Annotated in this window: 58 protein-coding genes and 2 pseudogenes (2 of these 60 running past the window's edge); 32 read left to right on the top strand and 28 right to left on the bottom strand. The window is 62.2% G+C overall.

Going from position 1 to position 54,531, the window contains the following annotated elements:
- The 4 genes from K3725_RS16690 to K3725_RS16675 all read right to left on the bottom strand — a co-directional run.
- Positions 1-279, bottom strand: the beginning of a protein-coding gene (locus K3725_RS16690; RefSeq protein WP_260016390.1) for a hypothetical protein. The gene continues 348 nt to the left of window position 1, outside the view; 279 of the gene's 627 nt are visible here — the first part of the coding sequence; the start codon lies at positions 277-279; its stop codon lies off the left edge, out of view.
- Positions 276-1,931 (bottom strand): energy-dependent translational throttle protein EttA, encoded by a 1,656-nt coding sequence (ettA, locus tag K3725_RS16685; RefSeq protein ID WP_260016389.1) that lies wholly within the window; start codon positions 1,929-1,931, stop codon positions 276-278. Before ettA ends, K3725_RS16690 begins: the two co-directional genes overlap by 4 nt.
- A 246-nt stretch (positions 1,932-2,177) precedes the next feature.
- Positions 2,178-3,572: a KAP family NTPase gene (locus K3725_RS16680; RefSeq protein WP_260016388.1), complete on the bottom strand. Its 1,395-nt coding sequence runs from the start codon at positions 3,570-3,572 to the stop codon at positions 2,178-2,180.
- 107 nt (positions 3,573-3,679) lie between these two features.
- Positions 3,680-4,741 carry a peptidoglycan-binding domain-containing protein gene (locus tag K3725_RS16675; protein WP_260016387.1) on the bottom strand — a complete coding sequence of 354 codons (1,062 nt, stop codon included), beginning with the start codon at positions 4,739-4,741 and terminating at the stop codon, positions 3,680-3,682.
- A 139-nt stretch (positions 4,742-4,880) separates the two neighbouring features.
- Between K3725_RS16675 and K3725_RS16670 the strand changes: the two genes are divergently transcribed.
- Positions 4,881-5,513, top strand: coding sequence for a nicotinate-nucleotide adenylyltransferase (locus K3725_RS16670; RefSeq protein ID WP_260016386.1), 633 nt, complete (start codon positions 4,881-4,883; stop codon positions 5,511-5,513).
- On the opposite strand, the gene K3725_RS16665 is transcribed toward K3725_RS16670, so the two are convergent.
- On the bottom strand, positions 5,493-6,299 hold the full coding sequence (locus K3725_RS16665; RefSeq protein WP_260016385.1) for a DMT family transporter: 807 nt from the start codon (positions 6,297-6,299) through the stop codon (positions 5,493-5,495). The two genes, K3725_RS16670 and K3725_RS16665, sit on opposite strands and share 21 nt — an antisense overlap.
- Positions 6,300-6,431: 132 nt before the next feature.
- On the opposite strand from K3725_RS16665, the gene dacB reads away from it, so the two are divergent.
- Together dacB and K3725_RS16655 are read left to right on the top strand one after the other, a co-directional pair.
- Positions 6,432-7,919: a D-alanyl-D-alanine carboxypeptidase/D-alanyl-D-alanine-endopeptidase gene (dacB, locus tag K3725_RS16660; protein WP_260018627.1), complete on the top strand. Its 1,488-nt coding sequence runs from the start codon at positions 6,432-6,434 to the stop codon at positions 7,917-7,919.
- 109 nt (positions 7,920-8,028) lie between these two features.
- Positions 8,029-8,748, top strand: a complete 720-nt coding sequence (locus K3725_RS16655) for a GNAT family N-acetyltransferase (RefSeq protein WP_260016384.1) — start codon at positions 8,029-8,031, stop codon at positions 8,746-8,748.
- On the opposite strand, the gene K3725_RS16650 is transcribed toward K3725_RS16655, so the two are convergent.
- Complete coding sequence (locus K3725_RS16650) at positions 8,726-9,115, bottom strand: helix-turn-helix domain-containing protein (protein ID WP_260016383.1); 390 nt, start codon at positions 9,113-9,115, stop codon at positions 8,726-8,728. The two genes, K3725_RS16655 and K3725_RS16650, sit on opposite strands and share 23 nt — an antisense overlap.
- Before the next feature lie 118 nt (positions 9,116-9,233).
- On the opposite strand from K3725_RS16650, the gene K3725_RS16645 reads away from it, so the two are divergent.
- Together K3725_RS16645 and K3725_RS16640 are read left to right on the top strand one after the other, a co-directional pair.
- On the top strand, positions 9,234-10,145 hold the full coding sequence (locus K3725_RS16645; RefSeq protein ID WP_260016382.1) for a PLP-dependent cysteine synthase family protein: 912 nt from the start codon (positions 9,234-9,236) through the stop codon (positions 10,143-10,145).
- Positions 10,146-10,262: 117 nt separating this feature from the next.
- Positions 10,263-11,078 (top strand): cyclase family protein, encoded by an 816-nt coding sequence (locus tag K3725_RS16640; RefSeq protein ID WP_260016381.1) that lies wholly within the window; start codon positions 10,263-10,265, stop codon positions 11,076-11,078.
- 55 nt (positions 11,079-11,133) lie between these two features.
- Here the strand turns inward: K3725_RS16640 and K3725_RS16635 are convergent, their stop codons facing one another.
- Both K3725_RS16635 and K3725_RS16630 read right to left on the bottom strand, forming a co-directional pair.
- Positions 11,134-11,541 carry a DUF2513 domain-containing protein gene (locus K3725_RS16635; protein ID WP_260016380.1) on the bottom strand — a complete coding sequence of 136 codons (408 nt, stop codon included), beginning with the start codon at positions 11,539-11,541 and terminating at the stop codon, positions 11,134-11,136.
- A gap of 121 nt (positions 11,542-11,662) precedes the next feature.
- The gene (locus tag K3725_RS16630; protein ID WP_029204852.1) at positions 11,663-12,085 is read right to left on the bottom strand and encodes a tellurite resistance TerB family protein; all 423 of its coding nucleotides are present in this window, start codon (positions 12,083-12,085) and stop codon (positions 11,663-11,665) included.
- 252 nt (positions 12,086-12,337) lie between these two features.
- Here K3725_RS16630 and K3725_RS16625 point away from each other — a divergent pair, with 252 nt between their 5' ends.
- From K3725_RS16625 to K3725_RS16615, 3 genes are all read left to right on the top strand, one after another.
- Positions 12,338-13,981 (top strand): lysine--tRNA ligase, encoded by a 1,644-nt coding sequence (locus tag K3725_RS16625; RefSeq protein WP_260016379.1) that lies wholly within the window; start codon positions 12,338-12,340, stop codon positions 13,979-13,981.
- 167 nt (positions 13,982-14,148) lie between these two features.
- Positions 14,149-14,550 carry a DUF4864 domain-containing protein gene (locus K3725_RS16620; protein ID WP_260016378.1) on the top strand — a complete coding sequence of 134 codons (402 nt, stop codon included), beginning with the start codon at positions 14,149-14,151 and terminating at the stop codon, positions 14,548-14,550.
- 97 nt (positions 14,551-14,647) lie between these two features.
- On the top strand, positions 14,648-16,939 hold the full coding sequence (locus K3725_RS16615; RefSeq protein WP_260016377.1) for a glycosyl hydrolase family 28-related protein: 2,292 nt from the start codon (positions 14,648-14,650) through the stop codon (positions 16,937-16,939).
- Between the two features lie 10 nt (positions 16,940-16,949).
- Here the strand turns inward: K3725_RS16615 and K3725_RS16610 are convergent, their stop codons facing one another.
- Positions 16,950-17,435, bottom strand: coding sequence for a HugZ family protein (locus K3725_RS16610; protein ID WP_260016376.1), 486 nt, complete (start codon positions 17,433-17,435; stop codon positions 16,950-16,952).
- 27 nt (positions 17,436-17,462) lie between these two features.
- Positions 17,463-18,122 (bottom strand): hypothetical protein, encoded by a 660-nt coding sequence (locus K3725_RS16605; protein ID WP_260016375.1) that lies wholly within the window; start codon positions 18,120-18,122, stop codon positions 17,463-17,465.
- Positions 18,123-18,275: 153 nt separating this feature from the next.
- Here K3725_RS16605 and K3725_RS16600 point away from each other — a divergent pair, with 153 nt between their 5' ends.
- Complete coding sequence (locus tag K3725_RS16600) at positions 18,276-18,599, top strand: antibiotic biosynthesis monooxygenase (RefSeq protein ID WP_039180660.1); 324 nt, start codon at positions 18,276-18,278, stop codon at positions 18,597-18,599.
- A 117-nt stretch (positions 18,600-18,716) separates the two neighbouring features.
- Positions 18,717-19,124 (top strand): universal stress protein, encoded by a 408-nt coding sequence (locus K3725_RS16595; protein WP_260016374.1) that lies wholly within the window; start codon positions 18,717-18,719, stop codon positions 19,122-19,124.
- Between the two features lie 15 nt (positions 19,125-19,139).
- Here K3725_RS16595 and K3725_RS16590 read toward each other — a convergent pair whose 3' ends face one another.
- Positions 19,140-19,748 (bottom strand): hypothetical protein, encoded by a 609-nt coding sequence (locus K3725_RS16590; RefSeq protein ID WP_260016373.1) that lies wholly within the window; start codon positions 19,746-19,748, stop codon positions 19,140-19,142.
- Positions 19,749-19,901: 153 nt separating this feature from the next.
- Between K3725_RS16590 and K3725_RS16585 the strand changes: the two genes are divergently transcribed.
- Positions 19,902-20,186, top strand: coding sequence for a zf-TFIIB domain-containing protein (locus K3725_RS16585; protein WP_260016372.1), 285 nt, complete (start codon positions 19,902-19,904; stop codon positions 20,184-20,186).
- Between the two features lie 51 nt (positions 20,187-20,237).
- Here K3725_RS16585 and K3725_RS16580 read toward each other — a convergent pair whose 3' ends face one another.
- Positions 20,238-20,705, bottom strand: coding sequence for an aminoacyl-tRNA deacylase (locus K3725_RS16580; protein ID WP_260016371.1), 468 nt, complete (start codon positions 20,703-20,705; stop codon positions 20,238-20,240).
- A gap of 300 nt (positions 20,706-21,005) precedes the next feature.
- Between K3725_RS16580 and K3725_RS16575 the strand changes: the two genes are divergently transcribed.
- Both K3725_RS16575 and K3725_RS16570 read left to right on the top strand, forming a co-directional pair.
- Positions 21,006-21,308 (top strand): hypothetical protein, encoded by a 303-nt coding sequence (locus K3725_RS16575; RefSeq protein ID WP_260016370.1) that lies wholly within the window; start codon positions 21,006-21,008, stop codon positions 21,306-21,308.
- 598 nt (positions 21,309-21,906) lie between these two features.
- Positions 21,907-22,557 carry a Fic family protein gene (locus tag K3725_RS16570; RefSeq protein ID WP_260016369.1) on the top strand — a complete coding sequence of 217 codons (651 nt, stop codon included), beginning with the start codon at positions 21,907-21,909 and terminating at the stop codon, positions 22,555-22,557.
- 59 nt (positions 22,558-22,616) lie between these two features.
- On the opposite strand, the pseudogene K3725_RS16565 reads toward K3725_RS16570, so the two are convergent.
- Positions 22,617-22,832: pseudogene (locus tag K3725_RS16565) on the bottom strand (hypothetical protein); the annotation flags it as partial.
- Here K3725_RS16565 and K3725_RS22640 point away from each other — a divergent pair.
- A pseudogene (locus K3725_RS22640) lies at positions 22,821-22,925 on the top strand (IS5/IS1182 family transposase); the annotation flags it as partial. The pseudogenes K3725_RS16565 and K3725_RS22640 sit on opposite strands and share 12 nt — an antisense overlap.
- Positions 22,926-23,100: 175 nt before the next feature.
- Here the strand turns inward: K3725_RS22640 and K3725_RS16560 are convergent.
- Positions 23,101-23,622: a winged helix DNA-binding protein gene (locus K3725_RS16560; protein ID WP_260016368.1), complete on the bottom strand. Its 522-nt coding sequence runs from the start codon at positions 23,620-23,622 to the stop codon at positions 23,101-23,103.
- Positions 23,623-23,790: 168 nt separating this feature from the next.
- Between K3725_RS16560 and K3725_RS16555 the strand changes: the two genes are divergently transcribed.
- The 14 genes from K3725_RS16555 (at position 23,791) to K3725_RS16490 (ending at position 36,849) form a co-directional block, all read left to right on the top strand.
- On the top strand, positions 23,791-24,762 hold the full coding sequence (locus K3725_RS16555) for a TRAP transporter substrate-binding protein (protein WP_260016367.1): 972 nt from the start codon (positions 23,791-23,793) through the stop codon (positions 24,760-24,762).
- A gap of 58 nt (positions 24,763-24,820) precedes the next feature.
- A complete protein-coding gene (locus tag K3725_RS16550; RefSeq protein ID WP_260016366.1) occupies positions 24,821-25,369 on the top strand; it encodes a TRAP transporter small permease in 549 nt (182 codons plus the stop codon).
- Positions 25,370-25,378: 9 nt separating this feature from the next.
- Positions 25,379-26,674 carry a TRAP transporter large permease gene (locus tag K3725_RS16545; protein WP_260016365.1) on the top strand — a complete coding sequence of 432 codons (1,296 nt, stop codon included), beginning with the start codon at positions 25,379-25,381 and terminating at the stop codon, positions 26,672-26,674.
- Positions 26,674-27,420, top strand: coding sequence for an allophanate hydrolase subunit 1 (locus tag K3725_RS16540; protein ID WP_260016364.1), 747 nt, complete (start codon positions 26,674-26,676; stop codon positions 27,418-27,420). Before K3725_RS16545 ends, K3725_RS16540 begins: the two co-directional genes overlap by 1 nt.
- Positions 27,417-28,433, top strand: coding sequence for a biotin-dependent carboxyltransferase family protein (locus K3725_RS16535; RefSeq protein WP_260016363.1), 1,017 nt, complete (start codon positions 27,417-27,419; stop codon positions 28,431-28,433). Before K3725_RS16540 ends, K3725_RS16535 begins: the two co-directional genes overlap by 4 nt.
- Positions 28,434-28,442: 9 nt before the next feature.
- Positions 28,443-29,216, top strand: a complete 774-nt coding sequence (locus K3725_RS16530; protein ID WP_260016362.1) for a LamB/YcsF family protein — start codon at positions 28,443-28,445, stop codon at positions 29,214-29,216.
- A gap of 532 nt (positions 29,217-29,748) precedes the next feature.
- Complete coding sequence (locus tag K3725_RS16525) at positions 29,749-30,501, top strand: STAS domain-containing protein (RefSeq protein WP_260016361.1); 753 nt, start codon at positions 29,749-29,751, stop codon at positions 30,499-30,501.
- Position 30,502: 1 nt separating this feature from the next.
- Complete coding sequence (locus tag K3725_RS16520; protein ID WP_260016360.1) at positions 30,503-30,859, top strand: STAS domain-containing protein; 357 nt, start codon at positions 30,503-30,505, stop codon at positions 30,857-30,859.
- An 8-nt stretch (positions 30,860-30,867) separates the two neighbouring features.
- Positions 30,868-31,272, top strand: a complete 405-nt coding sequence (locus K3725_RS16515; protein WP_260016359.1) for an anti-sigma regulatory factor — start codon at positions 30,868-30,870, stop codon at positions 31,270-31,272.
- On the top strand, positions 31,263-31,910 hold the full coding sequence (locus tag K3725_RS16510) for a serine/threonine-protein phosphatase (RefSeq protein ID WP_260016358.1): 648 nt from the start codon (positions 31,263-31,265) through the stop codon (positions 31,908-31,910). Before K3725_RS16515 ends, K3725_RS16510 begins: the two co-directional genes overlap by 10 nt.
- Positions 31,907-33,085 (top strand): ATP-binding protein, encoded by a 1,179-nt coding sequence (locus K3725_RS16505; RefSeq protein WP_260016357.1) that lies wholly within the window; start codon positions 31,907-31,909, stop codon positions 33,083-33,085. Before K3725_RS16510 ends, K3725_RS16505 begins: the two co-directional genes overlap by 4 nt.
- 37 nt (positions 33,086-33,122) lie before the next feature.
- Positions 33,123-33,470, top strand: coding sequence for a response regulator (locus K3725_RS16500; protein ID WP_260018626.1), 348 nt, complete (start codon positions 33,123-33,125; stop codon positions 33,468-33,470).
- Between the two features lie 622 nt (positions 33,471-34,092).
- Positions 34,093-36,015: a calcium-binding protein gene (locus K3725_RS16495; RefSeq protein ID WP_260016356.1), complete on the top strand. Its 1,923-nt coding sequence runs from the start codon at positions 34,093-34,095 to the stop codon at positions 36,013-36,015.
- A 177-nt stretch (positions 36,016-36,192) separates the two neighbouring features.
- Complete coding sequence (locus tag K3725_RS16490; RefSeq protein WP_260016355.1) at positions 36,193-36,849, top strand: hypothetical protein; 657 nt, start codon at positions 36,193-36,195, stop codon at positions 36,847-36,849.
- Between the two features lie 21 nt (positions 36,850-36,870).
- Here the strand turns inward: K3725_RS16490 and maiA are convergent, their stop codons facing one another.
- The 7 genes from maiA to hmgA all read right to left on the bottom strand — a co-directional run bounded on the left by maiA (position 36,871) and on the right by hmgA (position 43,751).
- The gene (gene maiA / locus K3725_RS16485; protein ID WP_260016354.1) at positions 36,871-37,503 is read right to left on the bottom strand and encodes a maleylacetoacetate isomerase; all 633 of its coding nucleotides are present in this window, start codon (positions 37,501-37,503) and stop codon (positions 36,871-36,873) included.
- A 58-nt stretch (positions 37,504-37,561) separates the two neighbouring features.
- A complete protein-coding gene (locus K3725_RS16480) occupies positions 37,562-38,104 on the bottom strand; it encodes a VOC family protein (protein ID WP_039186847.1) in 543 nt (180 codons plus the stop codon).
- On the bottom strand, positions 38,101-38,316 hold the full coding sequence (locus tag K3725_RS16475) for a DUF2783 domain-containing protein (RefSeq protein WP_260016353.1): 216 nt from the start codon (positions 38,314-38,316) through the stop codon (positions 38,101-38,103). Before K3725_RS16475 ends, K3725_RS16480 begins: the two co-directional genes overlap by 4 nt.
- 5 nt (positions 38,317-38,321) lie before the next feature.
- On the bottom strand, positions 38,322-39,932 hold the full coding sequence (locus K3725_RS16470; protein ID WP_260016352.1) for an FAD-dependent oxidoreductase: 1,611 nt from the start codon (positions 39,930-39,932) through the stop codon (positions 38,322-38,324).
- 138 nt (positions 39,933-40,070) lie between these two features.
- Positions 40,071-41,021 carry an MBL fold metallo-hydrolase gene (locus K3725_RS16465; RefSeq protein WP_260016351.1) on the bottom strand — a complete coding sequence of 317 codons (951 nt, stop codon included), beginning with the start codon at positions 41,019-41,021 and terminating at the stop codon, positions 40,071-40,073.
- Between the two features lie 11 nt (positions 41,022-41,032).
- On the bottom strand, positions 41,033-42,289 hold the full coding sequence (fahA, locus tag K3725_RS16460) for a fumarylacetoacetase (protein ID WP_260016350.1): 1,257 nt from the start codon (positions 42,287-42,289) through the stop codon (positions 41,033-41,035).
- Between the two features lie 106 nt (positions 42,290-42,395).
- Positions 42,396-43,751 (bottom strand): homogentisate 1,2-dioxygenase, encoded by a 1,356-nt coding sequence (hmgA, locus tag K3725_RS16455; RefSeq protein ID WP_260016349.1) that lies wholly within the window; start codon positions 43,749-43,751, stop codon positions 42,396-42,398.
- A 71-nt stretch (positions 43,752-43,822) separates the two neighbouring features.
- On the opposite strand from hmgA, the gene K3725_RS16450 reads away from it, so the two are divergent.
- Positions 43,823-44,263, top strand: coding sequence for a MarR family winged helix-turn-helix transcriptional regulator (locus K3725_RS16450; RefSeq protein WP_260016348.1), 441 nt, complete (start codon positions 43,823-43,825; stop codon positions 44,261-44,263).
- 51 nt (positions 44,264-44,314) lie between these two features.
- On the top strand, positions 44,315-45,547 hold the full coding sequence (locus K3725_RS16445; RefSeq protein ID WP_260016347.1) for an adenylate/guanylate cyclase domain-containing protein: 1,233 nt from the start codon (positions 44,315-44,317) through the stop codon (positions 45,545-45,547).
- Between the two features lie 18 nt (positions 45,548-45,565).
- Here the strand turns inward: K3725_RS16445 and K3725_RS16440 are convergent, their stop codons facing one another.
- The 4 genes from K3725_RS16440 to rplS all read right to left on the bottom strand — a co-directional run bounded on the left by K3725_RS16440 (position 45,566) and on the right by rplS (position 49,275).
- Positions 45,566-46,375: a division plane positioning ATPase MipZ gene (locus tag K3725_RS16440; RefSeq protein WP_260016346.1), complete on the bottom strand. Its 810-nt coding sequence runs from the start codon at positions 46,373-46,375 to the stop codon at positions 45,566-45,568.
- Positions 46,376-46,486: 111 nt separating this feature from the next.
- Complete coding sequence (locus K3725_RS16435; protein ID WP_260016345.1) at positions 46,487-48,553, bottom strand: DEAD/DEAH box helicase; 2,067 nt, start codon at positions 48,551-48,553, stop codon at positions 46,487-46,489.
- A gap of 114 nt (positions 48,554-48,667) precedes the next feature.
- Entirely contained in the window at positions 48,668-48,889 is a 222-nt protein-coding gene (gene rpmE, locus K3725_RS16430) for a 50S ribosomal protein L31 (protein ID WP_058286449.1), read from the bottom strand.
- An 11-nt stretch (positions 48,890-48,900) separates the two neighbouring features.
- A complete protein-coding gene (gene rplS / locus K3725_RS16425; RefSeq protein ID WP_019296661.1) occupies positions 48,901-49,275 on the bottom strand; it encodes a 50S ribosomal protein L19 in 375 nt (124 codons plus the stop codon).
- A 393-nt stretch (positions 49,276-49,668) separates the two neighbouring features.
- Here rplS and K3725_RS16420 point away from each other — a divergent pair, with 393 nt between their 5' ends.
- The gene (locus tag K3725_RS16420; protein WP_260016344.1) at positions 49,669-51,747 is read left to right on the top strand and encodes a hypothetical protein; all 2,079 of its coding nucleotides are present in this window, start codon (positions 49,669-49,671) and stop codon (positions 51,745-51,747) included.
- 87 nt (positions 51,748-51,834) lie between these two features.
- Here K3725_RS16420 and K3725_RS16415 read toward each other — a convergent pair whose 3' ends face one another.
- Positions 51,835-52,170: a YegP family protein gene (locus K3725_RS16415; RefSeq protein WP_260016343.1), complete on the bottom strand. Its 336-nt coding sequence runs from the start codon at positions 52,168-52,170 to the stop codon at positions 51,835-51,837.
- A 106-nt stretch (positions 52,171-52,276) separates the two neighbouring features.
- Positions 52,277-53,083, bottom strand: a complete 807-nt coding sequence (trmD, locus tag K3725_RS16410; protein ID WP_260016342.1) for a tRNA (guanosine(37)-N1)-methyltransferase TrmD — start codon at positions 53,081-53,083, stop codon at positions 52,277-52,279.
- Positions 53,084-53,139: 56 nt separating this feature from the next.
- On the opposite strand from trmD, the gene K3725_RS16405 reads away from it, so the two are divergent.
- Positions 53,140-54,180, top strand: a complete 1,041-nt coding sequence (locus tag K3725_RS16405) for an aminoglycoside phosphotransferase family protein (protein WP_260016341.1) — start codon at positions 53,140-53,142, stop codon at positions 54,178-54,180.
- A 9-nt stretch (positions 54,181-54,189) separates the two neighbouring features.
- On the opposite strand, the gene rimM is transcribed toward K3725_RS16405, so the two are convergent.
- Positions 54,190-54,531, bottom strand: the 3' portion of a protein-coding gene (rimM, locus tag K3725_RS16400) for a ribosome maturation factor RimM (protein WP_260016340.1). Its footprint extends 162 nt past the window's final position; only the last 342 of its 504 coding nucleotides appear in the window; the start codon falls outside the window, past its right edge; the stop codon is at positions 54,190-54,192.

The following is a 54,531-nucleotide window of genomic DNA, read 5'->3' as shown; positions in this document are numbered from 1 at the left end:
GGTGCATGGCCGATCAGCGGATCGGGCATTTTGAAATTCGTTCAAACGAAAATCAATGACATTTTGCGTTGCCGACATCTGCTGGCGAGAATTTCCAAGAGAACTGTAAGTCGGCAAGTTGGACACCATGTCGCCGGTGGACAACTGGCTGTGAAGTGCAAATACGCGCGTCATAAGATGTTCCCATTTAGACACGACGTATCCAATCCCAGCGTACAGCTCCACAAAATCTGTGGAGCCGTTGCTATTTGGGAAACCCGGGCGATTGATCTTGCTCACCGCACAAACTTCTTGTGCTTCAGCCGCTTGGGCTCCAGCGCATCCGGACCCAGGCGGCGCTTCTTGTCTTCTTCATAGTCCTCAAAGTTGCCCTCGAACCACTCCACATGGGCGTCGCCCTCAAAGGCCAGGATATGGGTGCAGATCCGGTCGAGGAAGAAACGGTCGTGCGAGATCACCACGGCGCAGCCGGCGAAATCGACCAGAGCGTCTTCCAGCGCCCGCAGGGTTTCCACGTCCAGGTCGTTGGTCGGTTCGTCAAGCAGCAGCACGTTGCCGCCCTCTTTCAGCAGCCGCGCCATGTGCACGCGGTTGCGCTCACCGCCGGACAGCAGGCTCAGCGGTTTCTGCTGATCGCCGCCTTTGAAGTTGAACGAGGAGCAATAGGCGCGGGAATTGACCTGCGCGTCGCCCAGCTCGATGATTTCGGCGCCGCCGGAGATCGCTTCCCAGACGGTTTCATTGTCCTTCAGGTCATCGCGCGACTGGTCGACATAAGACAGCTTCACGGTGTCGCCGTATTCCACGGAGCCGGAATCGGGCTGCTCCTGGCCGGTCAGCATCTTGAACAGGGTCGATTTACCGGCGCCGTTGGGGCCGATCACGCCGACAATGCCGCCCGGCGGCAGCGAGAAGTCGAGGCCCTCGATCAGCTGCTTGTCGCCATAGTGTTTCGCAAGGCCAGTAACCTCGATCACCTTGGAGCCGAGGCGCGGGCCGTTCGGAATGACGATCTGGGCGCGGCCGACCTTTTCGCGTTCGGACTGGCTGGCCATCTCGTTATAGGCGGCAATACGCGCCTTGGACTTCGCCTGGCGGGCTTTCTGGCCCTGCTGCATCCATTCCAGTTCGCGCTCCAGCGTCTTCTGCTTGGCCTTGTCCTCGCGGGCTTCCTGCGCCAGGCGTTTCGCCTTCTGCTCCAGCCAGGCGGAGTAGTTGCCTTCGTAGGGAATGCCGCGGCCGCGGTCGAGTTCCAGGATCCAGCCGGTGATATCATCCAGGAAATAACGGTCGTGGGTGACGCAGAGGATGGTGCCCTTGTAGTCGATCAGGTGCTGCTGCAGCCAGGCGATGGTCTCGGCGTCCAGGTGGTTGGTCGGTTCGTCGAGGAGCAGCATGTCGGGCGCCTCAAGCAGCAGCTTGCACAGCGCGACGCGGCGGCGTTCACCGCCCGACAGATCCTTGATCGGCGCATCATCCGGAGGGCAGCGCAGCGCCTCCATGGAGACGTCGACCTGACTGTCCAGGTCCCACAGGTTCTGGGCGTCGATCTCGTCCTGCAGCTTGGCCATCTCCTCGGCGGTCTCGTCCGAGTAGTTCATCGCCAATTCATTGTAACGGTCCAGAATCGCTTTCTTTTCCGCCACGCCCAGCATGACGTTTTCGCGCACGCTGAGGCTCTCGTCCAGCTGCGGCTCCTGCGGCAGGTAGCCGACCTTGGCGCCCTCAGCGGCCCAGGCCTCGCCGGTGAAATCCTTGTCGAGGCCGGCCATGATCTTCATCAGCGTGGACTTACCGGCGCCGTTGACGCCGACCACACCGATCTTCACGCCGGGCAGAAAGGAGAGGTGGATGTTTTCAAAGCATTTCTTGCCACCCGGGTAGGTCTTGGAGACACCCTGCATGTGGTAGACGTACTGGTAGGAGGCCATGTGCTCGCTCCGTTAAGGGGGAAATTCGCTGGCGGGAGTGATAGCGGATGGGCGGCGGCGGGGCAATGCGGGAAGCAGGCCTGCGCGAGGGGGTGCCAAGCGTGCACCCCCTGTGCACCGGGTGGTGCCGTTTGCGTTATTTCAGAACGGATGCAGCAAGTCCCCCGGGACGTGGCACGCAGCGGCACGGCCCGCGCCTGACCTTCCCCCTGGTGATTTTTGGGCCTTGGGAAGAAGTACCCGAGGTTATGTCATTTTGAATCTCTCTAGATGATAATCAGCCAGATGATTGATGTATGTCGTCAGGTTGCCATGAGCCCTAAGCAAGCGAGCGAAAACGCCCCTGTGATCCACTGACAGTATGGCACCTTGCGCAGTCAACCCAAACGCATTGTTCCATATCTCTTGGTAAAGCGGACGTATTTCGTTTGAGGATATGTTTCCAAGTGAGAAACATTCCTTAAAACTCCGCGGGTCGAAACCTTCATATTTCAGATTTGGGTACTTCTCCGGTAGTAACGCCTTTGCTACTGCCAGCCCTGCAAGTATCAAACTCACTTCGGGTGGCAGTTGTGTTGATTCTTCTGGGGTCAACGCAATGACGGACAGGACGCGATCCACGTCTCTAAGGGAAACTGGGTGGTCTCGAACTAGGGCTTGCAGCATCCATTTAGTTTGGATCGCAAGAGTTTCTCGTTCTTCCGACAGGCCTAATGCAATGCATTGGGCGGAAAAATAATTCTCCCACAGTTCATCTTTGCTGTTTGGTTTTGTCCTGCGTGGAATTGCAAAATACAGGGAAATGAATTTCTGCAGATACGTCTCAGCATCCACTCCGCTCCCATACCGCGCCCGCACCGAATTCTGCAGCTCCGTCAGATTCACCCCCAGCACAAAATGCACGCCGTCCACGTTGAAGAAATGCTTGATGATCTCCAGCAGCGACAGCGCGTAGTCCGGGCGGCAGCGGTCCAGCTCGTCGATGACAATGACCAGCTTGCGCTGGGGATGCCCAGTTTCGTCGGGTTCCGTCAGTTCGGTCAGTGCCAAGCGAAACGCCTCCATCGCGGCAATCCGGGCGTCGTGGGCATTCCAGAATTTCTCGGCTTCATCGTCGCCCGCGTCACTGCTGAGAAAGGCCTTGGCTTCTTCGCTTGCGGATTTGGCGATCTCGTCGCCCATGCCGCTCAGGATTTCGGTGGCGCCGAAGGTAACAGCGGAGAGGCCAATGCGCCCCGCAGCTTTGCTGACTGCCCAGGCTGATTTCTTCAATTTCGATCTGCGGGCAGACGCTCTTGCCTGATCTGTTTCCTGCTTTCCCGCTTCTGGGTCTCGGAACCGTTCGGCAATCTCCCCGGTCAGCGCAATCAGCGGGTCATCCAGAAAATCATGCTGGAACGCATCGAAATAGACGGTCTGGGTGGTGTTTCCCTGCCGTTTCAGATGCTCCCCCACCCAGCATTTCAGAAAGAACGACTTGCCCGACCCCCAGGCGCCGTCCAGCGCGATCACCAGCGGGTCGTCGATGCGTTCGACCAGATCAGACAGTTTGTCTCCGGTCTCTTCCCGGTTCAGCTGGTCGTGCTTGGCAAAACCATCTTTATACAACTCAATCTTCGGCTCCGGCACGGTCAGGCGCATCGTGGTCTCCGCTCTTTGCACTCAATGCGTGCATCGAACGCCGAACCCTAGGGGATGGCAAGGTCCGATCTCTTCCCGTCCCTCGCGTTTTGCAGAGGCAGTCCCCCTCACATCTTCCACTTCTTCTTCACGCTGTCCGGCACCGGGTAGATCAGTTTGCGGTTGTCGAAGTGGTGGCACTTGATGCCTTCGCTGTTGCGCTCCGCCAGGTAGCGCAGGCAGGTGGACAGCGCGCTGATGATCTTGGGATCGGTGCGGGTGGTCACATCCACCGCCTGGCCTGACAAGTGGCGCGAGATGTATTTCCAGTTGGCCTTCTTGAACATGCACGCGATGAAACCCTTCTTGTCCCCCGCTTGCACAAACCCGTCCAGCTCCAGCCGCAGGTCCTCGTTGCTTTTCAGGTAGGAATAGATCCTGCCGCGCTTCAGATGGCTGTTCCAGCCGCCGTACATGGCGCTGGCCTGGCCCTTCTTGTCACGCAGGCCGGAGACCACATGGATGGTTTCGCCGTAGTGGGAGGAGACCTCGTAGAGCACGTCGAGGATCTTCTTCTGCACCCCTTGCGTCTTTCCCGTCAGGCGGCCCGGCTTGCACAGGCCGCCGGTGTCCACGGTTTTGATGACGTTTTCCGCGGCCTTCTTCTGCGCTTCCTTGGCGGCTTTCTCTGCCGCTTGCCTGGCAGCTGTCTGCGGGTCCTCGCCCTTTTTTGCGCCCTTGGCGAAATAACTGTCGTAGAGCGAGGTGGCATAGTCCTCGATCTCCTCCAGCAGCGCGGCCCAGCCGCCCTTGTCCAGCGACTTGGCCTTGGCCTCCTTCATCACCGCGTCCTTGGCGGCCTTCACCGCCTTGGCCTTGGCGTCTTCCTTAGCCTTTTCGTCCTGTTTTTCCTTGGCCTTCTTCTCAGCCTTGGCCTTGCCGGGACCTGCGTTCAGCTTCTTGATGGTGGTCTTGCCAGGGTCGATGCGGCAGTCGGGCTTGAAGCCGCAGATCTCCTGCTGGAACTGGCCGATCATCTTCTCCAGCACCGGCGTCGGGGTGCCGTCGGGTTTGACCTTCTTGATCCCGGACTGGCCGGCAAAGGCATTCAGCAGCTGTTGAACGGTTTTGACGTCTTCGGGCAGGTTCTTGCCCTTGCGCCCGACGGAGGCGGAAAGCTTGGCAGCCATGGTGAACTCGCATATTGGAACCAGCGGGCCGGAAACACTGCCCGCGCAATAAAATTCTACACCCAAAGCGGCGTTTCAGGCAATCTGCGCAGGGTTGTGCAGCACCGGTGCGTGTGGCGATTGATCTCAGCCGGAAACTATGCGCATCAAGGCCTTCATGGTTTGCAAGCTGCCGCATATCCGCCCGGGCATGACCGTCGGGCTCTTGGGGGGATCCTTTGATCCGCCGCACCGCGGCCATGCGGCGATTTCCCATGCGGCGCTGAAACGCTTCGGGCTCGACCACCTGTTCTGGCTGGTGTCGCCCGGCAACCCGCTGAAGACCCGGCAGCCGGCGTCTTTGCAGCGCCGGATCGCTGCGGCAGAGGCGCTGGTGCAGCACCCCCGCATCCACATCAGCGGCATCGAGGCGGACCTTGGCACCCGCTACACCGCCCAGACCCTGCGCCACCTGCGCCGCCGCCATCCGGGCGTGCGGTTCGTCTGGCTGATGGGGGCCGACAACCTCACCCATTTCCACCGTTGGAAGGACTGGCAGCAGATCCTGGATACGGTGCCGGTAGGTGTGCTGGCGCGGCCTGGCGACCGGATTTCGGCCCGGTTTTCCCCGGCAGCGCGGATTTACCGCCATGCGATGCTGAAAGGCAGCGAAAGCCAGCTGCTGGCGCAGGCCGAAAGCCCGGCCTGGTGTTTTGTCAATCTGCCGATGGTGGATGCCAGCTCGACGGAAATCCGCGCCCGCGGCGGCTGGTCAGCGCCGCAGGAGGGCTGAGGCCAGCCCGGCCGACAGCACCACCGCCAGCCCGGCCCAGGTCCAGGCGTCCGGCAGCTGGCTGAACACCGCCCAGCCCAGGCCGACCGCGGCGACCAGCTGGAAATAGACCATCGGCGCCAGCTTCACCGCCTGCACCCGGCCATAGGCAAACAGCAGCAAGAGGTTGCCCATCATCGAGAACGCCGCACTCCCCACCGTCAGCGCCGCGGTGGCGGGGGTGAACTCCGGCAGGCTGGCGAGGCCCAGCGGCAGCATCAGCAGGGCCGGCAGCAGCAGCTGGGTCAGGCTCAGCTCCAGCGGTGTGCCGACATGCGCCAGCCAGCGCGAGCTGGTCAGGAAGCCGCCGTAGAAACAGCCCGCCAGCACCGCCCAGAGCAGATTGACCGAGCCGCCGAACCCCGGCCGCACCACCACCAGCACGCCCAGGAACCCCAGCGCCATCAGCAGGCTGCGCAGGCCAGTTGCCTGCTCGCGCAACAACAGCACCGACAGCACGTAGCTGACCACCGGCCCGATGAAGAAGGCGGCAAAGACATTGGCCAGCGGTTCGGTCTGCAGCGCCAGCTGGATCGAGAAGATGCCGCCGGTCAGCAATCCGGCGCGCAGCCACAGCCGCCAGTCGCCCAGCAGGGAGTACGCCCGGCGCGGCACAAACGGCAGGATCAGCGCGGTGCCGATGGCAAAGCGGGACCAGGCGACAAAGGCGGGCGTGGCCAGCCCGGCGCCGGTCAGCAGCTTCCCGCACAGGTCGCCTGCGGGGATCATTGACATGGCCGCGAACATGAGGAGTACTGCCTGAAACATGGCTGCCAGCGGTAGCAGGACTTGCCAGTGTGAAAAAGCCCGGACCTTGCGGCGCAAAGCTGCGGATCGGGGATTGAAGTAGAGCCGCTCCTGATCCTAAAAATGAACAAGATGACTTCACGCCGGACATTCCTCCTTTCCGGGCTTGCCGCTTTGGCGGGCTCCTCTGCGCTGGCGAATGCGCCGGCGGTTTCGCTGCGGCCTGTTGCCCGCAAGGTGAGTTCCCTGGCGGCGGGCGCAGACGGCCTGAAGGCGCTGATTGAACGCGCGGGGCTGCGCGGCGAGGCGGTCTGCGCGGTGGCGGATGTGAAGACCGGCCAAGTGCTGGAATCCTCCGGCGGCACCCAGGCCCTGCCGCCTGCCAGCGTCGCCAAGGCGCTGACCGCGCTTTACGCGCTGGACGTGCTGGGGGCGGACCACCGGTTCGAGACCCGCATCCTGGCCACCGGCGGTGTTGCGGGCGGCGTGGTGAACGGCGACCTGATCCTGGCGGGCGGCGGCGACCCGCTCTTGAACACCGATCATCTGGCGCTGCTGGCAAAATCGCTGAAGACCGCCGGCGTGCGCGAGGTGCGCGGCAAGTTCCTGATCTGGGACGGCGCGCTGCCCATCGTTAAAACCATCGACCCGGACCAGCCCGATCATGTCGGCTATTCCCCTGCGGTTTCCGGCATCTCGCTGAACTTCAACCGGGTGCATTTCGAGTGGAAGCGCGCCGCCAGCGGCGGCTGGGCGATCACCATGGACGCCCGCACCGAGAAATACCGCCCCGAGGTCGCCACCGCCCGGATGGAGATCCAGTCCCGCGCGGTGCCGGTCTTCACCTATGCGGAAAAAAGCGGTGTGGACCACTGGACCGTCGCCTCCAAGGCGCTGGGCAAGGGCGGCTCCCGCTGGCTGCCGGTGCGCAACCCGGCCGCGTATGCGGGGGACGTGTTCCGCACCATGGCGCGGGCAAACGGCATCAAGCTGCCGAAGCCCAAGGAGACCCGCGCGCTGCCCTCAGCCGCCCTGCTGGCTCAGCACCACAGCCCGCCGCTGGATGTGCTGCTAAAGGCGATGCTGAAATATTCCAACAACCTGATGGCAGAGATGATCGGCATGTCCGCAACCGCGGCCCGCGCCGGCCGCCCGGCCTCGCTCAAGGCGTCAGCAGCGGAGATGAGCCGCTGGGCCGCGGCCAAATACGGCATGTCCGGCAGCCGGCTGGTGGATCACTCCGGCCTTGGCGAAGATTCCCGGATGACACCGGCGGATCTGACCGGCGCGCTGGTGGCAGCCTATAAGGCGGGCCAGCTGAAACCGCTCTTGAAATCTTTCCAGATGCGCGACGCCAAGGGCCGCATCATCAAAGGGCACCCGATCAAGGTCGCTGCCAAGACCGGCACGCTGAACTTCGTCTCCGGTCTCGGCGGCTTCATGACCGCGGCAGATGGCACCGTGCTGGCCTTTGCCATCTTCAGTGCGGACCAGAAGACCCGCGACCGCCTGACCCGGGCGCAGCGCGAGCGCCCCCAGGGCGCCAAGAGCTGGAACCGCCGGGCCAAGCAGCTGCAGCAGCAGCTGATCGAACGCTGGGGCGCGGTTTACGGCAGTTAGGCTCTGACTGGTCTGGGAAAATTTTCACTTTCCGGACGTTTGCGCTGGGCCGGTTTGCAGGCAGACCGGCGTGCGGAAACTGCCTGCCGGGAACGCAAAGGATCAGACCATGACCGAGTATTTCAATGACCACGGCCAGCCCATCGGTGCTGCGCTGCCGGACTGGCAGGGCGCGCGCCTTCCCGGCCACGAGGGTCTGACAGGCCGCTATTGCCGGGTTGAGCCGCTGGACGCCGCGCGCCACACTGCGGATCTGTTTGCCGCCTTCAGTCAGGACCCCAGCGGCGCGATCTGGACCTATATTCCCTGGGGGCCGTTTGGCACCGAAGCCGGGCTGCACGCCTGGATCCAGGGGGCCAGCGGCGTTGATGCGCAGCCTTATTTCGCTATCGTCAACGGCGCCAGCGGCCGGGCCGAAGGGGTGGCCAGCTACATGCGGATCAAGCCCGAACATGGCGTGGTCGAGGTCGGCGGCATCACCTATGCACCTTCCCTGCAGCGCACGCCCGCCGCGACAGAGGCGATGTTCCTGATGATGGCGCGGGTGTTCAACGACCTCGGCTACCGCCGCTATGAGTGGAAATGCGACGCGCTGAACGCGCCCTCCTGCCGGGCGGCAGAGCGGCTGGGCTTCACCTATGAGGGGCTGTTCCGCCAGGCCGTCGTCTATAAGGGCCGCAACCGCGACACCGCCTGGTTTGCGGTGCTGGACAGCGAATGGCCGCGGCTGGAGGCGGCTTATGCCGAATGGCTCGATCCCGGCAATTTCGACGCTGAGGGGCAGCAGAAACAGAGCCTAAGCAGGCTTATCGCGGCCCATCGGCGGTAGCGTCCGCCACCGTGCGCCCGGTTTGCGGGTCATACAATCCGCCGCCCAGATGCGCGTGGCCCCAGCCCATGATCTGCAGCAGCAGGGGCTCCAGGCTGCGGCCCGCCTCCGTCAGCGCATAGCGGTAGCGCACCGGCCGGTCCTGATAGGCTTCGCGCGTCACCAGCCCCAGTGCCATCAGCCGCTTCAGCCGCTCTGACAGCAGGTTGGCAGCGATATGCTCCTCGCTTGCCTGCAGCTCCTGGAACGTATGCTTGCCGTGCCACATCAGGTCGCGCACCACCAAAAGCGTCCACTTGTCCCCCAGCACATCCAGCGTGCGGGCAATCGAACAGCGCGAGCGGAATTGGGTCTGCGGCTGGGTCATGGCGCGGCTCCGGTGAGTTTTCCTGCCCTTTGCATTTAATGGCTTTCAAAATGAAAGTCACCTCTGCATAGTCACTTTAAATTTGAAAGTGAGTCGCACAGCAAGGGAGACCCGCAGCATGAACGCCATCGGAAACACGCCGCTTGTTCAATTGAAGCATCTGACCACCCCGGACATGGCAGAGGTCTGGGTGAAATGGGAAGGCGCCAATCCCACCGGCAGCATGAAGGACCGGATGGCGCTGTCGATGATCAAAGGGGCGGAGCGGCGCGGCGATCTGAAACCCGGCGGCAGGGTGGTGGAATACACCGGCGGCAGCACCGGCAGCTCGCTGGCGATGGTCTGCGCCACCCGCGGCTACCGCGCGCATTTCGTCTCCTCCAACGCGTTCTCGGAGGAGAAGCTGCAGACCATGCGCGCCTATGGCGCCGAGGTGGAGATCATCCACGCCGAGGGCGGCATCCTGACCGCCAGCGTGATCGACCGCACCATTGCGCGGGCCAGGGAACTGGCGGCGGAACCGGGCGTGTTCTGGACCGATCAGGTGAACAACATGGACAACAAACGCGGCTACCACGGTATGGCGCGGGAGATCCTGTCGCAGCTGGACGGGCGGGTGGATGAATTTGTCATGGCCACCGGCGGCGGCGGCTGCATCTCCGGCAATGCAGAGGTGCTGAAGGAGGTGAACCCCGAAACCCGCGTTATTGCCATCGAGCCCTACCACGTGCGCAACCTGTCGGGCGGCGACACCAGCGGCACCCACCAGCTGGAGGGGATCGGCCTCTCCTTCCTGCCCAAGATCCTGCGCCGCGATCTGGTTGACGATGTGGTGCCGGTCCGGGACGAGGACGCCTTTGCCGCAGCCCGTATGCTGGCGCAGCAGGAGGGATTGCTGGGCGGCATCACCTCAGGCGCCAACATCCGGGCGGCGCTGCAGCGGGCGCGGGCGCTGGGGCCGGGCAAGCGGGTGGTCACCGTGGTGATCGACACCGGCCTGCGCTACCTCAAGTCCGCGCTCTACCGTTGACCGGTCTGGCGCAGACGTGAAGCCAGTGGAGCGCGCAGGGGTTTGACATTGCACAACTCAGGCTAGTTTCCTGCCAATGCAGCCGCCAGCAAGGCGGCGCCAGCCAGGGAGAAACCCATGTGTGACCATTGCGTAATGAATGCTGTCAAGGACCGGATGCTGTCGCGCCGGTCGCTGTTCAAGGCCAGTGCCGCAGCCGCCGCCGGAGCCGCCCTTGGGGCGGGCGCCTCTGCCCCCGCTGCCGCCATGGCGCACGGCGGGGTGGTGGACATGACCCATGCCTATGACGCCGATTTCCCGACCTATTTCGGACAGCCCGGGGTGGAGATCACCCAGGCCTTCAATTTCAAGGACAACGGTTTCAACCTGTTCAATCTGACCCTGAACGAGCACACCGGCACCCATATCGACGCGCCGCTGCATTTCTCGGCGGATGGGCAGGCGGTCAATGAGATCCCGGTGCAGAACCTGATCTGCCCGCTCTGTGTGATCGACATCGCCGCCCGCGCCGCGGAAAGCCCGCACGCCCAGGTGACGCCGGACGACATCAAGGCCTGGACCGCCGAACACGGCGACATCCCGGATGGCGCCTGCGTGGCGATGCATTCCGGCTGGGGCGGCAAAACCGGCAGCGACGGCTTCCGCAATGCCGACAGCGAAGGTGTCATGCATTTCCCCGGCTTCCATGTGGAAGCGGCACAGATGCTGCTGGAAACCGGCGCCGTGGCGCTGGCGGTGGACACGCTGTCGCTGGACCACGGGCCCTCCACGGATTTTGCGACGCATTATGCCTGGCTGCCGCAGAACCGCTACGGGATCGAGAACCTGGCCAATCTGGACCAGGTGCCTGCCAGCGGCGCCCGGCTGTTCGTGGGGGCGCCTGCGCACCGCGGCGGCTCCGGCGGGCCGGCCCGCATTCTGGCCCTGGCCTGATGTGATACGGCCGGCGCAGGGGGCTGCGCCGGCCGGGTCCCCGGAGAAAGCTTGCTCAGGTGCCGGATGGCTGCAGCCTGCCTGCCTCGCGGCGCATGATATCCTTGGCCAGTTCGCTGAGGATTTCCATGCTGAAACCGCCGAGCTGCCGGTGGCGGTCCCGCACTGCCTCCCAGATGTCGTCGCGGCGGATATTGTCCAGCAGCTCATGGCCGCTCCAGGTAAGGCCGCGCACATGCCAGTTGCCGTTCGACAGCCGGCTGAACCGGGCCAGCCCGGCGCTTTCCAAGAGGCTCAGATGATAGGACAGCTTGCGCGCCTCGGCGTCGGGCAGGCATTCCTCTGCGGGCAGCATCATCGCTTCGGCAGAAGTGCGCGGCAGGGCGCAGAAAGCCTCCTTCCCGCCCTCGATCTCGAGCAGAAGCCTGCGAATTTCACCGATGTCTCTTTGCCACCTGACCATGAACCGATTCCCGCTGCGCGTCGAACTAGCGCGAAATGGGAGCAGGTCAAATTCTCTGCAAGCCTGCGTTGTGCAACCCCGCCATGCACGGCAGGCAAGGGAAGCTGCGTCAACCGGGGGGTCAGACCATGTGCCGCGCCCGCGCGCCGCGCTCGATCGCGGCGGCGTGCAGACGGTCGATGTTCAGCTCGTAGCGGACCTCTGCCAGGAACTCCAGCTCGGTCTCGCCCAGCACCCCGTCGGCTGCCGCCACATCGCAGGACAGCGCATAGGCCGTCTCGAACAGCCGCTCCGGCAGGTCGCCGCGGATCAGGCCGAACAGGGCTTCCAGCCCGTCCTCCTGCTCAAACAGGTCGAACACGGTGCGGGAAATGCGGGCCACCCGGTCGATGTCATAATCGGCAAACACCGGCAGCATGTTCACCGCCGACTGGATTTTGACCAGCTCGGCGGTGCGGATGTTCTCGTCCGAGGCAGACACCGCCACCATCAGCGCCACCAGGCAGTCCTGCGGGGACATCGGGTGCGGGGTTTGCTCTGTCATGGACGAATTCCTTGTCTGGAAATATTGCGATGCAATCAGGATAGGTATGCCCGCAGCCGGGTTCAACGGCAGACCGCGCGCTGCGGCAATTTTTGCAAGCCCCGGGTCCGCAAATCCCTGTGCCGGAAGGGCTGCCATTATTGACTCATGCTGCACAGGCACAATAGAGGGAAGGGCCGGATGCATGGGGCGTCCGGGATGATCACGCGGCACGCCGATAGCTGACAGAACTGCCGCCGATGGAGAACGCAAATGTCTGATGTGCGCAACGAGGCTCTGAAGAGCAAAGCCTGGCCGTTTGAAGAAGCCCGCCGGGTTCTCAAACGTTATGCCAAGGGCGCGCCGGAGAAGGGCTATGTGCTGTTCGAAACCGGCTATGGCCCGTCGGGCCTGCCGCATATCGGCACCTTCGGCGAGGTTGCCCGCACCACCATGATCAAGAAAGCGTTCGAGGTGATCTCGGACATCCCCACCAAGCTGATCTGCTTCTCCGACGATCTGGACGGCATGCGCAAGGTGCCCGGCAACGTCCCCAACCAGGAGGCGCTGGCAGAACACCTGCAAAAGCCGCTCACTTCGGTGCCGGACCCGTTCGGCACACACGAAAGCTTCGGCCACCACAACAACGCCATGCTGCGCCGGTTCCTCGACACCTTCGGGTTCGAGTATGAGTTCTACTCGGCCACCGAATTCTACGGCACCGGCCAGTTCGACGAGATTCTGAAGCGCGCCGTCGACAAGTACGACGACATCATGGCGATCATGCTGAAGTCCCTGCGTGAGGAGCGCCGCCAGACCTATTCGATCTTCCTGCCGATCCACCCGGACACCGGCCGCGTTCTGTACGTGCCGATGAAGAAGGTCTGCGCCGAGACCTATACCGTCACCTTTGACGACGAGGACGGCAAGGAATGGACCCTGCCGGTCACCGGCGGCAACGTGAAACTGCAGTGGAAGCCGGACTTCGGCGCCCGCTGGGCCGCGCTGGGCGTCGATTTCGAGATGTACGGCAAGGATCATTCGACCAACACGCCGATCTATGACGGCATCTGCCGGGTTCTGGGCCAGCGCGCGCCGGAGCACTTCACCTATGAGCTGTTCCTCGATGCCAACGGCCAGAAGATTTCCAAATCCTCCGGCAACGGCATCTCGATCGACGAATGGCTGACCTACGCCTCGACCGAGAGTCTGGCGTATTTCATGTACCAGAAGCCCAAGACCGCCAAGCGGATGCATTTCGACGTGATCCCCAAGGCGGTGGACGAATACCATCAGCAGCTGCGCGCCTACCACACACAGGACCTGAAGGCGCAGCTGAACAACCCGGTCTGGCACATCCACGGCGGCGACGTTCCGCAGTCGGACATGGTGGTGCCGTTCTCGATGCTGCTGAACCTGGCCTCTGCCTCCAGCGCAGAGGACAAGGAAACCATGTGGGGCTTCATCAACAAATACGCCCCCAACGCCACCCCCGAAACTCATCCGGGCATGGATCAGGCGGCGGGCTTTGCAGTCGCTTACTTCAATGACTTCGTGAAGCCGGCCAAGGAATTCCGCCTGCCCACCGATCAGGAGCGTGCGGCGCTCAGCGATCTGGCGGATGCGCTGAAATCGGCGGACGCCGCCCTGGCCGCGATTGCCAAAAAGAACGAGATCGCCGGCAACACCGACCCGCTGCCCGAGGCGGATTTCGCGGATGAGGAATTCCTGCAATCCGTGGTTTTTGCAATCGGCAAGATCCACGGGTTCGAGCCGCTGCGCGCCTGGTTCTCGGCAATCTACGAGGTGCTACTGGGTGCCTCTCAGGGCCCGCGCTTCGGCGGCTTTATCGCGCTTTACGGCGTCGAGGACACCATTGCGCTGATCGAAAAGGCACTCGCGGGCGAGCTGGCCTGAGCCTGAACAGTCTATTGCAATCGAAGGGCGCGGGTTTCCGCGCCCTTCTTCGTTTCCAGCCTTGCCGCCCGCGGCCCCGCCCTGCGCAACAAAATTACCAGATCGCAAAAAATGTTTGACGCAGCGTCACTCTGTCCTAACATTAAGAAACGGACCGGGAGGGACAGATGCGCAGTGTTCTGTTTGCGGGGGTAAGTGTTTTTCTTCTGACCTTCCCGGCCTTTGCCCAGAGAGAGCCGGTCACAGCTGTGATCGGCTCTCAGTTTGAGGCCTTCCTGAACAATGATGCTGAGACGGCGTTCACCTATGCCTCTCCGGATATCCGGCGGATCTTCGGCACGCCTGAGCGGTTTGGCGAAATGGTGCAGCAGGGCTATCCGATGGTCTGGCGCCCGGCAGAGGTGCGCTACCTGGACCTGCGCGAAGTGGCGGGCAGCCTGTGGCAACGGGTCATGATCACCGATCAAAGCGGCGCCGTGCACCTGTTGGATTACCAAATGGTTAATCTGGAAAACGGCTGGAAAATCAATGCGGTGCACCTTTTGAAAGGGCAGGCCGGCAGCGTCTGAGCCCAGGGCAGCGTACGCACCGCTGGGCGGAATTTAACACCCTTTCTGTACTTCCTTTTTCCCGAACGCGAGATGCGCAGCAGGAAAGGAAGCTTCCATGAACAAGGCAATCACCGACGGTCTGCAGCTGATGCCCCCCGCCTTTGCGGAGGGTCTGGGCGTCTGGTCCAGCGGCGACGGCACACCGGGGTCTGACACCTATGACGGCGCCGCCAATGCGATCTTTGTGGCGGCGGATGGCGATTTCGGCGGCTGCCTGGAGATGCAGAAGATCGAGAACACCCAGAAACTGCGATTCATGGGCCAAACGCCGCTGGAGCCGGGCTGCTACCTGCAGGTCAAGGTCCGCATCAAGGCCATGAGCGGCGCGCTGCCGTCGGTCCGGGTTGCGGGCTGGGCGGCGGCGGCAGGCGGCGGCCACATCAGCGGCGTCACCGAATTTGCGCCGCAGGTTGCGCTCAGCACCTATGGCCAGGTGGTGGAGGTGACCGGCATCGTCGGCAGCGGCAGCCGCGGCGGCGTGGACATGCCCTGGGGCCGCGATGCGGCCTATGGCCATCTCGGCCTCGACCTCACCGGCGCCAACGGCGGCGTGGTGCGGATTGATGACATCGAGATCACCGACATCACCAGCGCCTTCCTGCGCGACATGCTGAACGTGGTGGACGTCACCGACTATGGCGCGGTGGGCAACGGCAGTTTCGACTGCACCGCCGCATTCGAGGCCGCCGACGCCGCTGCAGACGGCCGCCGCATCCTGGTGCCGGCCGGGGAGTTCTATCTGGCCAGCACCGTGTCACTGAACCACGAGGCGGTGTTTGAAGGCACGGTCGAGATGCCGGACAGCGCCATGCTGCTGCTGACCCGGAACTTCGATTTTCCCTCCTACGCCGCAGCCTTCGGGGACGAGGGGTTGGGGTTCCGGAAGGCGTTCCAGGCACTCTTGAACAACTCCGACCATGAATCGCTGGACCTGATGGGCCGCAAGATCACCGTCAGCGCCCCCATCGGCATGGCGGCGGCGGTGCCCAACAAGACCTCCTATGCCACCCGCCGCATCATCCGCAACGGCCAGATCGAAGCCGCGGACAGCGCCGCCTGGGACACGCAGGTGGTAACGTCGCAGGCGACCTACAGCGCTGCGGATGCCAAGAAGCTGACCAATGTCACCAATATCGCCAACATCGCCGTTGGCTCCCTGGTCGAAGGCGCGGGCGTCGGGCGCGAGGTTTATGTCAGATCCAAGAACACCGGTGCCGGCGAGCTGACCCTCAGCGGCGCGCTCTATGATGCAGAGGGCACCCAGAACTTCACCTTCCGCGACTTCAAATACCTGTTGGATTTCAGCGGCTTCGGCTCGCTCAGCAAATTCGGGCTGCAGGACATTGAGTTCCAGTGCAACGGCCGCTGCAGCGCCGTGCGGCTGGCGCCCTCCGGGTCGGTGAACACCTTTGACAGCTGCTTTTTCTCCCGCCCGCTGGACCGCGGCATCACCTCCACAGGCACCGGCTGCCAGGGGGTTCTGATCGACAATTGCCAGTTCCTGTCGAATGAAGACGCGCTGGATGTGCCCAACCGCGTCAGTATCGGCCTCAACGTCAATGCCAATGACTCCAAGCTGCGCAGCAACCGCGCCACGCGGTTCCGGCACTTCGCAGTGCTGGGCGGCAGTTACAACACCGTGGCCGGCAACCACTTCTTTCAGGGCGACGCGGTGCCCAACGGGGTGCGCACAGCCGGGCTGGTGCTGACCGCCAACAACTGCACCTCCACTGTGTCGGACAACTACATCGACAATTGCTTCATCGAATGGACCAACGAGCGCGACACCACGCCGGACTTCAACGGCGGGTTTTCCTTCAGCGCCTTGTCCGTCACCGCCAATGTGTTCCTGTCCGGCGATGTGGCACCCTGGTTCAGCTACTTCGTCATCAAACCCTACGGCAGCGGCAACTTCCTGAACGGGGTCTCTGTCACCGGCAACAAGTTCCGCTCCCTCAATGGCACCATCGACCGCGCGGAACGGGTTGATACCAGCTTTGCCAATCTGGACTTCAGCCGCTCCAAACACGTCGATTTCAGCGGCAACATGTACCACAACGTTCTGATCCAGTCGGCCAACCCGCTGCGGCGGGTGCATAATCAGGCCTCGGCCGCCTCCACCTGGACGGTTGCCGGCGGCGGCGAGCTGCCGTTTGAGGGCCATGCGCGGTTTGTCGACAGCGTGGTGCCGCTTGGCGCTTTGCAGACCAGCGGCAACAGCACCCGCTACATCACCTCCTATGCAGAGGTCTCGCAGGGGGCGAACAACGACAATGTGAACCTGCGCTGGCCGGAAGCGGTCAAGGGGCAGGTGCAAGTGCTGCTGCGGATGGACAGCGGGTCCTGACGCGGTGGCCCTAACCGCCTGGCAGCAGATCAGCGGCGGCAAGGCGGAACGCCTTGCCGAAGCCGCCGTTCAGATGCGCTGCCGTGACGGTAAAGCGGACAAAGCTGAAATCGGCAAACTGCAGATACAGTTTGGCCTTCGGCTGATGCGCCAGATAGGCCGCGGCAACAGCATCATGCTCCGGGCCGCCACGCGGCACAAAGGCCGCCTCTGCCAGCAGGCTGAGCCGCGGGTGGGTCAGCGCATCGCCCTTGGCGCCCGGCTCCCCCACCATCAGGGAACAGGCCGGGTGCTGCCGAAGCGCCCCTGTGTGCTGCGCCAGATCGGAGATCAGACTGATCGGATGCCCTTGGGGATCCAGGCCAAAGGCCACCCGCGTCACCAGCGGCTGGCCGCCCTCCAGCAGCACGCCAAGCGCGGCAAACCGGGCCCTGGTCATCAGGCCGCGGGCCATCCCGCGGGCTTGGTCATCGGTGGGGCGGATCACATCGGTCATGGCGCGCTATCTGTTTGCGGAAAGGGTTCAGAATTTCTGCCACAGCCCCAGCTTCAGGCCAAGGCTGCCCTCTCCCGCGCTGCGGTGCTCTACCCCGACGACCAGCTCGCGCCCGGTGCGCAAGGGATAGCGCAGCGACGGCGTCAGCGTGTAGGAGAACACCCCGCCATCCGGCTTGGAGGTCTCGATCTGCAGCATCGGGGCGGGTTTGCCGGGGCGGTTCAGGCCCAGGGTGGCGTCCAGTTTCCAGACCGCCGCCAGCCCGCTATTGCGCAGCTCATAGGCCGCATCGATGGCCAGCCAGCCGCTGATGGTGCCGGTGTCGAAGCCGCGGCCATAGGACAGGGTGGCCTTCTGCATCATCATCCAAAAACCGCGGTCGTGATTGCCGCCAAAGGCGGCCTCTGCCGCCAGCCGGTAGCGCGCGCCCTCATAAAGCGGCATCCGGGCAAAGATCAGCGCATGGCCGGACAGATCGCCGGTCTGGTTCAGGTCCACCCCCAGCGTCAGCTTGGGCGTGATGCCATAGGCGCCGTAATAGCTCAGCTCGTGCTGTTCACCGCTGGCGGTCTGCCGGTAGCTGGCGCTGGCTGCAGCAAAGCCTTGGCCCGGCGCCTCAAGCCAAGCGCCGCCATCCGCCGGCGGGGCCAGCAGCACGGCAAGACAGGCGGCATAGGCAGGTCTCATCCCGAAACCTCGTTGCGAGTGCTGCAAGGGTTCGGCCTTATGGTTAAGGTTGTGTTAACTGCCTTTCAGGCCACCGGGAGGGGTGCCGTAAAAAATGTCGTGCGCTTGATGCGCGAACGGGCGTAGGCTGGGATCACGTCAACGGAGGAGCCAATGCCGAAAATAGCAAAAACCGCGGACATCCAGACCGTTATCACCACATTCGAGATGACGCCGGGCACTTGCCAGGACCTGCTGGAGGCGCTTGAAAATGCCTATGCGGAGTTCATCTCCAAGCAGCCGGGCTTCATTGCGGCAGGGCTGCATGTGAATGATGCGCAGACCCGGATCGCCAACTACTCGCAATGGCGCCGCCGCGAGGATTTCATGGCGATGCTGCGCAGCCCGGAGATGCGCGAGCGCAACCGCAAGATCAACGAGCTGTGCCGCAGCTTCGAGCCGGTGATGTATGACGTCGCAGAGGTGTTCGGGGCCTGAGGGCGCGCTCAGGGCAGCTGGGGCCGCAGCTGCCTTGCGGTTTTGGTGACGCGCATGATCCACGTCAAACCGCCTGCCGGCTGCGCAGTGCAGACTTGCAGCGAAAGGAGAAATGCCATGTATCACAATATTCTGGTTCCGGTCTCATTTGACCCCGAACGCGACACCACCGGGCCGCTCAAGGTGGCGCGGCTGCTGTCGGCCCCCAACGCCAAGGTGACGCTGCTGCATGTGATCGAAGAAGTGCCGGCCTATGCGATTTCCTATATCCCGGCGGATTTCATGGAGGGCACCCGCACGGCGCTGCAGGCAGAGCTGGACGGGCTGGCCAAGACGCTGCCCAATGCCGAAGGCGTGCTGGTGGAAGGCCATTCCGGCCGCACCATCCTGGACTGGGCAGAGCAGAACGGCCCGGATCTGATCATCCTCGCCTCGCACCGGCCGTCGATGCAGGACCTGATCTGGGGGTCGACCTCAGGCCACGTGGTGCGCCACGCGGCCTGCGCCGTGCATGTGGTGCGCTGAGGCGCGGGCCGGCCCTCAGGCCGGGACCGCCGCTTTCAGCAGGCTCCAGGCCAGCCGGATCATGCCGCCGGGCAGCAGAGCAGAGCGCAAGAGAACCTTGTTCGAATTCACCGCTTCTGCGATGCGGGCATAATGGACCTGCTTGTTCGCCGGTGAGCGCAGCAGGATGGTTTCGGCCTTCTTCATTGCCGCTTCGGTCTGCCGCTTGATCTGAGGCACCGCCTCCCGCTTCACCGGGCGGTACAGGTTGAGCCCCTTGCGCTTGACCGGCTGGGCAGGATCCAGGTTCTGCTTGACGGCCCGGGTCAGCGTTTCTTCCACCAGAACCAGCGCCCTGTGTGCCTCGGCATAGGCCTGGTTGCCGTCCAGCTTCTGCGCCGCCAGCTTGTAGGTATGGCGGTAGCAGTCGTATTTGTAAGCCCAGGGCAGGGTGCCGCAGCGCTCAAACCCGCGGGTCAGGGTGGTCACAACCGCCTTGGTGGTCTTGGAACTGAGACCGCTGCGCTGGCCGCCGCCGGAATCCATGCCGTCCCGGCTGCCGCCGCCGCCATCGCCCCCGGCAAGGGCCGTGGCGCAGGAAAAGATCAGGGCCAGAAGCCCGGCGAGGATGGTCTTGCTGCTCATGTAAGCCTCCGTGATTTGGTCCCAGCTTACCATGCGTCAGCTTTCTGGAAACGGGCGGAAAGCTGCAAATTGCGGGATTTTGCACTGGTTTTGCCTTGCAGGAGGCCAAAGCGGTGCCCACGTGAAAGGCTGGAGTTGCAGAAGGAGACGCGCATGCAGTGCCCGATTGACGGAACCGAACTTGTGATGTCCGACCGCGCCGGGGTCGAGATCGACTATTGCCCGCGCTGCCGCGGCGTGTGGCTGGACCGGGGCGAATTGGACAAGATCATCGAACGTTCCGCCCAGCCGGTGCAGCCCGCGCCGCAGCCGCAGCGCTATGACGACCGCAGCCGGGAGCACGGCCGGGAAGATGGCCGGAAATACGAAAAGAAGTACGAAAAGAAGTCCTTCAAGAAGAAATCGAAGAACTTCCTGGAAGATCTGTTCGACTTCTGAATGCCGCCAGCCGGGCCGCCCCGGCATCACGGGGGCGGCTGGCCGCGGGTATCAGTGCATGGTGCAGAAGGAGCCGTGTTTGGCGTCCTTCATCAGGGTGTCGAAATCGGACCCTTTCATTTCCACCAGCGTCTTGTGGTCGCCGGCCTCGAACCAGACTTTGTCGAGCCCGGTGAGGCTGTCGTCGATCACCGTCGGCACCATATAGGCCGCGCCGACGCAAGGCGCCGCGCCGGGGTCGCAGTCATCAAAGACCTGATCCAGTTCAATTTCCGGCGCGAGGCCAAGGCGGCGGTCGACCATCGACTGCAGCTTGTGCAGATCGACCTTCTGGTCAGAGGGGATCACCGCCAGAAACGGGCCTTCCTCCATGTGGATCAGGACCGATTTGGCCAGATGGCCGCCCGGCACATGGGCGGCTTCGGCGCATTCGGACGCGGTGGCGGTATAGGGGTGGCGGACGGTGGCAAAGGGCAATCCCTGTGCCTCCAGATGATGTTTCAGGCGTGAGGCAATCATCGAAGGGTCCTCCTGTCTGGGGCGGGACCCCGGCAGCGCGTGGCGCAGGTCCTGGCCGCCGCGGGAGCGTTCCGGCTCACTGATCTGGCGGCGGCATCAGCCCTGGGCGCAGCAAGCGGCAGGCCGGGGCGCGCGCAGGTTTATGGTGCCTGACAGTCTGCGCCCGAAGGGGTGAGTCGGGCAAGGGGGCGGGGCGGCGGGCCTGCAACCCGCGGAAATATCCTGGGAACCCATTGCGCCCCTGGGCCGTTATCCCTGCGACGCACCGCTGTGGTGCCAGGTAATCGAGAGGGAAAACCCATGAAGACAGGATCTGCCGTTGCCATTGGAGTGGCCGCCGTTATTGCCGCCGCCGCCGCGTTCTACATGATCGACGTCGACCAGACCGAAGAGGCCCGCCTGCCGGATGTGGAGGTGAGCGTCGAGGGCGGCCAGCTGCCCGAGTTCGATGCCGAGGTCGGGTCGGTCGAGCTGACGGAGGAAACCGCCACCGTGAAGGTGCCGGATGTCGACGTGGAGATGAAAGACGCCGAGATCACCGTGCCCGGCATCGAAGTGACCCCGCCGGAAGATACCGGCACCGAGACCGCCGCCGACAACTGATTTGGAATACGTGGTGAAGAGTGGTCCCCCTCCGGAATTTCCGGAGGGGTTTTTTGTGGCTTGGGGCGGGGGAGCGGTGGCTGGGTGAGGGGTGTAAATGAAAGGGGGTTTCGCTGCGAAACCTTGTTTATTTATAAGTGATTAACCTTTTGCGGAGCTGTTTTTTAGGTGGCGTCGTGCGAGTTAGGGAGCTGGTTCGTGTTAAACTGAATGTTTGCAGTACGGGGTAAAGTGTGCTGTGTATCTTGCCATTCATCGCAGGTTAACCGTAAAGAAAGTCGCAGGTGTTATACTGGTCACAATCCTGCCGTGATTTGGTGTGACTCTAGGAAATGTGTGACACACCCAATGTACATGGTTACAATACTCAATGCGTCTTCTGTTGAATGGTAAGACGCTTAGGAGGGCATATGACAAACTTGTCTACATCTCCGCGGCTGCTTGAGAAGCTCGCAGCCGCAGCTAAGCGGGGTCTCTCGGAAGAAGAAGTGCGAGCGCAGAGAATCTCGTTCATAATGAGTGGAGTGGACGAAGACAGCACGATTACACGAGACCAAATCGAAAAAGTCGTCAAAAAACTGGAAGGGTTGTCTGTTAATTGATCCTGATAGATTTGACAGGCGGGGAAAATCACCCCGCCTACCAGAAATTTGCGATTGAAAATGGTTCGAGGCAGTACGATTTTCTTAGGTCGGCAGTCGAAGGTGCCTTAGCCGTAAATCGACCTTTTTTGTCCCAAACTGTTTTAAAGGCGTTGAATTTTCACGCGATTGCGTGCTTGCACACATCAGCTGGCGAATTCCGCCCTTGCCCCGTGACAGTTGGTGAATACCATCCACCGGCTGAGTTTCAAGTGCCTGGTTTGATGGACGATTTTGTCAATCAAGTAAATCGGCATTGGGTGGAACAAGATGCGCTAGTATTAGCAGCCTTCGTTTTATGGCGATTGAACTACATCCATCCGTTCATTAACGGCAACGGTCGAACTGCCAGGGCTGCTTGCCTTTTTGTGCTTTGCGTGAAACTCGGAGGATGGTTGCCAGGAACACCGATCTTGCCTGAGTTAATTCGGCAGAATAGAGGTGAGTACGTGGAGATCATGAAAGCCGTAGATGCCAGTGCGGAAAAAGGTGCACTTGACTTAGGGGCTCTACATGATTTCCTCGCGCGTTTGCTTGAACAACAACTCGCGTCTGCGAACAGTAGCGATGAAGCTACGGAAGATGGGCCTAACGACGACGGCAAATAATCCTGCGTTTGTGTTGTAAGTGCATTGGCTCAAAGCTATCGAATTCCGTGGTGACCACCCTACGAATACTTCTTCTGCGACTTGCCCCGGCACGCCCTTGTCCCGGCCTTCCCAGCCGTTGACCGCCCCCGCGATTTGACGGCCGCCTCGGACGCCGCCTCCACCGCCGATTGCCGGGCCAGCGGGTCGTCGGAGATGGCGAGGTCGACCGCCTCCAGCCGTTTGATCTCGTCGCGCAGGCGGGCGGTTTCTTCGAACTCCAGGTTCTCCGCCGCGTGGCAACTCGCTACGACAAAACCAGGGAAAGCTTCCTGGGCTTCATCGACATTACATCCATCCGGCTCTGGCTCAGACATTTGTCAACATGACCTAGCGTTGCAGTAACCACTTCCGGATCTGAAAAACGTTGCCGTTGGCTTGTGTCTTGCCAATTGGAAAGCCATGGCAGCATCGTGCGGTGACAGCACAAAAATGATTGTGTCCGTCACCGCTCGTCTTTTGCCGGTGAACAATGCCGAACACCTGAAATCAATGGGGCCGGACCTAAAGTGACGCCGCCGCGCGGCTGGCCTGATCATAATGCCCGGACAGTGCACGCAGGCTGCGGGCCAGCTCGCGCAGGTCCTGTCCTGGCAATTCGCCTGCGTCCAATCCATCCAGCAGGCAATGGCGGCGGATGTCGCGGTAGGCGGCGCAGAGGTCCGCGCCCACTGCCGAGGTGCGATAGAAAACCTCCTTGCCGCGTTTCTCTGAGTCCAGCAGCCCGGCCTTCAGCAGTTTGCGCAGCCCGTAGTTCACCGTGTGGCTGTCCTCGATGTTCAAAAGGAAGCAGATGTCGGACAAGCGCTTGTCCTTGCTGCGGTGATTGACGTTGTGCAGGATCAGGATTTCCAGCGGGCTGAGGTCGGGCTGGCCGGCCGCGGACATGCAGCGGGCGGTCCAGCGCGAAAATGCATTGAAGGCGACGATCAGCCCGTATTCCAGTTCCGACAGTTCCCATCCGTCGCCCTCTGCCAGATGGCGGGAGGAGACGATTCGGCGGCCGTCCGGTTGGTTCTCAGCCATCTTTAGCTCCTTCATTATTGATAAAACCCCGGTGTTTTACCTGCTTGAAGCTATAAAAATGCAAAGTATCAGCAAGATCAAGCGAGCAGGAACCCACTTTGGCATAACGTTGACAAATTGTCAGCGTTATGAGTATAAATAGACAACAAACCGCATTGGGAGGAAAAAATGCAGATCACACGTATTCTGGGCAGCGCCGCCGTTCTTGTTGCCGGGCTGTCGGTTTCAGTCCAGGCAGCGACCTGGGACATGCCGACGCCTTATCCGGACGCCACGTTCCACACCAAGAACATCGCTGAATTTGCCAGCGACGTGGCCGAGGCCACCGGTGGCGGGCTGGAAATCAAGGTCCATTCGGCCGGCTCCCTGTTCAAGCACCCGGAAATCAGCAAAGCGGTGCGCAGCGGCCAGGTGCCTGCGGGCGAGTTCTTCCTGTCGCTCTTGGCCAATGACAACCCGGCGTTTGGCGCCGACTCGCAGCCGTTTCTGGCGACCAGCTACGCCGAGGCCGAACGGCTATGGGCGGCGCAGAAGGATGTGATCGACGGGCTGCTGGACGAACAGGGGCTGATGGCGCTCTATGCTGTGCCGTGGCCGCCGCAGGGGCTGTACACCACCAAGGAAATCAACAGTGTCGAGGATCTGGCGGGGCTGAAGTTCCGCACCTATAACGCGACGCTGGAGCAGTTCGCCAACCTGGCGGGTGCCGCGCCGACCCAAGTTGAGGTTCCGGACATTCCGCAGGCCTTCAGCACCAGCCGGGTCGAGGCGATGATCACCTCGCCCTCTACCGGCGTGAATTCCAAGGCCTGGGACTTCCTGACCCATTACACCGATATCCAGGCCTGGATCCCGAAGAACATCGTGGTGGTGAACAAGCGGGCGTTCCGCCGTCTGGACGAGGCGACCCAGACCGCGATCCTGCAAGCCGCGGCAGAGGCAGAGGCGCGCGGCTGGGAGATGAGCCGGGCCGAGACCAGCAGCCAGATCGAGGTGCTGAAGGAAAACGGCATCACCGTTGTTGAGCCGTCGGAGCAGCTGATGGAAGGCCTGCGCGCGATTGGCGCCGAGATGCTGGAGAATTGGAAGGGCGAGGCCGGGGAGGCCGGTGCCACCCTGCTGAACGCCTACCAGCAGTAACTGCAACATGACCGGACGCCTGGGGCGGCGTCCGGTCTCCTGGGGAGGAGGGGCAGCCATGCGGCCTGTGCTTGATTTCATCTACCGTGCGGCCGGGGGCCTGGCAGCACTGTTTATCGTGGCCATCGTGGCGCTGGTTTTTGCGCAGGTGTGCCTGAACCTCGCCGACAAGATCGCGGTGGCGCTGACCGGAACCGGGGTGGGCCTGACGATCCCGTCTTATGCGGATTTCACCGGCTTTTTCCTGGCCGCCTCGACCTTTCTGGCGCTGGCCTATGCGCTGCGCGCAGGCGGCCATATCCGGGTGACGCTGGTGACCAACCGCTTGCCCCCCGCCGCCCACCGCGCGGCGGAGCTGGGGGTGATCCTGCTGGCGCTGGCGATGAGCGGCTTTGCCACCTGGTACATGGGGCTGCTGCTGCTGGAATCGCTGGAGTTCGGCGACCGCAGCGCGGGCATGGTGTCGGTGCCACTGTGGCTGCCGCAGGCGCCGGTGGCGCTTGGCCTTGCGATCCTCACCCTGGCGCTGGCGGACGAGCTGATCTCCGTGCTGCGCGGCGCGCTGCCCTCCTGGGAGGGCAAGTGCGAAAATCTTCTGAGCGAATAGGGGATCACCATGTCGGTTGCCGCGCTTTCCATCATTCTTCTGGTCCTTCTGTTTCTGTTCCTGGGCGCTGGCCTGTGGGTGGCCTTTGCCCTGCTGGGCGTGGGCATCGCCGCGATGGCGCTGTTCACCGAGGCGCCGCTGGGGCTGGTGATGGCCACCACCATGTGGGGCCACAGCAACTCCTGGGCCTTGGCGGCGCTGCCGCTGTTCATCTGGATGGGCGAGATCCTGTTCCGCTCGCGCCTGTCGGAGGACATGTTCACCGGGCTGTCGCCCTGGATGAACCGGCTGCCGGGGCAGCTGTTGCATGTGAACGTCTTTGCCTGCGGGATCTTTGCTGCGGTGTCAGGGTCGTCTGCCGCCACGGCGGCCACCATCGGCAAGCTGTCGATCCCCGAACTGTCGCGCCGCGGCTATCCTGAAAAGCTGGTGATCGGCACGCTGGCGGGCTCTGCCACGCTGGGGCTGCTGATCCCGCCGTCGATCATCCTGATCGTCTATGGCGTGGCGACCGAGCAATCCATCGCCCGGCTGTTTGTCGCGGGGGTGCTGCCGGGCGTGCTGCTGGTCGGGCTGTTCGTGGGTTATGTGGTGGTCTGGGCGCTGCTGAACCGCAGCCAGCTGCCGGCCGAGGACATTGCCGCCACCTTCCGCGAAAAGCTGAAGCGCGCCCGCAGGCTGGTGCCGGTGGTGCTGCTGATCGGCGGGGTGATCGGCTCGATCTATACGGGCATCGCTTCGCCCACCGATGCAGCGGCCGTGGGGGTGGTGCTGGCGCTGCTGTTGTCGTGGCAGTCCGGCTCGCTGACGCGGCAGAGCTTTACCGAAGGGCTGATGGGGGCGACCATCACCTCCTGCATGATCGCCTTTATCCTGGCGGGGGCGTCGTTCCTGACGGTGGCGATGGGCTTCACCGGCATTCCGCGCATCCTGGCGGAGTGGATCGGTTCGCTGAACCTGTCCACCTTCACGCTGCTGGCGGCGCTGACCATCTTCTTTGTGATCATGGGCTGCTTCCTCGACGGGATTTCGGTGGTGGTTCTGACCGCGTCGGTGATCATGCCGATGGTGCTGGAGGCGGGCATTGATCCGCTGTGGTTCGGCATCTTCCTGGTGATCGTGGTGGAGATGTCGCAGATCACCCCGCCGGTTGGCTTCAACCTGTTTGTTCTGCAGTCGCTGACCGGGCGGGACATACTGACCGTGGCCAAGGCGGCGCTTCCGTTCTTCTTCCTGATGATCGTGGCGCTGGTGCTGATCGTGCTGTTCCCGTCCATCGTGACCTACCTGCCGGAGCAGATGTGATGGCTGAGGTGAGCGCAGCACCGCCCGTCCCTGAGATCCGCACGGTTGGGGTGGACGGTATGCTGATAAGCTTTGGCAGCCGCCTGAGCGAGCCGGCCAACCGCGCTGCCCTGGCGTTCCGCGCCGCCCTGGCGCGGGAAAGCTGGGACGGGGTGGAGGAGGTCTCAACCTCGCTGGTGTCGGCTTATGTGCGGTTTGATTTGCGGCATCTGGACCATGCGGCGCTGCGGGCGCGGCTGGAGGGGCTGCTGGCGCAACGCGACTGGTATGCCGCCGCGCTGCCCGGCCAGCGCCGCCTGTGGCGCATTCCGGCGGTGTTCGGCACCGAGCTGGCGCCGCAGTTGCCGCAGGCGGCAGCGGCTGCGGGCATGAGCGAGGCGGAGGCGGTGGCCTCCTTGTCGGCGGCGCGGGTGCGGGTGCAGACCATCGGTTTTGCCCCCGGCCAGCCCTATCTGGGCGAGCTGCCGGAGGCCTGGGACATTCCGCGCCAGACCCAGCTGACCACCCGCATTCCCGAAGGCGCGCTGGCGGTGGCGATCCGGCAGCTGGTGCTGTTCTCGGTTGCCGCGCCCACCGGCTGGATGCATGCGGGCCAGACCGCGGTGCGGCTGTTCCGCCCGGATGCGGAGGAGCCGTTCCGGCTGCGCCCTGGCGACGAGGTGCAATTTACCCCGGTGACGCCGGAAGAGCTGCAAGGCTTGCGGCGCGATCCGCTGGGCGGCGCCAAGGCGGAGGCGCTGATATGACCAGTACATTGACGGTCTTGCGCGCCGGGCCGGGGGTGAGTGTTCAGGACGGCGGCCGCCCGGGCTGGCTGGAATACGGGGTGTCGCGCGGCGGCGCGGCTGACCGGCTGGCGCTGGCCGAGGGCGCGGCGCTCTTGAGCCAGGATGCGGATCTGGCGGCGGTTGAGATGGCCGGCATGGGCGGCGAGTTCCAGGCCGGCAGCGATCTGCGCATCGCCCTGACCGGCGCGCCGATGCGGGCGAGCATCGACGGCGCAGCGGTGGCCTGGAACGCCAGCCACATGCTGCCCGCGGGTGCGCGGCTGGCCATCGGCGCGGCCCGCAGCGGCGTCTATGGCTACCTGCACGTGGGCGGCGGTATTCAGACGCAGGAACTTCTGGGCGCGCGTTCGGCGCATCTTGCGGCGGGCATTGGCTCGCCGCTGGCCGAAGGCGACGAGCTGCATACAGGCCCGGACAGCGGCCGCACCACCGGGCTGGGGCTGGCAGCGGATGACCGGTTTGAAGGCGGCACCGTGCGGGTGGTGGCGAGCCTGCAGACAGCATTGTTCCCGCAAGCCGAGCTAGAGCGGTTCGAAGGCACGGCCTTCCGCCGCGGGGCGCGCGGCAACCGTATGGGTGTGCCGGTGAAGAGCGATGGCGGCGGTTTCCGCCCCGACGGCGCACGCACGGTTGTGTCTGAGGTGATCGTGCCCGGCGACATCCAGGTGACCGGCGATGGCACGCCCTATGTGCTGCTGTCGGAATGCCAGACAACCGGCGGCTATCCGCGGATCGGCACGGTTGTGCCGTGCGATCTGCCCTTGCTGGCGCAGGCGGCGGCGGGGGCGGAGCTGCACTTCCGTTTCATCCCGCTGGAGGAGGCTGTAGAGCTGGAACGGGTTGAGGCGGAGCGGCGCGAGGGCCTGCGCAGCCAGTGCTATCCTTTGATCAGGGATCCGCACACCATGACGAACCTGCTGTCCTATCAGCTGATCAGCGGCGCGATTGCCGGTGAAGAAGACGTCTTGTGAGGATGTGAGATGACCCGGACTGTCGATCTGAATGCCGACATGGGCGAAAGCTTTGGCGCCTGGTCCCTGGGCGATGATGCGGGGCTGCTGGATATCGTGACCTCGGCTAATATCGCCTGCGGCTTTCACGCGGGCGACCCGGATGTGATGGCGGCGACGATCAAACACGCGGTGGCCAAGGGCACCGGCATCGGCGCCCATCCGGGATTTCCTGACCTTCAGGGCTTTGGCCGCCGCCGGATGTCGGTGCCGAATGAGACCTTGGGCAACATGGTGCGCTACCAGCTGGGCGCAGCGCAGGCGATGGCGCGGGCTGCGGGCGGCGCGGTGCGGCATCTGAAATTGCACGGGGCACTCGCGAATATGGCCTCCGCGGATGTGGAGATGGCACGTGCCTGTTATCAGGCGGCCCTGTCAGTCGACCCGGAGATCATCGTAATGGCGCTGGCGGAAACCGCCCAGCAGCAGGCCGCGCAGGAACTGGGTTGCAACTCTGCGTGCGAGATCTTTGCTGACCGTGCCTATAACGACGATGCAACTTTGGTCGACCGCAGGCTGCCTGGCGCAGTAATTCATGATCCGGCCGAAGCCGCGGGGCGGATGGCAGCTATGGTTCAGGAAAAGGCCATCATCACCGCCAGCGGCAAGCGTATCCCGGCACGGATCGACACCATATGCCTTCATGGGGACACTCCGGCTGCCCTTGCAATTGCAGCGGCCGTTCGCAACGCGCTGCTGGGAAGCGGAGTAAGCCTCGCCAAGGCCGATGGTGCGGTTCTTTGAGCTTCCTTCCGGATAGTGCCTTCCGCTGTCCGCCAGGGGTAGTGCCGGCTGACTGGGGCAATAATTCATGGGGCTCTTGCAAGCCAGTGAATGGCCCCGGTCGCTGACCCGGTTTTGGTTTCGCCGGTAAAGCCGCCTGTTGGGCAGTGCATGCGCAGGCCTCCTCAGGAAAACGGCGGTATGAGACCTCCCTTTCGGCGCGTATGGAAACCTCGCCCAAAGAGGCTTCAGCAATCCCAGATCTCCGGCTGTGCCGTTGGTGATTTGCTGTGGTATCACTGTAAGTCGCTGAATTTATGAAAAATTATTGCCATCACTTGACGTTATTTTCTTTTCGTTAAGCATATCTCCGGACCCTGTCTCAGCAGATAACCACAGTTTTGAGGGTCTTATGAACGAGGTCATTTCTTCGACAATACTGTCTCCGGAGAAGGGATTGCAGGATGCTTGGGGCTGGTTCGACGTAAGCTAGGACGACCGGGCCCGGGTTTCAAGCCTTCTGCCGGTGGCCGAACAGAACATCGATGCAATCTTGCAAGACTACTACGCGCGGGAAGGCGGCTATGACCACGCAGGCGTTGAGGGCGAGGCCTCCGGCATGCAGGTGGTGAAGGACGAGCAGAGGCGCCATCTGCTTGAACTTTTTGATGCTGGCCTCGATCAAAAGTACTTTGAAAGCCGTAAGGGGGCCGGAATTTTCAACGAGGCCTACGGCATCTCTCCCAGCCTTTATCTGGGTCTCTACACGTTTTCCATCAATCGGATCTGCGATCTGGTTCAGGAAGAAATGAGCGACGAGGCTGAGGCCCTGGAAACTCAGCGATCGCTGCGCAAGATAGCGGCCTGTCATCAGGCAATCACCATCGAGGCATTTTCGGCGGCGCGTGAACAGGCCATTGAAATGCGCGAACGGGAGATGAGCGAACTGCCGACGCCGGTCTTGCGCCTGCAGGAGGGGCTGTTGCTGGTGCCTGTGGTTGGCGTGCTGGACAGCCACCGGTCGCGTCTCCTGACAATGCAGATTCTTGACGCGATCCGGGATCAGGATGCCCGTGTCGTGGTGCTCGACATTACCGGGGTTGCGGCGGTCGACAGCATGGTGGCCAACCATCTGATCCAGACCATGACAGCAACGCGGCTGATGGGGGCGCAATCGGTGCTGACCGGGATCAGCGCCGAAGTGGCACAGGCGCTGGTCAAGATCGGTGTGACGGGTGACGCTCTGAACCCTGCAGGCGACCTGGAGCGCGGCGTCGCAACTGCCCGCAAACTGCTGGAGCGCTGAAGTGGCCCGGCGCGTTCCGATCATAAGCCAGGGGGATTTGCTGATCGCGGCGGTTCAGGAAGAACTGTCAGACAGCGATATCCAGCAGATGCAGCACAGTATCCTGAACGAGGTGTCCCGGCGTGCGGCGTCCAAGGTTATTCTGGACGTAAGCCTTCTGGATGTCATCGACAGTTTCGGCACAAGGATGCTGAGCGATATCGCTGCGTCGGTTTCCCTGCGCGGAGCGCGGATTGCAATTGTTGGCATCCGGCCGGAAATTGCCATGGCAATGGTGCTTCTTGGGCTCAACCTGGAGAGTGTTCCGACAGCGCTGAACCTGGATCACGGAATTGAAGTCCTGCGGGACAGCTCATGAACGTGCCGGTGACGGAACCATCTGCCGTGCTGCAGCCGGTGTCCTGCGACAGCGACGTCGTGGCTGCCCGCCAGCTGGCGCGCACGCTGGCCGTGGGAATCGGGTTCAGCAGGCCGGACCAAGCCCTGATCGCAACCGCGGTGTCAGAGCTTGCCCGCAACATTGTAAAATATGCAGACGAAGGAGAGATCGAACTGTGTTCCGTCATCAGCGGTGCCAAATCCGGGATCAAGGTGACAGCGCGTGACCGGGGCCCGGGACTGGAAGACGTCGAACTGGCCATGCAGGACGGGTATTCAACCGGGAACAGCCTTGGCCTAGGCCTGCCGGGCACCAGGCGGATCGTAGATGACTTTAAAATCCGCTCGGAGCCAGGGAGCGGGCTTGTTGTGACGGTGGTGAAATGGCGATGAATGCAGAAGGCGGCAGTATTGCATTTGACGCAGGCGAAGCCCGGATCGACTGGGCCGTGGCCCAGGCGTCCAAGTCAGGATGCACCGCTTGTGGCGACGGTTATCTGCTCAGACGGGACGGCAGCAGGCTGCTGGTTGCCCTGGCAGATGGCGTCGGCAGCGGCCCGCAAGCACGGGACGCGGCAAGTGCCTGTCTGGAGGAGCTGGCAGCAGGCGCCGTCCGCGGCGTCGCGGAGCTGTTCGAAGCAGCCCATGGCCGTTTGCTGGGCACCCGGGGAGCGGCGCTGGCCGTGGCTCTGATTGACCCGGATCAAGAGGTTGTCGAGTGGGCCGCTCTTGGCGATGTCGAAGGTATAATCTGCCAGATGCAGCCAGGCAGCGCTGAGAGCAGCGCGATCATGCAGAAGGGAGGTACCTTGGGGGTGCATTTCCCGGGCGTTTTCTGCCAGTCGCAGAAATTTCCAAGGCAGCACGTTCTGATCTTTGCATCCGACGGCGTCTCCCGGCAGTTCCGCAATGCGTTGCCCCGCGCGCAAGTCCCGCCTCAGGAATGGGCTGCCTCCTGCCTGGATGAATATGGCAGAGAGCATGATGACCGCACAATCCTGATAGCTGCCCACTGCGGGAGGGAGGGATGATCGGTGTGGACGTCCCTCCCGCGCAAGACGCCATGATGGCGGCAGCCCGCCGTTACACCGCTGCGATGTCTGCGTACATGGACAGCGGCGATGCCGGACAGCTGGAGGCGGCCTATGAAGCTGCCCGTTTTGCGCTGGCGGCGAATGTGCCGTTGTCCGATTTCGGGCTATTCCATTTTTCCGGATTGCGGGAGCGTTTGCAGGCGCCGGTCGGCTCAGGACTGTGCCTCGACCGGGCCGAAGATTTCTTTCTGGAAGGGATGGCCGTTTATGACATGGCGCTGCGCGGATATGTCAGCGGCACTGCCAAACTGAGAAAGGAAGTCGCGGAACGGCGCCGGGTCGAGGAAGAGCTGCGCGACATCACTTTTGAGTTGGCCCGCCAAAGAGATGAATTGGATCTCAAGGTGCAGAAGAGGACGGCGGAAATTCAGCTGCGGGCCGAGGAGCTGGAGCGTAAAAACAGGCAATTGACACAAACCAATCAGGATCAATCGAACTTTACATACGCGCTGTCTCACGATCTGAAAACGCCGATCAACACGATACACTGTTTTCTGGATGTTCTGCTTGAGGACTTCCAAACCGAACTGCCGCCTGAAGCGGCTGGCATCATCAGAGATCTTACCGGAACAGCGCGGAGGATGCGTCAGCTCGTGGACGACGTGCTGGATTACTCGAAAGTCGTCGGACATCAGTTCACGCCTGAAGCAGTGAACCTGCAGCAGATGGTGCCGCAGATCCTTCAGGACATGGACTCCCTGGTCGTCAGTGCTGAGGCAAAGATACACGTGGGCAATATGCCTGTGGTCATGGGAAGCCCGTTCCAGATCCGGGTTCTGCTGACCAACCTGCTGTCAAACGCGCTGAAATACAGGAAGGACGGGCAGGCGGCCGAGGTCAGTGTTGGCTGCGGCCCGGCAGAGGCATCAGGCCGGGTGCGCCTGTTTGTGGCTGACCGCGGACCGGGCATCCCGGCGGAAATGCAGGAGCGGATTTTTGAGCTGTTCAAGCGCTTGCACCGGTATGAGCAGCATCCCGGTTCCGGCATCGGACTGGCGCTGTGCAAGCGGGTTGCGGAAAACCACGGCACTGTGGTCAGCATCGTTTCCGAAGCCGGGCAGGGCGCAACTTTTGGCGCCGATTTTAAGCTGCAGGAGACACAGGGTGAATAGACGCGGGAGAACTGCCTATGTCATTGACGATGACAGGATGGACCGGAAGTTTGCGAAACGGTCAATTGGCAAGTTGCATCTGTTTGAAACAGTGGAGCTGTTCGAAGGGCCTGCGGCTGCAATGCAGCATATCGAAGAGGGCGGGCGGCCTCCGGAGCTGATCTTTCTGGATATCAACATGCCGCCGGTTACCGGTTTTGAGTTCCTGGAAAAATGCAGTGCACAGATCGAACGCCTGGATCCGGTTCCCGTCATTGTGATCGTCAGTACCACGGTCAATCCGGCTGACCTCGAGCGCGCGGCCAGGTTTCCATTGATCCGAAAGTTTCTAACCAAACCATTGTCTGCAGATCGGGTGGCGGAGGCTGCAGCCCTTCTGGAGTGAAACTGCTCCAACCCGGACGCGAGCTGCAACCGGCTACGCCGCTTATGCTTTTGGCTGCGGCGGTTGCTGTGTGATCTGATCGGCGGCCGAATATGCAGTGCTGGGCTGCTTGAAACCGCGCAACGTCCTGGGGCACTGGCCCCTTTCTTTTTGCCGGAAACCCGCCGTTTTTATTGGTCCGGAGATCTAGCACAATATTGCTGGCGCTTTGCAGGCAGACAAGCCCGCAAAGCGCGATAAACGGCGCAGAATTGATTGCCTGGTGCCATATCCCGGCCGCGGCACCAGTCACCATAAGGCATGGCCGGGAGACGCCCGCCTTTCAGCGGCAGGCCGCATTAGCCAAGAGCAGACGCAAAACAGTTGAATGGTTGCCGTTACATTGCAGTGCAATACTTTACCTGACAGGGCTCGGATCCGGGGGGGCTGCCGGGGGTTGATGCGCAATCGGGAACCGCAGTGCGGAAATCTCATCTGGATGCACGCTGATACCGGAATGGCGCTGCATAGAGCTTGTATTGTATCGGACGCAAGCTGGTGCCATTTTTACATCTGTGGCGGGCCAGAAGAAAATCCTTGGGGCACTGGTCTGGAGATGGCGTGCAACATGGGCTAGCGTGGCATGGCAAGGCAGGACACCTGCCGGCCATTTTTCCCAAAGCCAAAGGTCTGGTCAGCAGCGGGTTGCCCCGGGCCGTTATTGATACACCCGCCAAATTTTGATGAGGCCGCGATGGCGACGATCACCTTCTATCAACCCTATGTTATTGGTACGGAAATCCAGGCAGAGTTTCTGGTTACAAGCAGCAGTATTATTTTTACTGGCTCAGACGGCTTTCGCGCAGAATACAGGGCGGCGGCGGGTTCGGAGTTCCAGCTGATTGTCGGCCCGAACAACACTTTCTCGATGACCGGCACCATTGAGGCCTACTATCAGTACCAGCCCTATAGCGTTACGGAACTGGTGTATTCCGTGACCGGCCTGTCGCTGGGGGCCAACACAGTCGTTGCAGATCCCAACATCACAAACGAGGAGTTCTTGCTTCTTTTTTACGGCGGCTCCGATATTTTTTACGGCTCGGATCTGAATGATACCATGAGCGGTCTTTCCGGAGCCGACCTGATTTGGGGCAACAGTGGTGACGATACTCTTGACGGCGGCGCCGGAAGCGACACCCTGGCCGGCGGCGCTGGCCATGATCAATTGATTGGCGGCGATGGATCAGACAGCCTCGAGGGAGGGAATGGTGCGGACACCCTGTTCGGCGGGGAGGATGCTGATACGCTTGCCGGCGGTTCAGGCAACGACAGAGTGTATGGAGGTGCGGGCGCCGACATTCTTGAAGGCGGAGATGGGGCTGATGTACTGGCCGGCGGTGACGATGCGGACACGCTTTCCGGAAATGATGGGGATGACTTATTGCAAGCTGGCGGCGGCACAGATTTTCTGTCGGGCGGATCTGGCAGCGACACGCTTATAGGCGGATCCGGCGGTGACACGCTGCAGGGCGGCGAGGATGCTGACACTCTGCAGGGCTACGATGGCGATGATCTTCTGCAGGGCGGCGCCGGTGCGGACTTTCTGGGCGGCGGTACCGGAGCGGACGAATTGCGCGGGGGCATCGGCGATGATGTGCTGTCGGGCGGATCTGGCAGCGACACGCTGATTGGCGGATCCGGCGATGACACGCTGCAGGGCGGCGAGGACGCTGACACTCTGCAGGGCTACGATGGCGATGATCTTCTGCAGGGCGGCGCCGGTGCGGACTTTCTGGGCGGCGGTACCGGAGCGGACGAATTGCGCGGGGGCATCGGCGATGATGTGCTGTCGGGCGGATCTGGCAGCGACACGCTGATTGGCGGATCCGGCGATGACACGCTGCAGGGCGGCGAGGACGCTGACACTCTGTTGGGCTACGATGGTGATGATCTTCTGCAGGGCGGCGCCGGTGCGGACTTTCTGGGCGGCGGTACCGGAGCGGACGAATTGCGCGGGGGGATCGGCGATGATGTGCTGTCGGGCGGATCCGGCAGCGACACGCTGATTGGCGGATCCGGTGGTGACACGCTGCAGGGCGGCGAGGATGCTGACACTCTGCAGGGCTACGATGGCGATGATCTTTTGCAGGGCGGCGCCGGGGCGGATTCTCTTGGGGGAGGCTTTGGGTCCGATACGCTGACTGGCGGTGCGGATGCTGATGTTTTTGTTTTCAACAGTTTCGATCACAGCCGGGCTGGCGACGGGCAGCGGGATGTGGTTACGGATTTCGACGGCACGCAAGACCTGATCGACCTGAGTTCCATCACACTGAACGATGCCTTTATCACAGTGACGCTTGATGATGGCGAGTTTGCATTGACGCCGTCAAACGGAAGTGCATTTGCCGATATTTACATCTACATCGACGACCATGCTGACGGTTTGCTCATTTCTGCGTTTGACAGCAATGAAGATCAGCTCGATTTCGAAATCCTGCTGCTTGGTGTTACGGAACTGACGTCAGATCACATTATCGGGCTTTCCGGCGGTCCCTTGGGAATGTAGGGAGCGCCGTCCCCAACCGGGCGGGCCGGATCATAGGCTAGCCCCTCCATAGGATAACTGTCCCGTCGCGGGCGGAAAAATGAGGTTTCAATGAAAAGCAGTAAATTCAGGGCCGCTCATTCAGTGCCCCTTTGCGCCGCACTGTTTCTGGTGCCGGGACTGGCTGAAGCCGCTGCAGTGTCCAGCAGGGCAGTGCTGCAGGAAAGCGCCGCGCCTTATGTGCACAAGGCGCAGGTCCGGGGAGCCCCGTCGGCTTCGAATTTCGGCGGGTCGGGCAATACCGGGGGCAGCGGGAGCAGCATTGGCGAAACGGGCGGTGATGCAGCAGAAGCGGACGGCGTCAGAAGCAGCAGCACGGCTTCCGCGCTTGGCCCTGCATCCGTCACAAACTCCGTGACCAGCGCTGTGGTGGCGCAGATCAGCATCTCGTCGGCAGCCTGTGAAGCCGTGGACCCGGCTTACAGGACAGACTGTCTGGCCAAGGAACTGAAGGCATTGGTCCAGAAACTGCCTGCGCACGGTGAATATGCCGCTGCGCGCGAAGCGCTGGCTTCGGCGTCAGCTGAACTGGCCAGCCTGTCGCGGCAGAACCGGGACAACAGCCAGCCGCGCTTGCGGATCACGGTTCAAGCAGACAGCGAAACCAAGCGCCGTCCGGTTTCGGCAGTTAAACCGGAAACCGTTGCTGAAACCAACGCCAAGGCGCTTGCCATTCTGGAAGACACCACAACAGTGCTTCTGAGATCGGCGGAGGGCAACAACGATGTCGCGCTGCATTACCAGCGGATTGCTCAGGCGCTGAATTCGACAAAGGTTCTGCTGCGCTCGTCGTGATGCGGGGGCTGACCTGTGCGGTCAGCCTGGCTGTTCAGGGAAGGCGGCGGCAAAGGCAGGGTGGGCAGCGCAGGCAGCCTCCACTGCTGAGACCCTTGGCAGGTCTGAGAAGTCCGCTTCCCAGCGGCGGGCGTTGTAAAGCTGCGGCATCAGGCAGATGTCGGCCAGGCCCGGGGTGTCTCCGGTGCAATAGGGGGTCTGGCTGAAGCCTTCCAGCAGCCTTTCAAACGCCTGCAGGCCGGGGCGGATGAAATGCTGCATCCAGGCCTTGGGCATATCCGACGCGCCACCGCTGAGCGCGGTGGCGTGTTTGGCGACTTGCAGGTTGCAGACCGGATGCACGTCAACCGCGACGGAATGCGCCAGCGCCCGTGTTTTTGCACGCTGACCGGGATCACTGGGCAGCAAGCCGAGACCCCGGGTTTCGTCCAGGTAATCGAGGATTGCCAAAGACTGGGTCAGGCGCAGCCCGTCGATCTCCAGCACAGGCACAAATCCTTGCGGATTGCGGGCCAGATGCTCCGGGCTCTTGTGTTCGCCCTTGACCAGATCGACCGGGACCGAGGTGTAGTCGATCCCGGCAAGGTTCAGCGCGATGCGCAGCCGGTAGCTGGCCGATGAGCGCCAGTAATCATAAAGGATGGTGCTGCCCATCGGCGGTCTCCCATGCTGAAAAGGCTGCCCTCAGGGCTGCCTTGGCGGCCTGAAACTATCAGGCCTTGTTCAATTCCTTGGCGTGCAGCCATTCGGCATGTTTGGGCGCCTTCTTGGTCTTGGACCATTCCTCCAGCATTTCCCATTTTACCGAGTCGAGCTTTTGCAGCAGCGCCTCTTCTTCCGGGTCGGGGCAGGCCAGCTCGACCCGGTGGCCGTTCGGATCGAAGAAGTAGATCGAGTGGAAGATCGAGTGGTCGGTAACACCCAGCACCTCAACGCCGTTGGCCTCCAGATGGTCCTTGAACTGGATCAGGGTTTCGCGGTCCTTCACCTTGAAGGCAATGTGCTGCACCCAGACCGGCGTGTTGCGATCGCGGTCCATTTCCGGCTTGGTCGGCAGCTCAAAGAAGGCCAGCACGTTGCCGTTGCCTGCATCCATGAAGATATGCATGTAGGGATCGGGTTCGTGGGTGGAGGGAACATGGTCTTCGGCAATCGCCAGGACAAAGTCCATGTTCAGCATCTTGTTGTACCACTCCACCGTCTGCTTGGCGTCTTTGCAACGGTAGGCGACGTGGTGGATCTGTTCGATTTTCAAGCGGAGTCCTCCCCGGTTTTGCGCGCGGCAGCCGCCAGCGCCTGTTTCAGGATCGCGCGTTTTCCAATGTGGTTGGCCAGCACCAGCACCAGGCGCGCGTTCAGCGCGTCGCTTTCCGCCTTGCTCAGGTCCTCATGTGCGGCCAGCAGATCGGCATAGAAATCGTCGGCGCGCTCAAGGTTGGCGGCCAGGATCAGTTGGTCTTCGGTCATCTTGATCACTCCTTGCCGATGGCCCGGCGGATCGCGTGCCGGAACTGGTTATCGTCATAGCTGGGACGGCGGGCGGCGACATGCTGGTCCGGTCGGATCAGGTAGACACCGCTCTCATGCTTGCCCAGGTAGCGGTCCTTCAGAGCCAGTGTCTTGTCGTCCTTGATGGACAGCGCCAGCCGGGTCACCTCTACGCCTGCTTCTTCGATCACCTCGGGGGCATCGGCATCGATGGTCAGCAGCACAAATTTGTTGCCAAGCTTGTCCAGCAGAAAACCGTCGCCCAGCGGCACGTCGGGGCAGGGCGATCCGGGCCGGGTGCGCTCTGGCCCGTCCAGCGCGTCCGCCGAATTCAGCGGTGAGCCGTCATAGGTGCACGGCACCGACAAACGGCCGGAGTTCACCAAGGGCCGTGCGAATTCATACTGTTCGGACAGGTCCAGAACCGCATCGCGCAGCACCCGGCTCATCTCCGACTTGGGCGTGATGAAATCGGTCGAGCGCGAAGAGTTCAGGATGTTCTCGTCGGCGCCATGGATGCGCTCGATGTCATAGCTGTCCAGCAGGCTTTCCGGCGCCTTGCCGTCTAGTACCAACTGCAACTTCCAGCACAGGTTGTCAGTGTCCTGCAGTCCGGAGTTGGCACCGCGGGCGCCGAACGGCGAGACCTGATGCGCGGCATCGCCTGCAAACAGCACCCGGCCATGGCGGAACTGTTCCATCCGGCGACACTGGAAGGTGTAGATCGAGACCCACTCCAGCTCGAACTTCACGTCTTCGCCCAGCATGGCCTGCAGCCGCGGGATCACGTTCTCGGGGCGCTTCTCGCGCTCCTTGTCGATGTCCCAGCCCAGCTGCAGATCAATGCGCCAGACACCATCCGGCTGCTTGTGCAGCAGGGCCGACTGGCCCTTGTTGAAGGGCGGATCAAACCAGAACCAGCGTTCCGTCGGGAAATCCGCCTCCATGATCACATCTGCAATCAGGAAGTTGTCCTCGAAAACCCGGCCGACAAAATCCAGTCCCAGCATCTGCCGGGTGGGGGAGCCTGCGCCGTCGCAGGCGATCAGCCAATCAGCCTCCAGATTGTAGGGGCCTTCGGGCGTGTCGACTTCCAGCGTTACATGGCCGGGATGGGTGCCGATGGCCGAGACCTTGTTGCGGCCGCGGATTTCGATCGGCGCGCCCTGCTCCTGCAGCTCGCGGACCCGGTTCACCAGGTATTCCTCGAAATAATACTGCTGCAGATTAATGAAAGCGGGGCGCTTGTGGCCTTCTTCCGGCAGCAGGTTGAAGTCATAGACCTGACGGTCGTCAAAGAACACTTTGCCGACGTTCCACTGCACGCCCTTGTCCACCATCGGCTGGCCGCAGCCCAGCCGATCGAGGATTTCCAAGGGGCGCTTGGCAAAGCAGATCGCCCGGGAGCCGAAGCTCACCTTGTCGTTGTCATCCAGCACCACCACTTCGGTACCGGCTTGCGCCAGGTCGATGGCGGCAGCCAGGCCGATAGGGCCTGCCCCGATCACCACTACTTTGCGGCGCACAGGTGCCGCGGCATCCTGATCCGCGTGGCGCGCGTAGGGGTACAACGGGACTTCAAAGATCTTGTTCATCAGGTCTCCTCCCAAATTCCGGGTGCCCGCAGGCACAGCTTCACCGTTTCCCGGCAAGGGGTGCCGGGAGGATGGTTTAGCGTCTCACAGGTTCTTCCGGGGCGACACGATCTGGATCAAACCGCCCCGGGTGCAAAATCAGCCCTGCAGGGCTTCCCACATCTCCAGATCGCGCTGGGCGGTCCAGATACGGGGATGCGCAATGCCGCGCGCCTCGTCATAGGCGCGGGCGACGTTGAAGGGCAGGCAATGCTCGTAGATTGCGTAATCCGCAAACTTCGGATCGCATTCCGCGCGCACAGCATCCCAGGCTTCTTTCAGCGAACCGCCGCGTGCAGCGATGCGCTGAACCGGGCGGTAGGTGCTCTCGACGAAGTCACGGGTGTTTTCGATGGCGGCGTTGACCATCTCCTTGCCCACCAGCGCATCGCCGCGGCCCGGTGCAATCGCATCCACGTCATAGGCTTTGATGTTGTCGAGCGTCTGGCCCCAATCGGCAAAATGCCCGTCGCCGCAGTAGCAGGCTGAGTGGTATTCGACGATGTCGCCGGTGAACATCACGTTCTGATCCGGCACATGGATCACCGCATCGCCCGCGGTGTGGGCGCGGCCGATCTGTTTTATGTCGACCCGGCGGTTGCCGAGGAAGACAGTCATCTGATCGGTGAACGTTGTGGTGGGATAGGTCAGGCCCGGGATGCTTTCGTGGCCTTCAAACAGCCGCGGGAACCGCTGAAATTCGCTGTCCCAGTCTTCCTGCCCGCGTTCCAGCACCATGTTGTATGCGGCGTTGGACATGATCACTTGCTGCGCGCCGAACGCGCTGGCACCCAGAACCCGCACAGCGTGATAATGCGTCAGCACCACATGGGTGATCGGCTTGTCGGTGACAGAGCGCACGCATTCGATCACCTTGTTCGCCAGCCGCGGGGTGGCCTGCGCCTCTACGATCATTACGCTGTCATCACCGATGATCACACCGGAATTCGGGTCGCCCTCGGCCGTGAAGGCATAAAGACCTTCGCCGATCTCATCAAAGGTGATCTTTTTCTCTGTCATGTCCCCTTGGGACGCAAAAGCCTTGGCCATGGTGGTCTTCCTTATCTTGCGTAGGGGTTTTCAAGCGCGGGCAGGACGGTGCCGGTGCAATCGCCGAAACCGATTGTGTAGCCATCGCCCTTGGCCGCGCCTTTCAGTGTCAGCGTGTCACCATCGGCGATAAAGGAGCGCTCCTCGCCGGTGTCCAGCGTCAGCGGCTCTTTGCCGCCCCAGCTCAGTTCCAGCAGCGATCCGCGGCTTTCCTTGACGGGGCCGGAGATGGTGCCTGAGCCCAGAAGGTCGCCTGCGTTCATCGGGCAGCCCGAAGTGGTGTGATGCGCCAGCTGCTGCGCGGCGGAATAGTACATCTCCTTGTAGTTGGTCCGCGCGATGGTGGTCGCATCCTTGCCTTCCGGCGCCAGGGTCACTTCGAGGTCGATGTCATAAAGCATCGGGCCGCAGTCTTTCAGGTGGTCCAGCAGCTCCACCTCGCGTTCCGGCGTATCGCAGCGGAACGGCTCCAGCGCCGGCTTGGTCACGATCCAGGGGGAGATTGTGTTTGCAGTGGCCTTGGCCTGGAACGGGCCGAGCGGCTGGTATTCCCAGGCCTGGATGTCGCGTGCGGACCAGTCGTTCAGCAGTACGTAGCCAAAGATGTTGTCATCCGCTTCCTGCACGGTAATCGGGCCATCGGAAGGGGTGCCGACAATGGCGCCCATTTCCAACTCGATGTCGAAGCGGGCGCAGGGCGCCCACCGCGGCTTATCGTCATTCGGGCCTTTCAGCTGGCCCCAGGGGCGGCGCACATCGGTGCCGGAAATCACGACCGAGGACGCACGCCCGTTATAGCCGATCGGGATATGCAGCCAGTTCGGCGGCAGCGCGTTTTCAGGGCCGCGGAACATGGTGCCGACGTTGAAGGCGTGGTTCTTGCCTGCGTAGAAATCGGTGTATTCGCTGACCGCAAAGGGCATGTGCAGTTCGGCATCCGCCGCGGGCACCAGCAGCGGTTCCAGCTTCTCCTGCTCGGCGGCACCTTCGGACAGCAGCGCAGTCAGACGGTCGCGCAGCGCGGCCCAGACGGCCGGGCCTTCCTCCATCAGGTCGTTCCAATAGGGCACGTCGAACAGCGGCGCATCGGCCAGCTGGACCAGACCGGCCTCTTCGGCGGCCTGCATGTCCAGGATCATGTCGCCGATGGCCACACCGCAGCGCGGATCATCGCCTTCAACGGAAAATACGCCATAAGGCAGGTTGTTCAGCGGGAACGGGTGGTTCGCATCATTGGCCGAGGCCACCCAGGATTTCAGCAGAGGCATCGTGTCTCCAGTTTCCGGATCCGAAGATCCTTTTCATCTTTGCCGGAAATACTCCGGGGGTGAATGGGCCGGACCGGCCCAGAGGGGGCAGCGCCCCCTCACCGTTTCATTTAAGGCCGGGCGTGCCGTCGAATTTCTTTTCGATGTCGCTCCAGCAGTCGATGTAGTCATCCTGCAGCGGCGCGTCCTTGGCTGCAAAGGCCGTCAGATGCTGCGGGAAGCGGGTCTCGAACATGAAGGACATGGTGTTGTCCAGCTTCTCGGGGCCAAGGTTGGAGTTCGAGGCGCCCTCAAAGGCGTTCTTGTCCGGCCCGTGCGGCAGCATCATGTTGTGCAAGGACATGCCGCCCGGCACAAAGCCTTGCGGTTTGGCATCGTACTGGCCGTAAATATTACCCATCAGCTCCGACATGATGTTCTTGTGGTACCACGGCGGGCGGAAGGTGTTCTCAGCCACCATCCAGCGTTCGCGGAACAGCACAAAGTCGATGTTGGCGGTGCCCGGCACGCCGGACGGCGCGGTCAGCACGGTAAAGATCGACGGGTCCGGGTGGTCGAACAGGATCGCGCCGACCGGGCAATAGGTGGTCAGGTCATATTTGTAAGGCGCGTAGTTTCCGTGCCAGGCGACCACGTCCAGCGGCGAGTGGCCGATTTTGGTCTCATGGAACTGGCCGCACCATTTGATGGTCACGGTGGAGGGCACCTCGCGGTCCTCGAACGCCGCCACCGGCGCCTTGAAGTCGCGCGGGTTGGCCATGCAGTTGGCACCAATCGGCCCGCGGCCCGGCAGGTCGAACTTCTGGCCGTAGTTCTCGCAGACAAAGCCGCGGCAGGGGCCTTCCAGCACCTCAACACGGTAGACCAGCCCGCGCGGGATGATGGCGATTTCCTGCGGTGCCAGGTCGATGATGCCCAGTTCAGTGGCAAAGCGCAGCCGGCCTTCCTGCGGCACCACCAGCAGTTCGGAATCGGCGGAGAAGAAGTAGCTGTCCTCCATCGATTCGGTGACCAGATAGATATGGCTCGCCATGCCGACCTGAGTGTTCACGTCGCCCGCGGTGGTCATGGTGCGCATGCCGGTGAGCCAGGTGAGACCTTCATCCAAATGCGGCACCGGATCCCAGCGGTATTGGCCCAGCGAGATCACGTTCGGATCAACGCAAGGCGCCGACTTCCAATGCGGCAGGTCAATCTTTTCATAGCGGTGCGAATGCTTGACCGACGGGCGGATGCGGTAGCACCAGGTCCGCTCCGGCACATCGGCGGTAAAGGCGGTGCCGCTCAGCTGTTCGCCGTAAAGGCCATAGTTGCACTTTTGCGGGCTGTTCATGCCTTGCGGCAGCGCGCCGGGCAGCGCCTCGGTTTCAAAGTCGTTTGCAAAGCCGGGCATATAGCCCTCGTGCGGCCCCTGAAGAGAGGGGGCCTGGATCATTTCATGTGGATCGGCTGGCCGATTCATCGCGCGTTTCTCCTCTTGCTGCTTGCGGGATATTAGTTGTTTTTGTAACTAACAAGGGAGAGGGGACGAAAATGAACGAAAAAGATGATTTCGCTTTGCAGGATTTCCTGCCCTACCTGCTGAATCGCGCCGCCGAGGAAAGCTCGCTGGGGTTCCAGAAACACTACAAGAACCGCTACGGGATGCTGCGGACCGAGTGGCGGGTGCTGTTCCACCTGGGCAACTACGGCCAGATGACCGCCAAGGAGATCGGCAGCCGCGCCAAGATCCACAAGACCAAGATCAGCCGCGCGGTGGCCAAGCTGGCGGAGAAACGCTTCGTGACCCGGACCCGCGATGAAAACGACCGCCGGGCCGAACATCTGGCACTGACCCCGGCCGGCGAAGCGGCCTATAGGGATCTGCGCGAGCACGCGCTGGAGTTCGACACAAGGATCTGTGCCCGCTTCACTAAAGGCGAGGTTGCAATTTTGCGGTATATGCTGCGCAATTTAGCAGGGATTGAACCATAGACATTGCAGGGCCCAGCCCCCAAGTAAGGCAGCGGGATTGAAAGTGAAGAGATGATACAGATTGATGTCAATTCAGGGCCGCTGATTGCCTGGCTGATGGAGCAGGGCCTGCACGGGGCGCCGCAGCAGGATCTTTTGCAGGGGTATTGCCAGCGTCTGGTTGATGCGGGGGTGCCGCTGTGGCGGTTCCATCTGGCGCAGCGGGCGTTTCACCCCAAGTTCGGCGGCATCGGCTTCAACTGGACCCGCGCTGATGGCATCAGCCACGAACATTACGAATACCGCGAGTCCCCGCGCGAGGAATGGCTGCGCAGCCCGTTCTTTCACATTCTGGAACATAATCTGGAAGAGTTCCGTGAGCGTTTGGAGGATGGTGCGCCGGAACAGTTCCCCTTGCTGCCGGAACTCCGTGAACGCGGGGCAACTGACTATTTTGCCAAGGGTCTGCGTTTCGCGCCGCCGTGCGGCGAACTCAACGATCCGCGAGATCCCAGCGAGGGCATGCTTGTGTCCTGGTCCTCGGACCGCCCGGGCGGGTTTTCCAGCCGCGAGCTGGACCTGATCCGCACTACGCTGCCGCATCTGGGCCTCGCCCTGAAGTCCTCGTCGAACCGGCAGATGGCCAGCGATCTGCTGCAAGTCTATCTAGGCCGCGATGCGGGCCGCCGGGTTCTGTCCGGGGAAATTCAGCGCGGCTCGTCCCGTGAAATAAGTGCGGTGATCTGCCTGTTCGACCTCAAGGGGTTCACCGAGCTGTCCGAGAAGCTGCCCGGGACTGAGCTGATTGAAATGCTGAACGGTTATTTCGGCCTCGCGGTAGAATCCATTCAGGTGCATGGGGGAAATATCCTCAAGTTCATGGGGGATGGCATGCTGACCATGTTCAACCTTGGCAGCATCGAGGAAGACGCCCACGCAGCGCTGGCTGCAGCTAATGAACTCTGCGGCAAGGTGCGCGCCTACAACACAGAACGTGAGGAACAGGGCCTGCCGACTGCTGGTTTCACTCTGGCACTGCATGCGGGCGATATTCTCTATGGTAATATCGGGGCGGAGAACCGGCTGGATTTCACCGTGATCGGCCAGGCCGTGAACCAGACCGCCCGGATTGCCGGCATGCACCGCTCTGTCGGCCAGAATATCATCATGTCCGAAGATGTGAAAACCGCAGCCCGGGGCACCAATCATGACCTGGTTTCCCTGGGCCGCTACATGCTGCGCGGCGTGGCAGAGCCGATGGAGCTTTACACGATTAACCGCGGCAACTGCGGCTGCGACGGCTAGGCGGCCTGGCAGCCGGGGTCAGATGCTGATCTCGACCCCCGGCAGGTTCACCTCTTTCATCATGTCGCGCAGCTCTTGCCGGGCGGCGATGTTGGAGATGTTCAGCTGCTTGACGCCAATGTCCTTGAGATCCAGGAGCGTCAGCCCACGCGGGAACAATTCGCGGAAAATAACCCGCTCGGAAAAGCCCGGCGCGATGCGGAAGCCGATCCGCTTGGACAGCATCTTGATGGCGCGCTCCATCTTTTCCTTGTTGACCATGCGCTGGGTGCCAACCCGGTTGCGGATCACGATCCAGTCGATCGGTTTCAGCCCGGCCTGTGCGCGCAGCTGGCGGGCGTTCCAGACCATTTCGGAGTAAACCGACGGCCCGGTGATGCTTTCGCCCTTCTGGTCCACATGTGCCAGCAGGTCGAAATCGACAAAACTGTCATTCAGCGGCGTGATCAGCGTATCGGCCAGCGAATGCGCCACCTGGCTGAGGCGCGTGTGCGAGCCTGGGCAGTCGATCAGGATGAAATCATGGCCCGGCTCCAGCGCCGAAACCGCCGCCGACAGGCGGTGGTCATAGATGTTTTCGCCCGGCTGCAGGCTGGCCGGATCAATCTCCGGCAGCTCGTGGATTTCCACCATCGGCAAGTCGAGGCCGGATTTGGCGCAAAACTCCTTGCGGTTCTCCAGATACCGCCCCATCGAGCGCTGCCGCAGATCCAAATCCAGTGCCGCTACCTTGTGGCCCAGCCGGGCCAGAGTGGTTGCGACATGCATGGAAACGGTCGATTTGCCCGCGCCGCCCTTCTCGTTGCCGACGACAATGATATGCGCCATATACAGGTCCCTTCGCTCGTGCTTTGTTGCACGTCTTTTGCTTTGGGACCCTGTATAGGCTCTGGATTCCGCCAAGAAAAGCCGCGCGGACAGTCTGGTAAACTTAGTGTATCACCTGTGTTTTGCAGGACCCGCCGGCTTGCGCTTGGGGCGGGCATCGCCGCCCTTGCCGCCTTTTGCGGGCAGAGTTGCCGAAGCGCGGGCCTTGTTCTTCTTGCTGTTGGGCTTGCCGACCGGCGGTTTGGGGCCTTTCGCCTTGAACGGTTTGGCCGCGGGCGCGCCGGGCCGGGTCATGCGTTTGGACGGATCCGATGCGCCTTTGGGCTTGGCAGTCACAGCCGGTTTGGGCTTGCTGGGGCGGGCGTCGCTGCGCGGCTCGCGGCGCTCTTCCCGGGCCGGCTTCTCTTTCCATTCCTTACGCGGCGGACGGCTGTCCTCGGAGCGCTCGGACTTGGCGCGGTAAGGCCTGGGGCTTTCTTCTTTGGCGCGGTAGGGCTTCGGACCGTCGTCCTTGCCGCGGTGCGGTTTGGGCTTGCGGTCGCCTTTGAAGCCGCCCTTCGGCCCGCCGGGGCCGCGGCGCGGCGCGGGGGCCAATTCGGGCGCCGCTGCCAGCTGCGTCAGCACGGCGCCCGGCTCCAGCTCTGTCTTGCCGTCCAGCGCCTTCAGGAAGCCTTCAACGGCGCCTTCGCTGATTTCGGCAAAGGTTTCGTTGTCCTGCACCCGGATCGCGCCGATTGCGTCGCGGTCGATATTGCCGGCCTTGCACAGCATCGGCAGCACCTTGCGCGGATCGGCACCGGCCTCGCGGCCGCCGGACAGCGAGAACCAGACAGAGGGGCCAAAGGCCTTGCGTTCCTTACGCTCCTTGCGCGGCTCCGGCGTGTCCGCCGGGCGCAGGTCTTCTGGCGCCGAGTGGCGGCTGCGGAACAGCCGCAGATAGGTTGCGGCGATCTGTTCGGGCGTAAACGCGTCCAGCAGGGTCTGAACGCCTGCCTGTTCGTTTTCGGCAACCGGCTCCTGCCAGACCGGATCGGCCAGCATGCGCTCTTCGTCGCGGGCCAGCACGTCATCGGCAGACGGGGCTTCACAATGCTCGGCGGTCAGTTTGGCCCATTTCAGCAGGCGCAGCGCCTTGGAACGTGCCTTGGGCGGCGCAATCAGGGCGCTGACGCCCTTGCGGCCCGCCCGTCCGGTCCGGCCGGAGCGGTGCAGCAGAGTTTCATGGTTCGAGGGCAGCTCAGCATGGACCACCAGTTCCAGCCCCGGCAGGTCAATGCCGCGCGCCGCCACATCAGTGGCCACGCAGACCCGTGCGCGCCCGTCGCGCATCGCCTGCAGCGCGTGGCTGCGCTCGGTCTGGGACAGCTCACCCGACAGGGTCACCACCGGCAAACCGCGGTTGGACAGCCGCGCTGCCAGACGGTTCACAGCGGCACGGGTATTGGCAAAGACGATGGAGCTGGGCGCCTCATAGTAGCGCAACACGTTGATGATGGCGTTTTCCGCGTCCGCCTGCGCCACGTTCATCAGGCGGTACTCGATATCCGCGTGCTGTTTGGTCTCGCCCGCGGTCTTGATCCGCATCGCATCGCGCTGAAAGGTCTCGGCCAGGCTGGCAATTGCCGGCGGCACGGTGGCGGAGAACAGCAGGGTGCGGCGGTCTTCGGGCGCCTCGCCCAGGATAAACTCAAGATCCTCGCGGAAGCCAAGGTCCAGCATCTCGTCGGCCTCGTCCAGCACCACGCCGCGCACCTGGCTGAGGTCGATGGAGCCGCGCGCGATGTGGTCGCGCAGACGGCCCGGAGTGGCCGCCACGATATGGGCGCCGCGTTCCAGCGTCCGGCGCTCGTCGCGCATGTCCATGCCGCCGACGCAGGAAGCAATCCGTGCGCCTGCCTCGCGGTAGAGCCAGCCCAGCTCGTGTTTCACCTGCAGCGCCAGTTCGCGGGTCGGGGCAATCACCAGCGCCAGCGGCGCCGCGGCCTCGCCGAACGCCTCATCCTCACCCAGCAGATCCTGAGCCAAAGCCAGGCCAAAACCGACGGTCTTGCCCGATCCGGTCTGTGCAGACACCAGCAGGTCGCGCCCTTCCACGTCGGGCTGAGTCACAGCCTCCTGCACTTGGGTCAGGGTTTCATATCCGCGCTCTTGCAGTGCGTTGGCCAGGGCTTGTTTCACGAGGGGGCTGTCTTTCCCGCGGGGCGCGCATCCGGCCCCAGCGTCAGAAGAAAAAGAAAGAAGGCTGCCCGTCCGGGGCAGCCTTCGGGAGTTCTGCAAAATACGGCAGGCGGCTTAGAAGCCCAGGCCTTCGTATTTCTTTTTGAACTTGGACACGCGGCCGCCGGCGTCCAGCAGGCGCGAGGTGCCGCCGGTCCAGGCCGGGTGCACGGTCGGGTCGATGTCCAAGGCCAGCTGATCACCCTCGGAGCCCCAGGTGGAGCGCATCTTGAGGATGGTGCCGTCGGTCATTTTGACGTCGATGAAGTGGTAATCGGGATGGGTGTCTTTTTTCATGATACCGCTCCTCAGGCTTTCTTGGGCTTGTAGTTCGCATCTTCTGCGATACGGGCCGACTTACCGCGGCGGGCGCGCAGGTAGTACAGCTTGGCGCGGCGGACGCGGCCGCGGCGCACCACTTCGATCGAGTCGATGTTGGTCGAGAACAGCGGGAACACACGCTCCACGCCTTCGCCGAACGAAATCTTGCGGACGGTGAACGAACCGGCAATGCCCGAGCCGTTCTTGCGGCTGATGCAAACGCCTTCGTACATCTGCACGCGCGAACGCGAGCCTTCGGTCACCTTGTAGCCGACACGGATGGTGTCACCGGCTTTGAAGTCGGGGATCTCTTTCCCCAGGGCGGCGATCTGTTCCGCCTCCAGCTGTGCGATCAGGTCCATCGCAACTCTCCTAAATTGCCTGCGGTTCATTCCGCAGAGGTTTGTGCCGTCATGAGAGCTCCTGGTCTTCACCGGGTCCCGCCAAAGGCAGCCCGCCAGAGATCACGCCGTCTGTTCCTTGCTGCTGGCGGGCTGGATCCTGAAGGAAACCGAAGAAGATTTCCGGGGCTGATCCAACAGTCAGCGGCCCGGGGCCGATTCCCGGCACCAGACGAGCGGCTTTTAGGCCTGCTGCGCCAATGTTTCAAGGGAATTCTGCGGCTGCGCCCGGATTGCAGGCATTGATTTCCTTTTGATTGGCTGCGGATCTGCGGTTACCGTTCAACTGCATTTATTTACGCAGCGTCAGCATATGCAGCTGGCCGGCGCGCCTCACCAGGGAGGGGAGACAGCATGCCATTCAAAAAGATGGACATTTTCAACAGCGAACAGTCCTACAAGGGGGAATTGAAGAAGGAGCTCAAAAGGCTGGATGCCACACCGGGCGATTTCTACTTCTATGATGAGGTCACACTGAACGGCGCAGCCCAGTCTATTCTGATTGTCGGCGAGGCGGCACCGTCCCTGCTGAAGGAGCTGAAGTCCAAAGCCAAGCAGCGGGCGGTGGGGCAGTGTTCCGTCAAGGACGGCACGCTGAGGCTCAGCCTGGTGAAGGGCAAGATGCCTGAAAAGAAGCTGAAGCCGCTGATGAAAGGCACCCAGTTCGGCTACGAGCTTGTGGCCGTGGACCTGGATGCGGGCGGCGAGGAAGATCCGGACAAGCGTTTCCTGAAACGTCTGCAGGCGGTGGAAAGCCGTTTTGACAAGATCAAGGGCAGGATCACCGATGATGAGCGCAAGGAGTTGCGCATCCTGTTCGGGCAGATTGAGGAGCAGAAAGACACCGATCAGGCAAAAGCTGCGAAAACCCTGACCGCTCTCAACACCCGGATGGAGGAGCTGATCAAGCTGATCGGCGGCGGCAAGGAGGCCTCCAAGGAAGAAACCAACGCCAAGACCCGGCTCAAGGCCACGACTGCCCGGTTCGACAAGGTCAAGGGCAAGATCATGGACGATGAGCGCAGGGCGCTGCGTCAGCATTTCGGGGCCGTGGCTGAGCATTTCGAGAAGGGCGAATGGAAGCAGGCCTATGCCCGGCTGGAAGTGCTCGACAAGGAAATGGTCGGTTATGTGAAGGCGGCGCTGGCATCGGATGAACAGGACGCAGAAAAGCGCAGCAAGGAGTTCGCGCAGTCGGACAGCGGCAAGGCGGCCAAGAGGCTGGCCAGCCGGATCAAGGAGGAAACCGAGAGGCTGGGCAAGCTGGAAACAGTCGTGACCCGCGAAGCCGGGGTGCTGAAAGACTTGCAGGAGACCCTTTCAGGGCTGACCAAACCCAAGGACATCAGCAAAAAGCAGCAGCAGGTCGACGCCAGTGCCGAACGGCTGGAGAAGGCTAAACAGGTGCTTGAGCAGTCCCGCGGGCAGTTGCTGAAGAATGTTGAGGAGATGAAAGCCGAGAAGCTGGAGAAGGAGAAGGCCTTTGTCACCGCTTTGAGCAACATCAAGTCCCGCATCACGGCATTGGATGAAATGCTGGACAGCGTGCCGGTGGATCAGGCCCGCAGCCAGATCGAGGCGCTGATCGGCAAGCAGGCCGAAGCGCAGCAGTGGCAGGAAGAGCGGCTGCAGAAGGAAAAGGGTGGCGAAGGTCATGGCACCGGCCGCCACGGCGCACAGACCGGTATGGAGCGGCAGGCGATGCGGGCCTCTTCCAAGAAGGGGGTGACGCCGGATCAGCCAGGGAACGTGGCGGGTACTGCTAAGGTCACGGAAGAATGGAACAAGGTCGAAATTACCTATACCGAGGAAGGCGGAAAACGGGTCATCGCCAGCAAGGACAAGACGCTGGAAGAGGTGAAGAACGTCTTCAGCCGGAAGCAATTCAGCGGCGGCAACACGTCAATGTGGGCGACGCCGGTACTGGAAAAGGAAGCCTTTGACCGGGCGATGCAGATCGCATCCAAGTTCAAGGATTTCACGCATTGGACCTTTGGCAATGAAGCCAGCGCCGGGAATGTGACGCAGGAGTTCAAGGACCTTACGCTTAAACTGGGCAAACCGGCTTCGGCACCGGGCTGGGGGTATGGGTTCAAGCGTGACGGGGATGCGGTGGATCTGGAAGACATCAAAGCCGCGCTGAGCGAGTTTGAGAAGGGCACAAAGACGCTGGATCAGACGTTCAAGGCCTTGAACGTGAAGATGGTTGAAAAGGCCGGCGGCGACGGCGTTAAGATGATACCGCACTACCGCGTGGTGCTGACGCGGTCATCGAACAACGGCGATTGGAAACTCAAAACGCATTTCCCCGACGACAGGCTTAAAAACACTGACCTGGGCTGGGAGACCGAGCGCGATCAGAGTTCAGGTGACGTGACTTTCAAGAAAGGAACGGATCTGACTGTCATGAAAAACAGCAAAATCCCTGCTTGATATCCGCATCTGCCATCAGGCGCGGGAAACCAGAAGGGCCAGCCTGTTCAGACAGCCTGGCCCTTGCGGTGGAAGGTCCGGTGAGGATCAGGCCGTCTGATCGTCGATGGCTGCATCCGGCGCGTTTTTCTTGACCGACTCGATACCGCCATCCCGGCCAGAGGCGCTGGCATAGCTTTGCGACGTGCCGATCACCTGGCCGTTGGTGGCCTTGAGGTTGAACATGTGCTTGCCGGCTGAGGTTTCCTTGCGCTCATAGCGCGCATCATCGCCGGCGTTCTTCTTGACCGACGCAATGCCGTTCTCGGCGCTGGCCTTCTGCTTGTAGCCTTCGCTGGCCAGAATGTTCTCGCCGTTGCCTGCCTTCAGGCGGAAGCGGTATTCGCCTGCGTTGTCGGTGTAGAGTTCAAATTTCCCAGCCACCCTGCTGTCTCCTGTCATTTAACTTATGCAGGAGGAGTAAAACACGGGTTTGACATTGCGGCAACGGCCTGCCTCGGGGAAAAGCCAAGCTGATGCATCACTTGCGCTAGGGCTTGCCGCGGTCCCTTGCGCGGACATAGGCCTCCCAAAGGTCCGGGCGGCGGGCCTTGGTGATTTCTTCGCTGATCCCGTGCCGCCACTCGGCGATCTTGCCGTGATGGCCGGACATCAGCACTTCCGGGATTTCCCGGCCCTTCCACTCGGCAGGGCGGGTGTATTGTGGGTGCTCCAAGAGACCGGAGGAGAAGCTCTCCTCTTCGGTTGAGGCGTGATTGCCCAGCACCCCCGGGATCAGCCGCACGGTGGCGTCGATCAGTGCCTGCGCGGCCAGCTCGCCGCCGGTCATCACAAAATCCCCCAGCGAGACCTCCTGGATGCCGTAGTGCTCCAGCACCCGTTCATCGACGCCCTCGAACCGCCCGCAGAGCAGGGTGATGCCGTCGCATTGGGCGAAATTGTGCATCATCTGCTGGTTCATCGGCCGTCCGCGCGGGGTCAGGTAGACTAGGGGCCAGTTGCCGCGGGTGTCCGCCATCGTGTGTTCGATCGCCTCGCCCAGCACATCAGCGCGCAGCACCATGCCCGCACCGCCGCCGGCGGGCGTGTCGTCCACGTTGCGGTGCTTGCCGATGCCAAACGCGCGCAGATCGGTGGTCTCCAGCTGCCAAAGCCCCTCCTGCAGCGCCTTGCCTGTCAGGCTTTCGCCCAGCACGCCGGGAAACGCATCCGGAAACAGCGTGATGATCTTGGCCTTCCACACGCCGGCCAGATCCGGCGTCGGAGTCATCAGCTCACGCGGCTTCAGGGTCGGGCGGATTGCCTTGCGGCCATGGGATTTGCTTGGTGCTGTCATAATGATGCTGTTTAGTTCAGTCAGATTTTCACGCAATACAAAGCTTGGGTGTTTGAATGAATTCAGAATGGCCGCCAGCGGTTCCCGGAGACAGCCTTGCCGCCTTGGACGAAGTGCAGGCCCGCACGCAGGCGCTCTGGCCTCAGGCGGCAGCGGCCGCCGGGCTGCCCGAAGCTGGCGCGAAGTTCCGCAGGCTGCAGTCCAACCGGCGCCAGGAGCACCGCCGCTGCGTGTTTGAAGTCGCGATAGCTGCAGGCCAGCGGTTTGTGCTGAGGGCCGATTTCCAGTCAGATAACCCATTGCGGCGGGTAAGGGATCTGGAGCGTCACGGGCAAGCTGCCCGGCAGCTGAAATCCGTTCCTGGTGTGTCGGTTCCGGAAATTTTGTGGCAGGATCTGGAACATCCTTTTGTGCTGATGGAATTTGTCCCCGGGGAAACAGCCTACCGGGCACTGGCTCTGACCGACTACGGCTTTGGTGCCAGGGCTGATGTTCTGCGCCGCATTGGAGCTGCAGTGGCCGAATTGCACAGGGTGTCCGACGCAGGGCAGAAGCAGTTCTGGCCGAAACCTTTTTTGAAGTCGGTTTCAGACCGTGCGGAGGCGGTGCGCGAGGGGCAGCTTCAACTGCCTAAACCCAATAAGTTTTTGGGGCTGTGCGCACATTTGCACCGGTCAGCTAGGCGCGCGCGCGGGCAGGAGTTCCGCAGTGCAGTGGCGCATGGCGACTTGCACTTGCGCAATGTTATCCTGTCGGATCAGGAGGTTGCGTTCATTGACTTCCTGAACCACAAGGCCGTCTTCCCGCAGCGCGATCTTGCCGACATCTGGCTGGCAAACTGCCCGGAGCACTTGGCTGCAGAAGACGGCCGCCGCGGGTTCGGGCTGGTGGCTCAAGCGGATTGGGAGGCCTTTGAAGAGGGTTATGGCGCCGGGCTGACAGGAGATCCGGTTTTCCGTTTCTTTTTTGCCTGGCGTTTGTTCCGGCTCTGGCTCAGCCTTGGGGCCAAACCGCCTGAGGAGCGTGTGAAGACCCAGATGGTCGCTGCTTGGTCGGTTCAGATACTTGATGCCCTGCTGGCAGATGAGGCTGGCTGACCTGCGGTCTCAGAACAGCCCTTCGGGCGGGTCGGCGATGATGCGGCCCTGGGTCAGATCCACGGTTGGCACCGCGTCCAGGGTGAAAGGCAGCAGCACAGTTGCCCTAAGGCCGGGGCCGTGGATTTCCAGCAGGTCGGCGGCACCGTGGTTTTGCACCGACTTCACGGTGCCCAGCAGGACGCCGCCAGTGTCATAAACCTGCAGCCCGATCAGGTCGGCGTGGTAGAATTCATCATCCGGCAGCTGCGGCAGCTGATCGCGGCGGGCAAACAGGCGCAGGCCCTTGATGGCGTCGGCGTCTTCTTTGGTCTCCACACCTTCCAGCAGCGCGGCAAAGCCATTCTTGAT

It is taken from the genome of Leisingera sp. S132 (assembly GCF_025144465.1).
Lineage (GTDB): Bacteria > Pseudomonadota > Alphaproteobacteria > Rhodobacterales > Rhodobacteraceae > Leisingera.
This window is presented reverse-complemented; position numbering and strand designations above follow the sequence as displayed.

Excerpts from the sequence above, each read along its gene's own strand:
- fahA (WP_260016350.1), bottom strand. The coding sequence starts at position 42,289 with ATGCCTCTGCTGAAATCCTGGGTGGCCTCGGCCAATGATGCGAACCAC.
- K3725_RS16475 (WP_260016353.1), bottom strand. The coding sequence starts at position 38,316 with ATGACCGAAGACCAACTGATCCTGGCCGCCAACCTTGAGCGCGCCGAC.
- K3725_RS16665 (WP_260016385.1), bottom strand. The coding sequence starts at position 6,299 with ATGTTCGCGGCCATGTCAATGATCCCCGCAGGCGACCTGTGCGGGAAG.
- ettA (WP_260016389.1), bottom strand. The coding sequence starts at position 1,931 with ATGGCCTCCTACCAGTACGTCTACCACATGCAGGGTGTCTCCAAGACC.
- K3725_RS16445 (WP_260016347.1), top strand. The coding sequence starts at position 44,315 with ATGATACAGATTGATGTCAATTCAGGGCCGCTGATTGCCTGGCTGATG.
- K3725_RS16470 (WP_260016352.1), bottom strand. The coding sequence starts at position 39,932 with ATGAACAAGATCTTTGAAGTCCCGTTGTACCCCTACGCGCGCCACGCG.
- K3725_RS16675 (WP_260016387.1), bottom strand. The coding sequence starts at position 4,741 with ATGGCTGCCAAGCTTTCCGCCTCCGTCGGGCGCAAGGGCAAGAACCTG.
- K3725_RS16505 (WP_260016357.1), top strand. The coding sequence starts at position 31,907 with ATGATCGGTGTGGACGTCCCTCCCGCGCAAGACGCCATGATGGCGGCA.
- K3725_RS16655 (WP_260016384.1), top strand. The coding sequence starts at position 8,029 with ATGACCGAGTATTTCAATGACCACGGCCAGCCCATCGGTGCTGCGCTG.
- K3725_RS16500 (WP_260018626.1), top strand. The coding sequence starts at position 33,123 with ATGGACCGGAAGTTTGCGAAACGGTCAATTGGCAAGTTGCATCTGTTT.
- K3725_RS16585 (WP_260016372.1), top strand. The coding sequence starts at position 19,902 with ATGCAGTGCCCGATTGACGGAACCGAACTTGTGATGTCCGACCGCGCC.
- rplS (WP_019296661.1), bottom strand. The coding sequence starts at position 49,275 with ATGGACCTGATCGCACAGCTGGAGGCGGAACAGATCGCCGCCCTGGGG.
- K3725_RS16630 (WP_029204852.1), bottom strand. The coding sequence starts at position 12,085 with ATGACAGAGCAAACCCCGCACCCGATGTCCCCGCAGGACTGCCTGGTG.
- K3725_RS16450 (WP_260016348.1), top strand. The coding sequence starts at position 43,823 with ATGAACGAAAAAGATGATTTCGCTTTGCAGGATTTCCTGCCCTACCTG.
- K3725_RS16605 (WP_260016375.1), bottom strand. The coding sequence starts at position 18,122 with ATGAGACCTGCCTATGCCGCCTGTCTTGCCGTGCTGCTGGCCCCGCCG.
- trmD (WP_260016342.1), bottom strand. The coding sequence starts at position 53,083 with ATGACAGCACCAAGCAAATCCCATGGCCGCAAGGCAATCCGCCCGACC.
- K3725_RS16495 (WP_260016356.1), top strand. The coding sequence starts at position 34,093 with ATGGCAAGGCAGGACACCTGCCGGCCATTTTTCCCAAAGCCAAAGGTC.
- K3725_RS16620 (WP_260016378.1), top strand. The coding sequence starts at position 14,149 with ATGCGCAGTGTTCTGTTTGCGGGGGTAAGTGTTTTTCTTCTGACCTTC.
- K3725_RS16420 (WP_260016344.1), top strand. The coding sequence starts at position 49,669 with ATGCCATTCAAAAAGATGGACATTTTCAACAGCGAACAGTCCTACAAG.
- K3725_RS16535 (WP_260016363.1), top strand. The coding sequence starts at position 27,417 with ATGACCAGTACATTGACGGTCTTGCGCGCCGGGCCGGGGGTGAGTGTT.
- K3725_RS16635 (WP_260016380.1), bottom strand. The coding sequence starts at position 11,541 with ATGGTCAGGTGGCAAAGAGACATCGGTGAAATTCGCAGGCTTCTGCTC.
- K3725_RS16680 (WP_260016388.1), bottom strand. The coding sequence starts at position 3,572 with ATGCGCCTGACCGTGCCGGAGCCGAAGATTGAGTTGTATAAAGATGGT.
- K3725_RS16615 (WP_260016377.1), top strand. The coding sequence starts at position 14,648 with ATGAACAAGGCAATCACCGACGGTCTGCAGCTGATGCCCCCCGCCTTT.
- K3725_RS16550 (WP_260016366.1), top strand. The coding sequence starts at position 24,821 with ATGCGGCCTGTGCTTGATTTCATCTACCGTGCGGCCGGGGGCCTGGCA.
- K3725_RS16530 (WP_260016362.1), top strand. The coding sequence starts at position 28,443 with ATGACCCGGACTGTCGATCTGAATGCCGACATGGGCGAAAGCTTTGGC.
- K3725_RS16405 (WP_260016341.1), top strand. The coding sequence starts at position 53,140 with ATGAATTCAGAATGGCCGCCAGCGGTTCCCGGAGACAGCCTTGCCGCC.
- K3725_RS16625 (WP_260016379.1), top strand. The coding sequence starts at position 12,338 with ATGTCTGATGTGCGCAACGAGGCTCTGAAGAGCAAAGCCTGGCCGTTT.
- K3725_RS16640 (WP_260016381.1), top strand. The coding sequence starts at position 10,263 with ATGTGTGACCATTGCGTAATGAATGCTGTCAAGGACCGGATGCTGTCG.
- K3725_RS16590 (WP_260016373.1), bottom strand. The coding sequence starts at position 19,748 with ATGAGCAGCAAGACCATCCTCGCCGGGCTTCTGGCCCTGATCTTTTCC.
- K3725_RS16595 (WP_260016374.1), top strand. The coding sequence starts at position 18,717 with ATGTATCACAATATTCTGGTTCCGGTCTCATTTGACCCCGAACGCGAC.
- maiA (WP_260016354.1), bottom strand. The coding sequence starts at position 37,503 with ATGGGCAGCACCATCCTTTATGATTACTGGCGCTCATCGGCCAGCTAC.
- K3725_RS16670 (WP_260016386.1), top strand. The coding sequence starts at position 4,881 with ATGCGCATCAAGGCCTTCATGGTTTGCAAGCTGCCGCATATCCGCCCG.
- K3725_RS16650 (WP_260016383.1), bottom strand. The coding sequence starts at position 9,115 with ATGACCCAGCCGCAGACCCAATTCCGCTCGCGCTGTTCGATTGCCCGC.
- K3725_RS16510 (WP_260016358.1), top strand. The coding sequence starts at position 31,263 with ATGGCGATGAATGCAGAAGGCGGCAGTATTGCATTTGACGCAGGCGAA.
- hmgA (WP_260016349.1), bottom strand. The coding sequence starts at position 43,751 with ATGAATCGGCCAGCCGATCCACATGAAATGATCCAGGCCCCCTCTCTT.
- K3725_RS16440 (WP_260016346.1), bottom strand. The coding sequence starts at position 46,375 with ATGGCGCATATCATTGTCGTCGGCAACGAGAAGGGCGGCGCGGGCAAA.
- K3725_RS16600 (WP_039180660.1), top strand. The coding sequence starts at position 18,276 with ATGCCGAAAATAGCAAAAACCGCGGACATCCAGACCGTTATCACCACA.
- K3725_RS16555 (WP_260016367.1), top strand. The coding sequence starts at position 23,791 with ATGCAGATCACACGTATTCTGGGCAGCGCCGCCGTTCTTGTTGCCGGG.
- K3725_RS16540 (WP_260016364.1), top strand. The coding sequence starts at position 26,674 with ATGGCTGAGGTGAGCGCAGCACCGCCCGTCCCTGAGATCCGCACGGTT.
- K3725_RS16575 (WP_260016370.1), top strand. The coding sequence starts at position 21,006 with ATGAAGACAGGATCTGCCGTTGCCATTGGAGTGGCCGCCGTTATTGCC.
- K3725_RS16645 (WP_260016382.1), top strand. The coding sequence starts at position 9,234 with ATGAACGCCATCGGAAACACGCCGCTTGTTCAATTGAAGCATCTGACC.
- K3725_RS16560 (WP_260016368.1), bottom strand. The coding sequence starts at position 23,622 with ATGGCTGAGAACCAACCGGACGGCCGCCGAATCGTCTCCTCCCGCCAT.
- dacB (WP_260018627.1), top strand. The coding sequence starts at position 6,432 with ATGACTTCACGCCGGACATTCCTCCTTTCCGGGCTTGCCGCTTTGGCG.
- K3725_RS16610 (WP_260016376.1), bottom strand. The coding sequence starts at position 17,435 with ATGACCGATGTGATCCGCCCCACCGATGACCAAGCCCGCGGGATGGCC.
- rpmE (WP_058286449.1), bottom strand. The coding sequence starts at position 48,889 with ATGAAAAAAGACACCCATCCCGATTACCACTTCATCGACGTCAAAATG.
- K3725_RS16545 (WP_260016365.1), top strand. The coding sequence starts at position 25,379 with ATGTCGGTTGCCGCGCTTTCCATCATTCTTCTGGTCCTTCTGTTTCTG.
- K3725_RS16465 (WP_260016351.1), bottom strand. The coding sequence starts at position 41,021 with ATGGCCAAGGCTTTTGCGTCCCAAGGGGACATGACAGAGAAAAAGATC.
- K3725_RS16580 (WP_260016371.1), bottom strand. The coding sequence starts at position 20,705 with ATGATTGCCTCACGCCTGAAACATCATCTGGAGGCACAGGGATTGCCC.